Source organism: Bacteroides sp. AM23-12 (genome assembly GCF_003434395.1).
Lineage (GTDB): Bacteria > Bacteroidota > Bacteroidia > Bacteroidales > Bacteroidaceae > Bacteroides > Bacteroides thetaiotaomicron.
The window spans coordinates 1-57,671 of record NZ_QTLF01000022.1 but is presented as its reverse complement, the minus strand read 5'-3'; the positions used below and the strand labels follow the sequence as shown (position 1 = coordinate 57,671).

The window sequence follows — 57,671 nt, the reverse complement described above, 5'->3', positions numbered from 1 at the left end:
ATTCCTCCCTTGCATGTAGCTTCTTTAGGATTCTCAAAGTTTCGAATAATTGTTACTCCATCAATATCATAATCAACTCCATAAACTTTTTCAAAAATCAACTTCGTGAAATTTTCCAAAGTCTCATTACTTGGTGTTAGAATCTGTAACATTTTAGAACCGTTTCCACTAAATGTAATATGTCTTGGCATTGGTAATTTCTTTATCTTCATAATTGAAGCTATATGATACATAATAGCCGCATAGAACAAAATAAATAAATATCTGCAATTATCGTCTTGTGACAATAATTCATTAAAATCAATCTTCAATCCAGACTCTAATATCTTTTTGTTTCTTGCTAACGAAAAGAAGAAAGAGAATATATCAGCAGAAACCTTCTGAGTATCTAATTTCCCTAGCACATCAATCAATTCATTAAAAGCATTTGCAGTAAACTTCTCTTTTATCTCTTTAATATAGTACCGTAAAAAAGTATTACTATCAGCATCTAAACCATAACCATCTCCAAAAATTGAATTAGCAGCAAATCTGAAAGAAGTAAGCAAATCAGCTCTTCCTTCTCTAACAATCAATACATCTGTTGTTCCACCACCTATATCAATAGAAACCACATCCGTTGTCGCCCCTTTCTTATTTTTATAAAAAGAATAAGGAGCTAAAGATTCTGAGACAGGGACAACATTAAACACATTTTGCCCAAAATAAACCTTATATAATTCGTTCCATATTTTAGCATATTTATTGTATCGACCTTCGGTCATACTTGCCGGGTAAAACCATACAATCTTAGTTTTCTCCAATTCACCATTGTTCAACAATACTTTATTTCTTAATAATAAAAACAAAGTTTCCAAATAATGATATACCTTCTGTTGACTATCAATAGTATTACCCCATTTTAGCTCCGTCGTCCATTTATCAAAATCAGGTAACATTTCTTTTTCATAAGTAAATGGAATATTAGTATTCGCCATCGCAAATACAGGTTTCTTCCAGTCCGTGTTTTTCCCTTCTGATAAAACAGTTCGAATTGGAAAGTGATACTGAGAAGATTGGTTGATCTCTGCTGGAATATAATCATTATTGAATATTGTATTTGCAAGTAAATATTCATTAAGCTTATAAAGCTGCCTATCTTTATATGATATATCAAAAGGTTCAGAGACCTTTGACCCTACAATAGCATATTCTATATGGGTGTTACTTGTCCCAAAATCAATGGCAAAAATAAATTCACTACTTCCAGAAGAAATTTTCCATTGAGGAACAATTATTCCACTGATACCTTCTTTTATATTCATCTGAACATAATCAAAATTCTTTTCTAAAATATAGGTTACATTAGAAGCAAGATTCTCTACATCAACATTTCTTTCAGATTTACCTGCAATATCAACTCTTTTACATCCCTGATAAAAATCAAGACTTGAATTAAAAAAAGAACTATTACCTGATATTATAACTCTATATTTAGCTTTCTGATCATTTACGAACTTTATAGCAGGAAATAACCCTATACAATAAGCTTCAGATACAAAAATTCCACCTTTATTTTCTTCCTCTTCTGGTTGGCTATTAAAATAAATACGTTCATAGGTTATGTATTCCCCCTTTTGTATTGGAATTCTTAAAGTTGCCTTTATACCTCCTGCATTGGATGAAAGTTCAAACATTTTCTTCCCATCAGGCATCTCACTTTTCAATTCTTCTATCGTAAAATAAGAAAAAAATTCTTTTCTTATAGGCAATAAATAACATTCGTTATCTTTCTGGTAACCAGCATTATAAAAGTTATCATCATTTAAAGTATAGCCAGTAAAAATTATATTATCTTCTAAAAAATCACCAATGGTTAAGTAAGGGTATTTCGTTCCAACCTCTGGCAATATCCTTTCCTGAAGCAAGCGATCGTCAGTAATAGGTGCTTTTAGACTCTTATCCCAATAAGATGTTACATAACGCATATTGGGCTTAGTATATGTGTTAATCGGTAAGACTAACGGTTTTATTTCTCCTTTATAAACAGAGGATTTAATAGTGAAATCACTCTTGAAATTATTTGCGCTAACCGGATTCTGTTTTTTCAAAGGGAATCCTAACACTTCTACTAAGTTTGCAACATTTCCTACTGACAGTTCACTGAATAAAGATTCATAATCACCGACCTGCAATTTATCAATTTCATCCTTTGTATTACCATCCAGACATTGATAAGTAAGTTCCAAATAAGCATTTACTTCTGGAAATAACACCGCAAATTCTGGCATCTCATTTTTCAAAGCAAACCAATAACGTATGTAATCAATATCTCTTTTATATAATGGTTGATAATCATCATCAAATGGACGGTCATTACCAAAACAAATATTTTTAGATACATAAGACAAATTATTGGCAGGAGTGAAAAATAGTGTTATCGGAGAAGTTCCTCCAATAATATTCATTTGAGCAGGTCTATTCGGACCTATGTAGTCTAGTAAATAAATACGCTGTAAGTTTTTAAAATTAAAAGCTTGCGCATCTTGTTCCATATATAGCTTCAACGTCTCACCCAATAAACGATGCTGAGAATCATTAGAATCTAATAAAACTTTCAAATCGTTTTGTCTATCCCAAGCTATAATGCGTAGCTTATCCGATAGCTTATCAATATTGAAAAATATCTCACCGACATCGAAGCAATCAGAGACTAACTTATGAAATATGGTATCACCCTCTACTTGATGATTATCCGTTACATTCTTAAACGCCACTTTCACTAAATCCATTCGCGCAAATGGAGACGGTATAGATGTAATTTCTTTCTTACTTGTCGCACCATTTGGATCTTTAATCTGATTTATTGCTGAAGTTCCATAGGGAGCATTAGCATCGTCCCATCCTTCTAAGGTATTAGCACCTGTATGTAATCTAAACACTTTTCCCATGATTAAGCTAATTTTTTTTCATTTACTAATTTTTCTGTCGCCTGATAAAATAACTCAATAAAGCGAGCTTCCACATTCAAGTTATTGGATATTTTAGGTTCAATACCAGACAGTCGATAATCAAACAACGCATAATTACTTTTAAGTGTCATTACCTTACTAGGTACTATTCCCTTCACAAGTCCAAATACATCTTTTTTCATTTCCGCCAATTCAAATGGTGCGAATCCCCGCTGATTGTAGGCTAATTCTTGCAACCATTGTAAATAGGCTTTTTTGATCACTGATAAGTGGGCATAAAAACTACTTTTAAAAAAATTTTCATCAAACGAACGCTTACCTTTCGCCCAAGCTTGATCTTTGGATGAAGGAAGCTGTTCATCCATATATTTACAGAAAAGTATAAATTGCGTCATCGGTTTTTGCAATAATCTTCTGGTACTATCATAGAAATTAAGGAAACTAAGTACATCACTTCCTTCATTAATACCAAATTCTTTATAGAAAGGATTTACAGCTTTACCAGAAGCCGAATCGAGTAATGATATATCAATCTCACAAAAATCAACTACAGCTAAAGCACCAAGCAGCTCTACCAAATGCGCATCATTCTGCTGCGTTGTACCACCTTCACTATAAGCATAACTTTTATTTATATCATCTGCTATATAATAGAAAGCATTCAATGAATTATTTCCACTAATATTTTTTTCATAGTACTCTAATGCAGCTTTTGCTTTGGAAATAAATGTAGAACCATCAATAATATGTCTTCCGTCAGCATCCGATTCTACATTAAAATAAGGTAATACAGTAATAGCACCAATAGGAGCATTTCGAATCAAATCTGCATTTGGTAACTTAGAATCAATACCTCTTAGATTTTTCAACAATAAGGGAAAACCACTAGCACCTGTTCCTCCAAAAATAGAACTGATAATAAAAATACGATCCCCCTGCTGAAAATTGGCTGCGAAATCAACAAAATCTTGCGACCTAGTAAATTGATTGAGTACAACACTACCAATATTAGGGTTTCCTTTAAAACCTACATCCATCATAGTTCCCCAATTAATATCAGAGAAAAGGATACGTGCCAATGCTTGATTTTCCACACTCAATGTTCCAAAATTCATATATTGTGCAAAAGTACCATTAGACACATTGGCTAAATTCATTTTAAAACCTGAAATAGGTTCACCGATCCGCGTTTTAAAGAATTTATCTTCCACGTCTTTTGTAAACAGTATGTGCTCATTTATTATTTGATAACTTCGCAATACAGTTACAGTTCGCGTTAAGTCTGCCGCCGCATTATCAGGATCAATAAATATAGGAACTATTTCATCTGTATGCATATCAATCCCGGCACTCATCAACATAACAAGTGATTTTATAACTCGTGCACCTGTACCTCCTATGCCAAATACGTATGTTTTCATTTTAGTGTTAATTTTAGTGTATTAAAAAGGAGAATATTTAGCTGCCGTACTCCACCATTTAAATATAAGTGACAATATCAAGAAAAAGATAAATGCAATAATCATATTAGAGATGCCGAATCCCCAACAATCAGATTCATTGATTAACTGGCTAACGACTTGTCCTTGTTCATCTCTTACATACATTAAATCATCGGATATCCTCCCCGAATCATAATCCATATATGTGAAATAATATCCAAGCAACAGACACATTATGCTATTGAACACAGCCATGATAGCCCAACTCCACCACTTGCAAAAGCGTGGATGATCAATAAAATAATAATATGTGACCATTACGATAGTAGATATAAGTAGCGTATATAATCCTATTGTATTATAACATAGCTCTTTTGTAAAGCCGTGTGTATTCATATCCCATCCCCAAAGATGCTCCGAAAGATTGCGGCAATAAAAAAAGTCAAACCAGCCATACATATTTCCTAATAATGTTTCTAAAAAAGCTCTCATAATATTATTTATTTAATCGTTACTATAAATTGCGCATAATCATCTGAAGACTTAGTATCTACGAAAGCCTTATAGACTCCTTCTACCAAATACTTCAACCCGAATGTTTTATTTTCTGCTTTATCAATAATCAAATCCTGTCCTATAAAATCGGTTTTCTCATTTACCCAATCTGGAAGTTTATTTTTTAGAGAAACTGTTATTTGGCAAGGTGAAATAATTTCTGTAGTTAAACTCACTTGATGAGAGAAGTTATCTGAACTCATTTTTATCACTTCAACAGAATAGTCTTTATTATTTACCTGATAATTCTCTGAATTATACAAGTAATTATCATCTAAAGGAAAAAAGTTTAAATCCACTCCTATAGAAAACCTAAACTTTCCAGCGTTCTTTCCTTTATTCTCTTTTTTCACTTTACATATTGTTTTAGACATACCCGCCGCACGAGAGTGCTCATACTCGAAACTCCCCCAACAACCAGTTTTTACAACCGCATACTCCACTTGTTGTTCTAAAGAAGTCAGTACATACAAATTTTCGACTTTAGCTCCTTTATCATTAAAATCACTCCAAGGTATTTTATCCATTATAGACTTTATTTGTCGTGTAGAACCTATTAACCAAAAATAAAAAGGACGTTCACCCTTATAATAGCTCCATTGATCTATTTTATTAAAGAATTTACCATCAAAATGAGATTGTAGTTGACATATAGCAACTGTTAAATCTTTATATTTATTCAGTTCTCTCCGAAAAACGCTTGTCATATCAGTACATTGCTGCAATAGATAGCCATTTATATCATCAGGATGTGTTGCGTATTTTTTCCCGGGAGAAACAACACAATCGGAAATAAAAAGAACAACTTCATCCTTTTTACGTCTACTTAATAAAGAATCTAATACTGTAGCTATATCAGATGTTCCCAAATCTCCTCCATTTGCTTTAAATGTAGTAGGCGTTGTACTATGGATATAAGTTTTTATATCATTACCCATAGAAATGACTTTGCTATTTATGTAAAATAAATGAATGGAAGAAGTAATCTTGTCGCGTAATTCTGTCAAATAATAATAGATTGTTTGTTTAAATCCTGTATTCCCATTTACATATCCGTCCATGCTACCAGTATTCTCCAGATATACAGTCAATACAACAGGAGAATCTACTTCAGTAACAGGCTTAGGTATTACAGGAGGATCTACTTTACCCATTCTTTCTTTACAAGACGAAAAAGCCGAAATACAAATAATGACCATCAATACACTACTCAATAGTATCTTATTCATAAAGACATTTTATATCCGCAGATTCCCGAACCGGACGGTTCATTAATTAGATAAGTAAATACTATAAAAGAAAAAGCGCGGGAATCTGTACCTGTTACTCGTCCCGCTGTTTGAGGCCTTCGAACTGCCCGTAGTAGTCTGAACGAGCAACGCAGAAGCCCACGCCGATATGTATAACAATCCAAGTATACTTTTATTTCAAAGTATACTTGGGGGTATAAACATATCCCGTAGACATCTACTGTTGCTTTGTTTTGACTACTGCTTAAAGTGTTCGAAGTTTCAAACAGCCAAAGACAAAGCGTTAAGTAAACGCCTTTCTTTATATAATACATCTCCCACACCACCCTAACCTCACGAATTGAGGTATCGGCGTGAGAGACAATGCAAAACTATAAAAATAAAATTAAATATCCTACTTCATGCCATTCTTTTTCATTAATGATACACCTTTTCGGCAAAAGCAATCCAAACTCATTAAAACATTACCTCCTATTACTTATCCCCCAATCTATTAACAAATAAATTATTCTTTATTAGAAGTAAACTTGCTTTTATCAAGAAGATAAGTTACCTTTGTTTAATAGTAAACTATAAATGCAAATTCCAATTATACAAATGAAAGTTGCAACTTTATAAATGCAACTTGCATTTATAAAAACAAAAGCATCATTTATAGTTTATAATTAACCAATAAGAACTTTAGTATTAGAAGAAAGGAACTTTACCTCTAATACCAAAGAACTTATCTATTAATACTTTAGAACCAAGACATTATGGCACGATACATTATGGAAGAGATGCCCGACATTCAGAAAACGGGCAAAAGAATTACTTATCCCAAGTTTGCACGGATAGACAATGCAAGCATAAAAGAGTTGGCGCAACGAGTAGGAGACGTCAGCGGCTTCAGTGCCGGAGACATAGAAGGCGTATTGCTCCAAACCGCCATAGAAATGGCGCATCTGATGGCGGAAGGACGCTCTGTGAAAATAGACGGAATAGGGACTTTTACCCCCTCACTCGCCCTATGCAGGGACAAAGAACGAGAAGAGGCGGAAGAAGGCGCCAAACACCGAAACGCACAAAGCATCTGCGTAGGAGGAGTGAATTTTCGGGTAGACAGAACGATGATCAGAAACATTAATGAAAGATGCCGGCTGGAAAGAGCTCCATGGAAACCACAACGCTCCTCTAAAAAGTTCACACCGGAGCAACGGCTGACATTAGCCCTGAAATTTCTCGACGAACACGCTTTCCTGACTGTACGGAATTACCAGAGACTAACCGGACTGCTTCAGACAGCTGCTACTAAAGAACTGAAACAATGGGCTGATCTTCCGGAATCCGGTATTGATATTACAGGAAGAGGTTCGCACAGAGTCTATGTAAAGAAGAAAGTTGCCACTGAATAAAAAATAATATATGATGAGAGATACCCTGAAAATAGATGAGAGATAACTAAAAACAAATGAGAGATAACAGTTTTCAGGCGTATTTTCACTATAAAATGATGAGAGATAGGTTCTCGGAGAAGTATCTCTCATTCGATAAGAATCTTATTATCTGATATTTAAGAAAAAACAATGAGAGTAATGAGAGATAAAATCTTTTTTTCTTTTTCTGTAGAAGGTTAGATTCGAATGAAAAAGCAGCGGTTATGATCGAATTGGAAAATAAACGCACAAAAATGGAATAATCATCTTAAAAGAACTATCTTTGATTTTTGATTGTTTGAAGAGCTAGGATCTGAAAACAAAAAGCAGCAAACTTTATAGTTATGGAAACAGTGAAAAAGATACCATATGGCATGTCCAACTTTGAGGACGTAATCATGCAAAACTGCTATTACGTGGACAAAACAATGTATATCCCCTTATTGGAAGATCAAGCCAACTACCTGATATTCATTCGTCCTCGACGTTTCGGCAAGAGTCTACTGCTTAGTATGGTTCGGTCATACTATGACCTTTCACAAAAAGATAAGTTCCAGCAACTCTTCGGCAATCTCTGGATCGGTCAGCATGCAACTCCGCTTCAAGGCAAATACCAAATACTTTATCTTGACTTTTCCAAAATCGGTGGCAATATTGATGAACTGCCACAAAGATTTGATTCTTACAGCGCTGTGCAGCTAGACGGTTTTCTCAACAGATATCGTGAATATTACACAGACGAATTCATAGAACGTTTCAGTGCTGCGGATAAAGGAATTGATAAACTTCACATCCTTGATGACGAAGCCAGGAGATTAGGTTATCCCCTATATCTTATTATAGATGAATACGATAACTTCACCAATGTCGTCCTCAATGAAAAAGGCAACGAAATATATCGTGCCATCACCCACGCAAGCGGCTTCTACCGTGATGCCTTCAAAAACTATAAAGGGATGTTCGACCGTATCTTTATGATCGGTGTCAGTCCCGTAACGCTAGACGACTTGTCGAGCGGTTATAATATCGGTTGGAACATCAGTACCAGTCCGGTATTTAACCAGATGCTAGGATTTTCTGAAAAAGATGTGCGCACTATGTTCCAATATTACAAGGAAACAGGGCAACTGCATGGAGATATTGAAGAAATGATTCTGGAAATGAAGCCGTGGTATGACAATTATTGTTTTGCACGTCAAAGCCTGAGTTCTGATCCCAAAATGTTCAACTGCGATATGGTACTTTACTACCTTCGGAATCGGATTCAGTTGGGAGCATCTCCCGAACAGATGATTGACCCTAATACCCGAACGGATTATAACAAGATGAAAAAACTCATCCAACTGGATCGTCTTGACGGCAATCGCAAAGGCGTTATCAAACGCATTGCCGAAGAAGGAAAAATCATCACTAACCTATTCCAGTCTTTTTCCGCAGACCAGATTACGAATCCGGAAATATTTCCCAGCCTGCTTTTTTACTATGGCATGCTGACTATCATCGGAACACGTGGAAATCTGACTATCTTAGGAATCCCTAATACAAATGTCCGAAAACAATATTATGAATATATCTTGGAAGAATATCAGAGCCACCACTATATCAATCTGATAGATATAGAGATACTCTTCAATAACATGGCATTTGACGGTGAATGGCGACCTGCATTGGAATTTATAGCCAAAGCTTATAAAGAGAATTCTTCCGTGCGTAGCAGCATTGAAGGAGAACGCAATATTCAAGGATTCTTCACTGCCTATCTTAGCGTCAATGCATATTACTTGACGACACCTGAGGTAGAGTTGAGCCATGGCTTTTGCGACATGTTTCTCATGCCTGACCTGCAACGCTATGCAGAAATTGCACACAGCTATATAGTAGAACTAAAATATCTGCCTAAAGAAAAGTTTGATGCCCAGTCTGCCGAACAATGGGAAGAAGCGGTGGCTCAAATTCATGGTTATGCCGCAAGTCCGAAAGTCCGTCTATTATGCCAAGGCACGCAACTTCACTGCATCGTAATACAGTTCTGCGGTTGGGAGATGGTTCGTATGGAAGAAGTCTGACCTACAAGTTCTTGCTATGATGCCCCGCAAAGCGCATAAAAACCTGAGATAATCCTCCCTCCTGCCCTTGTAGCTGCACAAAATTAAATTCGCGCAACATTGGCATCCCTTTTATCTCAACTACCCGTAAAGTGCCGGCCACAAGTTCTTTATGCACCGACCGGATAGAAACAATTCCCATACAATCAGTATGTTCCAAAAAGAGCTTGATACTCTCCGTACCACCAAGATACATCAGAACATTCAAAGAAGACAGCTTCAGATTGTGTTGCGACAGGGCTCGTTCAAATACATCCAACGTCCCCGAACCTCTTTCACGCAAAACCAAAGGGATATTCGGCAATTCTGCAGGTGTTACCTCCTCCTGAATATTTAGTTTACTGTTCACATGCACTACCGCAACAAGTTCATCTTGCAAAAACAAAGTATATTTCAGATTAGGTAAACGAAAAATACCTTCCACCAATCCCAATTCAATCCGGTGTTCTTGCAAAGCGACCTCCACTCCCCGAGAGTTTCCATTAAGGACGGAAAGATTGACTTGTGGAAACTTCGCAATAAAATGAGCCAATAAAGGGGGCAGAACATATTGAGCAATCGTCGTGCTAGCTCCCAGTTTCAACTCTCCAATATACTCGTTATGCAACAAATGCATTTCATATTCAAGCCGCTTGTAATCATCTAAAATCTTTTCGCTATGCTTCAGCAGTAATTCACCGGCAACAGTCAATGAGATTTTACTCCCCTGACGTTCGAACAAACGAGCCTGATAATAAGTCTCCAATTCCTGAATATGCTTAGTGATAGCAGGCTGGCTGACAAACAATTCTTGCGAAGCCTTTGTAAAACTCAGATTCTTCGCTACGCTCTGAAATACTTTTAAACGAAAATCGGACACCTTTTTATTTGAGTTATTTGAGGATTAAAATTCAAAATCAAGAATTAAACACAAGGACTATAGTTCTTCAGCTCTGATTCCCAATGCCTGCATAACAGGAAATGCCAACATATCCCACTTATACTCTACCTGCACTTCAGGCTCATTCATACGAAACTGGATAATCTCCTTGCCTTTCACTTCATGCAACGCATCGGATACTTTCTTTCCATATTCTTCATTGAAAGAAACGACAATCATCCTTTTCACATCAGCCGAATCAGCAACGATAGACAATAAATCCAAAAACAAATCTTCGCGTGAAACCATCCCTTCCGAAGGAACACTTGCAAATGAATATTCACCATAAGGACTCTGAAAAGCGACTCCATTCAAATCCTTCACCAAATCGGAAGGATGGCAATGTACAAGCTGATCGGACTCCTTATCGTAAACAAAAAGAAATTGTACTTCATTTTTCCCTTCCGTGATTCCGGCATCCAGAGTCAGATAAGTGGTCAACATAGAAAGGTCGATATCCTGTAAAGAACGTCGCAAAGTCTCTTCAAAGTAACCTTTCATATCTGTAATTACAAAATTCAAGAAAGCAGCATCAATCAACACTACTGTTTCAGACAGTTTTATTTGAGGTTTATCATTCATACCTTATTTATAATATGATTACAGCGGATAAAGATACTACAATACTTTTATTTATTCACTTCATTTCGCGGCAAATTCGTCAGTATCATTCAGATGAAAAACGTCATTTTGTCTTCTAACTCTCTTATTATCATGCTATTTTGTCATATTTTTCTACTTGGCAAATCTTTTGAGCCCTTTCAAGTGTTATTAAAATCATGAAAAAAGAAAGGAGAACAACCATATGAACTTTAACAATTTTACCATCAAATCTCAAGAAGCGGTACAGGAGGCCGTAAATCTCGTACAAAGTCGGGGACAACAGGCGATTGAACCTGCTCATATCCTACATGGAGTAATGAAGGTAGGCGAAAATGTGACTAACTTCATCTTCCAAAAATTAGGAATGAACGGGCAACAGGTAGCCCTAGTCGTTGACAAACAGATCGATTCTTTGCCTAAAGTATCCGGAGGAGAACCTTACCTAAGTAGAGAATCTAATGAAGTATTGCAGAAGGCAACCCAGTATTCTAAAGAAATGGGAGATGAATTTGTTTCATTGGAACATATTCTGCTGGCTTTGCTAACTGTGAAAAGTACCGTATCCACCATCTTGAAAGATGCCGGAATGACGGAAAAAGAATTGCGTAACGCTATCAATGAACTCAGAAAAGGAGAAAAAGTTACTTCTCAATCCAGTGAAGACAACTATCAGTCATTGGAGAAATACGCTATCAATCTGAACGAAGCCGCCCGCAGCGGCAAGCTGGATCCTGTAATCGGACGTGACGAGGAAATCCGACGGGTACTGCAAATATTAAGCCGTAGAACTAAGAACAATCCGATTCTGATTGGTGAACCGGGTACAGGTAAGACAGCTATCGTAGAAGGATTGGCACATCGTATCCTCCGGGGAGACGTACCCGAAAACCTGAAAAACAAACAGGTCTACTCTCTCGATATGGGAGCATTGGTTGCAGGAGCAAAATATAAAGGAGAATTCGAAGAACGACTAAAATCAGTTGTCAATGAGGTTAAGAAATCAGAAGGTGATATAATCTTGTTTATTGATGAGATTCATACACTGGTAGGCGCTGGCAAAGGCGAAGGAGCAATGGATGCTGCAAATATTCTGAAACCGGCATTGGCACGTGGAGAACTACGTTCGATCGGTGCAACTACTCTCGATGAATATCAGAAGTATTTCGAAAAAGACAAAGCATTGGAACGTCGTTTCCAGATTGTACAGGTAGATGAACCGGATACTCTGAGTACCATTTCCATCCTTCGTGGATTGAAAGAACGCTACGAGAACCATCATCATGTACGTATCAAAGACGATGCCATCATAGCAGCTGTAGAACTGAGCAGCCGTTACATCACTGACCGTTTCTTGCCGGACAAAGCAATCGACCTGATGGATGAAGCAGCAGCCAAACTACGTATGGAAGTAGATTCTGTTCCGGAAGAGTTGGATGAAATCTCACGTAAGATCAAACAGTTAGAAATCGAACGTGAAGCCATTAAGCGTGAAAATGATAAGCCGAAACTGGAAATTATCGGCAAAGAACTGGCCGAACTAAAAGAAGTTGAGAAGTCTTTCAAAGCTAAATGGCAAAGTGAAAAAACGCTGATGGATAAAATCCAGCAAAACAAAGTGGAAATCGAGAATCTGAAGTTCGAAGCAGAGAAAGCAGAACGTGAAGGAGACTATGGAAAAGTCGCCGAAATCCGTTACGGAAAGCTTCAGGCTCTGGACAAAGAGATAGAAGATACGCAGGAGAAACTTCGTGGTATGCAAGGCGATAAAGCCATGATCAAAGAAGAAGTGGATGCTGAAGACATCGCTGACGTTGTTTCACGCTGGACGGGCATCCCTGTCAGCAAGATGATGCAAAGTGAGAAAGATAAATTATTGCATCTGGAAGACGAACTCCATCAACGAGTGATTGGACAGGACGAAGCAATTGAAGCGGTTGCAGATGCCGTACGTCGTAGCCGTGCCGGATTACAGGATCCCAAACGCCCGATCGGTTCTTTTATTTTCCTTGGAACGACCGGTGTCGGTAAAACTGAACTGGCAAAGGCATTGGCGGAATTCCTCTTTGACGATGAATCGATGATGACGCGTATAGATATGAGCGAGTATCAAGAAAAGCATAGTGTTTCTCGTTTGGTCGGAGCACCTCCGGGATACGTTGGATACGATGAAGGTGGCCAGCTGACAGAAGCCATTCGCCGGAAACCTTACTCAGTTGTTTTGTTTGACGAAATAGAAAAAGCGCATCCGGATGTTTTCAATATCCTGTTGCAAGTACTGGATGACGGACGACTCACTGACAACAAAGGAAGAGTAGTCAACTTCAAAAACACCATCATCATCATGACTTCAAATATGGGAAGTTCTTATATACAAAGTCAGATGGAGAAACTGAGCGGTTCGAATAAGGAAGAACTTATCGAAGAAACGAAGAAGGAAGTGATGAATATGCTAAAGAAAACCATTCGTCCGGAATTCCTAAATCGTATTGATGAAACAATCATGTTCCTGCCGCTGACGGAAACTGAAATCAGGCAAATTGTACTCTTACAAATCAAAGGTGTACAAAAGATGCTTGCAGAAAACGGAGTTGAACTGGAAATGACAGATGCTGCTTTGAGTTTCTTATCCCAAGTAGGATATGATCCTGAATTTGGAGCCCGTCCAGTAAAAAGAGCTATCCAGCGTTATTTACTGAACGATCTGTCGAAAAAGTTATTGTCTCAGGAAGTCGACAGAAGCAAAGCAATCATTGTTGACTCAAACGGAGACGGATTAGTGTTCAGAAACTAAATTATAGTTAGTTGTTATAAGGATAGCCGGTATGTTCTCAAGTGAGCATATCGGCTTTTTATATTCCTGAATATATAATTCTTCTTACTTCCGGCTGACAATTAGGATGACTCATGACTAAGACATAAGTACCTTTTCTGGATATCTCCAAAGTGAGTGAAGGCAAGGCAAATCTATGTTTCTCTTTCAACTCCCCCTGCGAATCATATAAAAATACCATTGTACCTACCAACATTCTTGTTAAGCACAATGTTCCTTTTTCATTATCAAGATAAACGTTTACCTCTTTATTTGTTATTACATCCATATTTTTGCGTATATTAGCAGTTACAAAGATAGAGAAAAACTATGTTTATTTACTATATAAACAATAAAATATTCATGCAAACATAAGATTGTTTAAAGAACACTAAAGGGGATTCTTTGTTTACTCATACTTATATAAACACAAGAAAGCGTGACAATTTGAATCATTATCACGCTTTCCTTATTACATTTATGCATTTAAGCCATCAATGTTTCATGACTTATTTTTCATCAGTTGCAACCTCTTCTTCAGCTTCTGGTTCTGATTTAAATTCTGTAATTCCGTTCGAAATTAAGATGTTATACCAAGAAATCAGTTTCTTAATATCCGCAACGTATACTCGTTCACGATCAAAGTTAGGCAATACCTCTCCTAAATACTCACGCAACTGCTCCGGAGTAGCTTTTTTAGGGTCAATAGAGGCAACTGCAGTATTTTCTTTTTTCTTCATTGCTTCCAGCACATCATACAAAGGCACTTCAGCATCATCTGTATACATTGCTATATCTGCCAAAGAGATAATTTTCTCATTACCATAAGCGGGGAAACGTTTTTTATCTGCACTGATTGATTCAACAATCAACATATTTTTTCCTTGCGAAATTAGTTTGTACAATCCCGGTTTACCGGAGATAGACAGGATAGTCTTCAACATAGTATATATTCTTTTATTTATTAATTATTTTTTTGCGGAGCAAAGGTAATGATTATTTTTAGATAGCAAAGAAATAAACTTCAAAACCTGCGGAATTAAAGGGGTTTCATCGTCATTCACAATTACAAAATCAGCATGATTCCGCTTTATCTCATCGGACATTTGCGCTTCGATACGTTTCATTATCAATTCCCTTGAAGAATGGTCACGCCTCATTGCCCGTTCCACTCTCACTTCCAACGGTGCATATACCATCACCACAAAGTCTACTTCCTGCTTAAAGCCAGCTTCCAAAAGGATGGCAGATTCCATGCCGACCATAGCTATATCACCTTTCTCTACCACCCAGCGCCTGAAGTCTTCTTTTACCTGCGGATGAATGACAGCATTCACTTCTTTTGTATGTTCGGGGCTTCCGAATATATAAGATGCTAATAAAGGACGATTCAATTCTCCATTCTGGAAAACATCCTGCCCGACTAAGGCACAAAGTTCCCGACGTATCACGTCATTTGTATGAGTGATACGCTTCGCCTCAATATCCGAAATATAAACGGGGATTCCCATAATCTCCAGCAATCTGGAAACTACACTTTTTCCACTACCGATACCACCGGTAATACCTATTTTAATAGCCATCGGAAGAAACTTGTTCTATCAGAAAATCAACTTGTTCAGGTACAATACGGATCTGATTGATTCCTCGGGGAGCCGACTTTAACTTCACCGTATATTTATCCGATCCTAATTTTAGCAATTCCTCATAAGAAACATTAATCACAAAATCACTGGCTTTAATGCTCCGAAAACGCTTTAAGCCCACTTGAAAAGTTATTTGAACCTTTGATGGAAAAGCACGGAGTACTTTATCTGCCGGGAAGTTAATCCCACGCAACGGCACCTCCACGGTTTTCTCAGTATAAATATCTACTGGGAAAGTCAGTTCAACCGAGGCGGGAACAAACTTCACTCCTTTTTTATTATCCAAGGCAACCCGCTGACGAATCGTATCCGATATATTTTCAAGATTTACCTCTTGAGTATAAGCTGTTGTTATAGTATCCAAAATTCCGGCCGGAGCATATACCAATACGGAATCCGGGCTGCAAATAGTATCGGAAACATAATATTGAAGCCCTGCAGTCACTTTTCCCTGAAAATGAACGGGTACTAATTTGGATTTACCTGTCGAATAGATATAATCTAATGTATCAGGTTTTATTGAAAGTATCTTAGAAGAAGCATTCAATTGAATAAGTATCTTCTTTTCAAATTCAGAGGCAAAGATTTTCACATGATTATTTTGCCCTTTATAGTCAGGAAAACTCAGATTTACCGGAAAGAAACTCTTTCCCAACATATAGTTAAGAAGTACCGTTCCTTTATCTTTTACCCGGACACGAAGTTCGGAAGGAGGTTCCGAAGTGAGCACAATATTATTAGGGACATCCTTCATTCTCACCGGAATAGAGAATTCCGCTTCATAATCATTATTAAGAGTCTGAATCAGCCAGAACCCACCTGCTATCAGGAAAAAAAATAAAAAAATTAAGAACTCCCTGCTTTTATCACTAAGCAGGAAATCCTTAATTCTCTTGGATAGTCTTAAATATGTATATCTTAATTTCCTACGATCGAGCATAGGGTATTTGTTTACTAAAGATTATTTAGACTGATTGCCGGCGGCCGAAGCATCAGCAAAAATAGAATTCTTATCTATTTTAATCTTCACGTTAGAAGCGATTTCAAGTACTATATAATCATCAGTAATCTCTTTGATTGTACCATGGATACCACCTGCAGTAATTACCGACTGATTTACCTGAAGAGATTTACGGAAATTAGCAATTTCTTTCTGCTTCTTATTTTGAGGGCGAATCATAAAGAAATACATGATAACAAACATAGCTATCAGCATGATCCACATCATACTTCCACCTCCCGCTGCGGGAGCTTGCAATAATACAGTCAATAAGTTCATAAATAATCAAGTTTTAGTTTCTACTATATGGACAAAGGTATCAGTTTTTAGTCAACTTACCTTCTTTTTTCAATTGATTAACTATTCCGTCCAGCGTTCCGTTGATAAAGCTACCGCTCTTGGCAGTACTATACAACTTCGCAATTTCTACATATTCATTTAACGAAACACTCACCGGAATGTTCGGGAAACTTAAAATTTCTGCTAAAGCGGTCTGCATAATGATGATATCCATAAATGCGATACGATCCAGATCCCAGTTCTTCGTATTCTCGCTCACAAGATGACGGTAATAGTCGGCATTCAGAATTGTACGACGGAATAAACGGCGTGCAAATTCCTGATCTTCGTCATCCTTGAATTCGGGAAGTAATTCCTGATTCGCTCCGTTCTTTTCTTCAAAACGCTTAATCGTTTTCAAGACAAAGGTATCTACAATCTCTTTATCGTCATTCCAGTACAGACTCTGGTCTTCCAGTACCTGATCAAGGGAATCATTATTAAAGATGTATGTTTTATAGAGTTTTCTCCACAATTCGCGGTCAGCTTCATATGAATTGTCACCGGAAGCCATATAATCTTTATAAATATCGCTTTCTACTATTTTCTCATAAAGCTCTTTGACGAAATCCTGATCATTTGCCCAAGTTCTCTTCTGATTAGATATAAACTCGGTCAGTTGCTTGTTCACCTCCAACTGTGCAACAAACTTATTATCCACAAACTTTGTGTTGGGATACAACTCTTCTTTAGTAGGAGCCAGTTTTGCTTTTGCCGCATCAATGCGTTTTTGTGCATACTCTGTTAATGCCATCATCAGCATTAACAAATAATTATAAAGGTCATACGCCTTTGAAAGGCTGAAGAATAACTCTTTCTCCGCTGAGTCTAGATTTTTGCTGCCATTTTGGTAATAGGCATACACTATTTGTATAATCTTAAGACGAATAAGAACTCTGTTGATCATAATTCAAATTAATACTGTTATTATCGAACTGCAAAAGTAGATATTTTTAATGAGTTTCCACAAATAAATCACATTTTTTAATGCAGTATTTGATTCTCTGCGCTTTTTCTTTTGACAGTTTAAAAAAAATATCCAATTTTGAGGCCGATTATTAACGGACCCAATGATATGGAAGATTTTAAAAAGAAAATGAACGCAGACATGAATGATAAGGAGATCGTTTTCTCCAAGTCCATCAAAGCAGGTAAACGCATCTATTACCTCGATGTGAAGAAGAACCGTAAAGATGAAATGTTTTTAGCTATTACGGAGAGTAAGAAAGTGGTGATGGGAGAAGGAGATGACTCTCAGGTTAGCTTCGAAAAGCATAAAATCTTCTTATATAAGGAGGATTTTCAGAAATTTATGGCAGGATTGACAGAAGCCATCAGTTTTATTAACCACAGTGACATGAACGATTACATCAGCCGCCTGAACGAAGAAGCTGATATAAAAAGAGAACAGGAAGCTCTTGCCGAAGAAGCACAAGAGGACAAGCTGGAAAACGAAATTAAGATTGATATTGACTTTTAAAGAGGTAACTCTTTGATATTTCAAAAAAAAACAGTACTTTTGCACCGCTTTTTTGCAACATCATGTGATAATCCACATCGTGTAATGGTGAATTAAGCAAAATAACTTAATTTAGAGTAACACAATTTTTTAAGAAATGAAATCAATTGAAGTAAAAGGAACTGCAAGAACTATTGCAGAACGCTCTTCGGAACAAGCAAGAGCTTTAAAAGAAATTCGTAAGAACGGTGGTGTGCCTTGTGTACTTTACGGAGCTGGTGAAGTTGTTCACTTTACAGTGACTAACGAAGGTCTTCGTAACTTGGTTTATACTCCGCACATTTACGTAGTAGATCTGGATATCGATGGCAAAAAAGTAAACGCTATCCTGAAAGATATTCAATTCCACCCGGTAAAAGACAACATTCTTCATGTTGACTTCTATCAGATTGACGAAGCTAAACCTATCGTTATGGAAGTTCCGGTACAACTGGAAGGTCTTGCAGAAGGTGTGAAAGCCGGTGGTAAGCTTGCATTGCAGATGCGTAAGATCAAAGTGAAAGCTCTGTACAATGTAATTCCTGAAAAACTGACTGTTAACGTTTCTCACCTGGGATTGGGTAAGACTGTTAAAGTTGGCGAACTGAGCTTCGAAGGTCTTGAACTGATTAGCGCTAAGGAAGCAGTTGTATGTGCTGTTAAGTTGACTCGTGCAGCAAGAGGTGCAGCAGCAGCCGCTGGAAAGTAATTTGAGATTATCCCTGTAAAGAGATATAGCAAAACGCAGATTAATGCAGATTAAAGCAGATGTTCAGTCTGCATTAGTTTGCGTTAATTTGCGTTTTTCTTTTTATATTCACGAACTGTTTTTTACGAAAAAACAATGATCAAATATCTAATTGTCGGACTAGGAAACATTGGACCCGAATATCATGAAACCCGGCATAATATTGGTTTCATGACAGTAGAGGCATTGGCAAGAATCAACAATGCTCCTCCCTTTATTGACGGACGCTACGGATTTACCACTAGTTTTTCGATCAAAGGACGCCAGTTAATCCTGCTCAAACCGTCAACTTTCATGAACCTGAGCGGACTGGCCGTTCGCTACTGGATGCAAAAAGAAAACATCCCTTTGGAAAATGTGTTAATAGTAGTAGACGATCTGGCTCTCCCCTTCGGCACTCTGCGTCTGAAAGGAAAAGGAAGTGATGCCGGACATAATGGTCTGAAGCACATAGCAGCCATTTTAGGAACTCAGAACTATGCCCGTTTACGCTTTGGTATCGGAAATGACTTCCCCAAAGGCGGACAGATTGATTATGTACTCGGACACTTTACTGACGAAGATCGCAAGACAATGGATGAAAGACTGGAAACAGCCGGAGAAATCATTAAAAGTTTCTGTCTGGCAGGTATTGATATTACCATGAACCAGTTCAATAAGAAATAGGAGTATTTACAATTGACTATTTCACAGCGTATATATGCAAACGGTCATTAAGTACTCCACCATGACACATGGTACACTGTTAATTAATAAATTATCAATATATGGCAGAAGCAAGAATAGATAAATGGATGTGGGCTGTTCGTATTTTCAAGACACGCACAATTGCCGCCGAAGCCTGCAAGATGAACCGTGTCACTATCAACGGAGCATACGTAAAGGCATCTCGCATGATAAAGCCGGGTGATGTAGTTCAAGTTAAGAAGCCGCCTATTACCTATTCATTCAAAGTGCTGCAAGCTATTGAGAAGCGAGTAGGCGCAAAGCTTGTACCCGATGTAATGGAAAACGTTACCACTCCCGACCAATACGAACTATTGGAAATGAGTAAAATCAGCGGATTCATTGATCGCGCACGGGGAACCGGACGTCCAACCAAAAAAGACCGCAGAAGTCTGGAGGAATTCACAGCTCCGGAATTTATGGATGATTTTGATTTCGACTTTGATTTCGACGAAGATAAGTAAATAATGAACGGTGAATAAACTTATAGCATGAAGTTACAAGTTTATTCACCGTTTATTATTTTACCAACTGTTGATTACAGATTTGCTTTCACAGCATCAATTAGCTCCTGATATTCAGTATCGGTCAAATAAACTTTTCCCGGATTCATCTGAAATACACCGCCATAATCAGGTCCGTCTACATATTTCGGAGCCAGATGGAAATGCAAATGAGATAATTTATCTGAGTAAGCACCATAGTTGATCTTTTCCGGCTGGAAAGCTTTCTGCATTGCACGGGTAACACGTGCCACATCAGCCATAAATGCATTACGGTCTTCATCGCTCAATTCGTTCAAATCATTTACGTGATCCTTGTAAGCAACGAGGCAACGCCCCCGATAAGTTTGCTCTTTAAACAAAAACACACGTGATACACTAAGCTGCGCAATCTCAATCATCAGATTATGCAACGTTTCATTGTTCTGGCAATACAGACATTCTTTTGGATCACTCTTCATGATATTCTTATTTTTATGTTTTGACAAAGCAAAAATAGTCGTTCTGCTTTTATTTCACCTGTATTTTTTCGTTTTTTTGATCGACTAATTGGTACACGTTCTCTTTTTCACCAACAACCCACACTACATCCCCCTCTTCGAACGGTGCATTTACATCCGGCACCATCAGAGTGCCATCTTCCCGTTCCACACCGGCTATCATACAATGATACTTATCCCGTATACCCGATTCACGGATTGTTTTACCCAGAAAAACGGAGTCTGCATCAATAATGAACTGCTTCAAAGTCATCTCTCCCTTCTCATACATCTCCCAGTCTATCTTCGCACCACTTTGCATGGCACTGCTAAATACATTCAATTGTTCGTCCGTTCCTATTACCTGTATCTTGTCCATAGGAAAAAGACGCACCGAGCCACCGGGAATATTAATCCTTCTCTTTCCCCGCAAGATAGAAGCGATATGAATGCCATATTTCTTTCCCAAATTTAGTTCCATCAACGTTTTTCCCGCCCAAGTGGATTCCCCCGGAATCTCCAAATCCGCCAAATGCAGATCATGAGATAACAGACGTCCGGCATATTCGGGTTTCTTCTCTCCCAAATATTCTGCACGCACCTCTCTGGAACGCAGATTTTGAAAGAAACGCCGTTCTATCAATATAGATTGCTTTTTCAAACGACGCGACCATACCATCAACAAGACTGCAAGCACAGCCACTCCAATAATCAATCCAATAGATGCCTTAAACAATCCCGATATCACAAAAATGACAAATAACGCCGCAATCATAATACGTATGACAATAGTAGACACCAATGGTGCACGATTGGCACGGTTATCATGCCACAGGGTCATAAATTCCACCGAATGGTTTTTCTTCACCATGATAGCACGTAGGAAAGGCGAAATGCAAAGGATAATAAAAACAGCCCCCAATAATGATGCCCAGAAATGAGGCAGGTTCTCCTTAAAGAATGGGACGACAAAACGGAAAGACAGTGCAATAATGGATATACTGACTATTGAATATACCACAGTTATGCGTACCATTGCCAGCAACAGCTTCTTCCACAAATTCTCATGATTAAGTACTGTTTGCGAGCCCGAAGAATAACGCATTAAGAACTTTCTCCAGGAAGCGGGTAAATGAGCATCCACAAAAGAAGAAGCCGGTTCAGCCAGACGAATCATATAAGGAGTCAGGAAAGTGGTTATCACAGAAACTGCTACCACTATCGGATATAAGAAATCGCTCGTCACGTGCAGAGATACACCCAATGAAGCTATAATAAATGCGAATTCACCAATCTGAGTCAAACTGAAACCGCACTGCATAGCCGTCTTCAAGGGTTTGCCGGAAAGAATCACGCCGAATGTTCCGAAGGTAGCCTGCCCCAAAATAACTGCGATCGTAATTACAATGATAGGTATTGCATATTCAATAATCATTGCAGGATCGACCATCATCCCCACCGATACAAAGAAAATTGCGCCAAAAAGATCTTTCACCGGCTTCACCAACCGGTCAATAGATTCCGCTTCGATTGTTTCTGCCAGAATAGACCCCATGATAAACGCACCGAATGCAGCAGAGAACCCTGTATTGGCTGCCATCACTACCATACCGAAACACAGTGCCAATGATACGATAAGCAGAGTTTCCTCTCCCATCAGTTTCCTGCAACGCTTCAAAAACTCCGGAATCAGATAGATACCTACTACAAACCACAAAATAAGAAAGAACAGCAGTTTACCAATACTCTCCAGCATCTCGGTGCCTTCAAAGTTATGGCTTACCGCCATCGTAGAAAGCATCACCATCAATACAATAGCCAGTATATCCTCTAGAATCAGAATACTCAGTACAAGCCCGGTGAACTGCTTCTTCCTCAGTCCCAAGTCATCGAACGCCTTATAAATAATAGTAGTAGAAGACATCGCAATCATACCACCTAGAAACAGACTGTCCATCCGATGCCAGCCGAATCCCATACCGACACCTATCCCCAGCAATATCATACAAAAGATGATGGTGCAGGCAGCGATGATAGCAGAACCTCCGACTTTTACGATTTTCTTAAAACTGAACTCCAGACCAAGAGCAAACAACAAGAAGATAACGCCAATATCCGCCCATGTCTTAATGTTGGCGGTATCCATTACTGATGGTGTATAAGGCATGTGCGGACTTGCCAGAAAACCGGCAACCACATATCCCAACACCAAAGGTTGCTTTAACTTCTTAAACAACAAAGTCATGACGCCGGCACAGATCAATATCAGCGCAAGATCGGCAATGAGTGTAGGTAATTGAGACATTGTTTCATCGTATTTGGTGACAAAATTAAAATAAATCTATCGTATAAACAACAGATTCACGGATATGTTTTAAACCAATGGCAACAAACAGCCCGCACAAAACATCTAATTACTTATATAAAACATTATTAATTATGTAAAAAATCGATAGCCTATCCTTTAATAGATAAACTACCGACTTCATTTTATGATACTAATTCCCGAACCACAACCTTCATTTTTCCGTTGAATTTGATAAAAGGATATGAGAATTATTTATCGTAGATATTTGAAAACTATCAAATTATTCTAAAGGAGTAAACTCTTTATATTCTCTGGACATATTTATTTCCCCATATTCTCCCCATCGGTCATAAATGGCAAATTTCTTGGTTGTAAGTTCTTCTATATCCCAATAATGATCCGAACCAAAATAAATTGTACTGGAACTCTGATCATAAAAAGCCCATCTCATATTAACAACACGTCGTTGTTCTTTTCCGTTTTTATCAGTTACAATTAAAGTTTGAGTACACGTACCATCTCTTCTAAACGTATACAGCCCTTGAATCGTCTCGTCAGCATCATTGACTGTTTTTTGACTAGCCCATGTTACATCACATATCAGAGATATGACATCATCTTCCGCCTTTGTATAATATCCGGTCTTCTCCACACAGCCTGTCATAAGAAAAGCCATGATAAAAACGAGTGATACAAAAATCCTACTTTTCATCAACGTAAGAATTTGAAGTTTGCAATACAGGGAGCATTTAAACTCGTCGTTTCAAAATTCCATTCTGCATAATCTCCCTGAGTTACAGACCATTCAAAACAAGGATTGATATTATAACCAATTCCACAAAATAGCACTCTTGGTGTCTCCTTATTGTCAATATTTCTAATGTGGCAGGTTACGTAGAATGCCCAACCTGCATTCTTATAAGATTGTGGATTTAATTCTATAGATGTTTCGATATAATTACTTTTATTTATATAATAACTCTCCTTATAATCCGTTACGTTCAGTGACGCTACTGTAGAAGAATATCTACCATTATCAAACTGTTTTTTCTTCAATTCAATTGGCGAATCATCCTTTATCTGACTAATGTATATTTCATTTTCTGTTATCATCACAATATAATCTACGCCATGAGAGGCCGCCAACTGTCCACACCTACTATTTACTTGATTAATACTTTCTTTAAAGATACTAAGATTAAGGGAGTTGACGGAATTTAACTCTTCTACATCCACATTAGTTATATACGATAATACAGAATTGCGTTTATTAGAATTGATATAATATTCATGCGTAGTTTTATTTATATCAACAAATTCATTTAACACCGCAGCATCTTGCTGGTAGTTGCGACTTGCGGGAGTTGGAACACTAAGATTATCTTTACAACTCTGAAAAGATAAAGATAATAAGACAATTGCTAAAAATAGAATAGACTTCATAGTTAATAGTTTTTTGTGTGTACGAACAATAAGTTTTCAAATATAAGAAACTATCTTTAGTGTATGCAATCTATTGAAAGAAAAGAAGTTAATATTAAAAAGAATTATACTACCACAATGATTTCACCTTCCACTTTTACATCCATTTAGAGTTTTATCCAATATCCAAAATATATTTATGATAAAGATATTCTATCCTTCTTGTTTCGTATGTGTCAATTCATTCTTACCCTCAAGTACAAACATTGCCAATATATAATAGGCATAAAGGGAGGGATACTCCTTTTATGCCTATAGAATGGAAAAATCTTTTTATTTTCTAAAAGGTGGCTTCACCACTATTGCCTTCAATTTACGTCCACGCATATCAATACAGATCTCCGTACCTGCCTTGGCATATTCCGGTTTCACATATCCCATGCCAATACCAATCTTGCGAGTGGGAGACATTGTACCGGAAGTCACCACTCCTATACCTTCTCCTTCCACATTCACCAATTCATAGCCGTGACGAGGAATGCCTCGGTCAATCATTTCAAAACCAACTAGTTTACGGGTAGTTCCTTCTGCCTTCTGCCTTTCCAACATCGGACGGTTGATGAACTCCTTACCTTCCACAAACTTAGTGATCCATCCCAATCCAGCTTCGATCGGTGAAGTCTTATCATCCAGATCATTGCCATAAAGGCAAAATCCCATTTCCAGACGAAGCGTATCACGGGCACCCAGCCCTACCGGCTTGATACCGAATTCTTCCCCCGCCTCAAATACAGCTTTCCATACCGCCTCGGCAGCATCCGGATAGAAATAAAGTTCAAAACCTCCGGCACCGGTGTATCCGGTATTGGAGATAATCACATTCTCTTTTCCCGCAAACCGGCCAACGGTAAATGTATAATAAGGAATAGCCGACAGATCAATATCCGTCAACTTCTGCAAAGCAAGAATAGCCTTCGGACCCTGAACAGCAAGCTGCGCCATATTATCGGAAGAATTCTCCAGTTCCGCCCCCTCCGTATTATGAGAAACACACCAGTCCCAATCCTTTTCTATATTGGCCGCATTCACTACCAGCAGATATTTTTCCGGCTCATAGCAATATACCAGCAAGTCATCTACAATTCCCCCTTCTTCATTAGGGAAGCAGGTATATTGTATCTTACCGGGAACAAGTGCCGCCACATTATTGGAAGTCACCTTCTGAAGAAAGGCTAACGCTTGCGGCCCTTTCACCCAGAATTCTCCCATATGGGATACATCAAATACCCCGACTGCATTACAAACAGTCAGATGTTCATCAATAATTCCAGAGTACTCGATAGGCATATTATAGCCTGCAAATTCGTGCATTTTAGCACCTAATGCAATGTGTTTCTCTGTAAACGGAGTGGTTTTCATTTTTTGTGTATTAAGTTTTAAGTAATAAATTGATATTCGTGGAATGTAATCACTTAGAAGCTACTAGTTCGGCAATCTTCACAATGACGTTCATTGCCTTCTCCATATTCTGAATAGGAACAAACTCATAACGTCCGTGGAAATTAAGACCGCCGGCAAAAATATTCGGGCAGGGTAAACCTTTGAATGATAGCTGCGCTCCATCCGTACCGCCACGAATCGGCTTCACATTCGGCTTCACTCCTACCGCCTCCATGGCTGCAAAAGCTGTGTCGATGATATGCATCACCGGTTCTATTTTCTCACGCATATTATAGTATTGGTCACGTAACTCTAGTGTCGCCGTACCTTCTCCATATTCGGTGTTGATCTCCGCAACCAGACGTTTTATTTCTTCCTTGCGTTTCTCAAACTTGGCACGGTCATGGTCGCGAATGATATAAGACACTGTACTTTGCTCCACATCTCCCTGAATACTGATCAGATGATAGAATCCTTCATACCCTTCAGTCTGCTCCGGTGTTTCCATCGATGGCAACATTGCGATAAACTGATTAGCGACACGAATCGAGTTTATCATCTTATTCTTTGCATATCCGGGGTGTACATTACGTCCTTTAAAAGTAATCTTTGCAGCGGCAGCATTGAAATTTTCAAACTCCAGTTCCCCTACTTCACCACCATCCATCGTATACGCCCATTCGCAGCCAAACTTCCCGACATCGAACTTATGCGCACCTTCACCGATTTCCTCATCCGGATTGAAACCGATACGAATCTTTCCATGTTTGATTTCGGGATGTTCTTTCAGATAAACGATTGCTGATACGATCTCGGCAATTCCCGCTTTATCATCCGCACCAAGCAGCGTCTTGCCGTTTGTTACAATCAAATCCTCTCCTTTATGATCGAGCAGTTCCGGAAATTGTGCAGGAGAAAGAATGATATTTTCTTCGGCACAAAGCACTATATCCGTCCCATCGTAGCCTTTTACAATACGTGGAGTTACATCTTTTCCTGTCATATCGGGACTTGTATCCATATGAGCGATAAACCCGATAGTGGGTACTTTTTTATCTATATTAGCAGGAAGCGTGGCAAAAAGATAGCCATGTTCATCCAAAGTAATATCTTCCAACCCCAAAGATTCCAGTTCAGTCTTCAGATATTCAGCGAATACCATCTGTTTCGGAGTACTGGGAGTAAGCCCTGTTGATTCATCCGACTGTGTATCAAAGCTCACATACTTCAAAAATCTGTCTACTAAAGTCATATCTATTTTACGATTTAATGATTTGCAATTTACATTTTGATAGTTTATAGTGCCGTAAAGGTAAAAAAAGAGCCGTGAATTGACAAACAATTCACGGCTCTTTTTTCTCAGTATATTACTTAAAAGTGACTGCTACCATCAAAACAATGCGTACACACTTTACATTTCGGCAGCCCGATAGCTTCAATCAAAGTCTCAAGCGTGTTAAATTTCAATGAAGTCAGTCCGAAACGCTCGGCTATGATACTAACCATTTTCTCGTATTCGGGAGACCCCGTAGTGGCGTATTTCTCCAGATTCTTATTCTCATCATCTTCCAGTTCTTTAATAATACGACGGGTAATCAACTCCAAAGCATTCTTAGAAGCCGAGAAACCCACAAACGGACAAGCATAGATCAACGGAGGGCAAGCGATACGCATATGTACCTCTTTCGCTCCATAATCATATAGAATCTTCACATTATCACGCAACTGTGTTCCACGCACAATCGAATCATCACAGAACAGCAGACGCTTTCCCTGAAGCATGGCACGATTCGGAATTAGCTTCATCTTTGCAACCAGCGAACGCATTTCCTGATTGCTCGGTGTGAAGCTACGAGGCCATGTCGGTGTATATTTTGAAATGGCACGATGGTAAGGAACTCCTTTACCTTCCGCATATCCCAACGCCATACCTACTCCCGAATCAGGAATACCACAGGCACAATCCACTTCCGATTCGTCCTTCTGTCCCATCTTCATTCCACTGGTGAAACGGACTTCTTCTACATTTTTGCCCTCATAACAAGAGGTCGGGAAACCATAATACACCCAAAGGAAAGAACAAATCTGCATTCCTTCATTCGGTTGGCGAAGCTGCTCGATATGATCGGGATACATGCGTACTATTTCCCCCGGTCCCAGATACTTTTCGATTTCATAATCCAGATTCGGGAAACTGGATGACTCGCTGGTAGCGGCATACGCACCATCTTTTTTCCCGATCACCACCGGAGTACGTCCCCATTGGTCACGGGCCGCGATAATGCTGCCATCCTCTGTCAGAATCAGCATAGAACAAGAACCCTTGATATGTTTGAATACGTTCTCGATACCTTCGGTGAAGGTTCTTCCTTGTATGATAAGCAGTGCGATGAGTTCCGTTTGATTGGTATTGCTCGAACTAAGTTCGGCGAAGTGCATATTTTGGTTGAGAAGGTCTTCTTCCAGTTCCTGGATATTCGATATTTTAGCAACTGTGACGATGGCGAAGCGGCCGAGGTGGGAATTGATGATAATGGGTTGTGCATCTGTGTCGCTGATAATGCCTATGCCGGCATTGCCTTTAAATTTATCAAGCTCTCCTTCAAACTTGGATCGGAAATATGTACTTTCCAGATTGTGAATGGAGCGAATAAATCCTTTCTCCTGACTATAAGTCGCGAGTCCGCCCCGCTTTGTACCCAAATGTGAGTTATAATCTGTACCATAGAATAAATCAGTCACGCAACTCGATTTCGAGACTGTTCCGAAAAAACCTCCCATGTTGTTCTCTTTATTGATAATGTTTAAAAAAAGATGGCGCAAAAGTACAAAAAAGAATCCATCCGATAAAAAAAGCACTCCGCAAAGTTTTAATTTTCTTTGCGGAGTACTTCTAAATTTTATTAAAAATACAAAGAAGATTGAACAATCGTTTTAGTCGCGTCTCATTTCCATTTCTTAATTGATTTCTGATCGGATAGAGTTGCTTCGATAAGACTCAATGCAAAACCACCGCTGCGTGCCAGCTTGACGGACATCTTCGTTTTATTCGTCACGATCCCTTTCTTTATCTGATAGGAAGTCGGATTCTTTTCGTAGTCAGCCTCTTTTCCATCGGCATAGAGGGTAGCTACATACTCTTTATCCGGTTCCAGAAAATCAAGAGTAAACGCGGCAGTACGGGAGTTTTCGTCAGTAATGCCGCCAACAAACCAATGATTGGTTCCTTTTGCTTTGCGGGCTACTGTAATATAATCACCCGGTTCGGCTTCCAGATATTTGCTGTCATCCCAGTCCAAAGCTACATCTTTAATAAACTGGAAAGCATCCGGATAACGCTCATAACTTTCCGGCAGATCGGCAGCCATCTGCAAAGGACTGTACATTGTTACGTAAAGGGCCAGTTGTTTCGCCAGAGTAGTACGTACAACGCTATGCTCCCCTTCCAGAAAAGAAATTCTCGTGTCGAAAATACCCGGTGTATAATCCATCGGGCCGCCGATCTGACGAGTGAATGGAAGCAAAGTAGTATGAAAAGGTTTATTGCCGGCAAAAGCTTCATATTCCGTTCCCCGTGCCGATTCATTGCCGATCAGGTTGGGATAAGTACGGCACAATCCTGTAGGACGTACAGCTTCGTGCGCATTCACACAGATTTTATAATCGGCGGCTTTCGTCACGGCATATAGATAATGGTTGTTCATCCATTGTCCATAGTGATGTTCGCCCCGAGGAATGATATTGCCAACATAACCACTTTTCACGGCATTATATCCGTTGTCAACCATAAATTGGTAGGCTGTATCGAGATGGCGTTCGTAGTTACGCACGGAGGCAGATGTTTCATGATGCATCATCAGCTTCACCCCTTTCTCTTTAGCATATGCGTTCAGCATCTTCACGTCGAAATCCGGATAGGGAGTGACGAAATCAAACACATAATCTTTTGATTTGCCGAACCAATCTTCCCAGCCTTCATTCCAGCCTTCTACCAATACCTGATCGAAACCATGTTGCGCTGCAAAGTCGATATAACGTTTTACTTTGTCATTGTTGGCAGCATGACGTCCGTTAGGGCTTGTCTTTGAATAATCCGTCTGTCCGAGTTTGACGGAATAAACATCATCTGTATATGCCCAACTGCTTTTTCCGGTAATCATCTCCCACCACACACCGATATACTTCACCGGTTTAATCCAAGAAACATCTTGATAAGCACATGGTTCGTTCAGATTCAAGGTCAGCTTGGAAGCAAGAATATCACGTGCATCATCGCTCACAATCACCGTACGCCACGGAGACTGACAGGGTGTCTGCATATAACCTTTATCTCCCATTGCATCCGGTGTCAGCCATGATTCGAAAATCAGTTTTTTGTCATCAAGATTGAGATGCATACAGGAATAATCCACCAAAGCAGCTTCGTGCAGGTTAATATACAGACCATCGGCTGTTTTCATTTGCAGAGATGTCTGTACGCCTGTTGGTGAAAAAGACGTTTGAGAAGCATTGTCGGTAATAGCTCCTTTCATCAGTCCACGGATTTCCGTTAGTCTGGATTCTGTGTAATCATATTCCTGGGTATCATAATCTCCTGGAATCCAGAAGGCAGTATGGTCACCCGTCATGGCAAACTGCGAATGTTCTTCCTTTATAACAAAATAATTCAGATTCTTCTGCTGCGGGAACTCATAGCGGAAACCTAATCCGTCATTGTAAAGCCGAAAACGGATGATCATATTCCGGTCCTGCGCCTTCTGATTCAGTGTGACTGCCATTTCATTATAATGATTGCGAATGGATTTCACTTCTCCCCACACCGGCTCCCAAGTTTCGTCGAAGGTGGAAGTTTCTGTATCGATGCACGCAAACCCATTCATCAGTCCCGGATCATTCTTCAACTCAAGTCCTAACTTTGATAGTTTAATCACTCCCTTTCCTTTATAAGAAAGTTCGTATACCGGTTCTCCCTGAGCATTGACCGAAAAATCCAGTTTTAATTGTCCGTCAGGAGAAGTGATACTTTCTGCCATTGCCGTTGCACCCATAGAAAAAGAGAGTAACAGACAGAGTACTGCCGTAGTTAATATTTTCATGTTCTTCATGATATAAATGAATTAGTTAATAATCATATGGCAAATGTAGTGAGGAATAGCAAGCGTCACTTCGGATTATAATTAAAATATAGCGTTTTTGAATATCTCAATACTGATAAACACCTGTCAATGAAACATATACCAAAGTACTCCAACAGAAAAAATATAGTGCTTACATGGAGCAAGAATCTACCGCTACTTTGTATATAACATATAGTATAGGGATATGTATATCATCTATTAATACTGTATTTTTGAAGGGATATAACCATCGTTCCACTCCAGTGCACAGATCTCATCACTCTTGTGAAGAGTTCTCACCACTAGAGTAAACAGGCCTGTTCACCCTAGTGGAACGATAAAGATGAAAGGTAGAAAAGATACAAATAGAAGCAGGATATCATAGAAAAGACAGCCGGATAAAACACTAACAACCGCCCAATGACAAGGAATACAATATAGTTCAAAATACAATATCCGCATGGGTTCGGATAGAATTATCCCAGAATTTACATCTTAATCTGAATACCAGAGACAAAAAAGTTCAAAGTATGCTATGATATTAGCATATAATTGATAAATTTGCAAGCAGAATATCTTACTTCATAACACATAATCTAATATTACTATTATGACACAGCACTTCAGATATACGACATTGTTACTTCTTACAACATTATCTACCGTTTATGTCTCCGCACAGTCTCTGCGAAAATTAATGGAAATGCCTCCGCGCATTATTGAATCGAAATGGGAGCAAACTCCGGAAGGAGGAACAGAATTAAACTATTACAACGGAGACCTGTGCAGTTACTACCTTTTCCGCGAAAATGACCGTTCATACAATTTGAACCCCGGAAAGAACACGGTATTCAGAATAGAGAAAGGCTCCAATGCCAGCAATTCTTTCAAGACTTCAAGCAGGTATATGTTCTTCCGCGGTCAATTCCCCAAAGACTTTCGGATCAGTACTCCTTATGCACTTCCTGTAAAGACCGGCGAAGAAACACAATGGCAGATCGCTCCTCAGGAATCTGCCAAAACTATGATATTCCAAATTCAGGAAGGAGACACCGTCTATGCAACCCGCAGAGGAGTCGCCTGTGCGACAGTGCTGCCACAGCAATTGTTGATATACCACCCCGACCATACCTTTGCCGCTTACCTTATGATGCGTCAAAACTTCATCCAGACAGGTGAAGAAGTCATGACCGGGCAACCTATTGGAATAGCCGGAGTACTCGGAGTATCCATCTCTTATTTTTTTCTTGATAACAATAAATTCGATGCAAACGGGTTCTTAGGCTATCCATATTCTCACTTCACTCCTGTATTCCGCACAGACAAGGGGGATGTAAAACTGGAGGAGAAAACAGCCTATAAATCCGCCACAGATGATGAACTGATCATGCTTGAAATGAGCAAACGTGAAAAAAAGAAATTTCAGAAACAGAAATACTCAAAATAAAGGGAAGCAATATGCGTATATTTTATCTTTTCCTCTGTTTCATCTGCCTTTGCGACCTGCTCCATGCGCAGACTGTAAGAATCGCTTATGAAGGCGACCCGCTTACGGACAAAGAACGCCGGAAGATTGAACAGACCCTCCAATATGAAGTCGAATTTTATGCACAATTCGGACTTCCCGATACGCTTAATCTTCAATTGACTGTATTCAACAAAAGGGAAGATGCGCTGGTCTATCTGAACAAATTCAATATACATCCTCCCAAAAGTACAAACGGAATGTATATATCCAGATTACAAAAGGCCATCATATTAAGCAGAGAAAAAGAATACCAACAAGGTCTGGGCGTGATCTATCACGAACTGAGCCATCACCTCACCTTGCAAATCACGGCAGGACGTCCTCCGATATGGTTCAACGAGGGACTTGCCGAATATTTTGAACATTGTAAAGTTAATAAAAAAGGACTTCAGCACACGTTTACCGATTACGAAAAAGGAAGAATCCGCACTATATATATGTTGGGGGACATTGATCTGCCTACCTTTATCAACAGTCGCCAAAAGGAATTTATGAAGCAGCAAAGAACCGACGAACAATACGCCTATATCCTCTCTCATGCACTCGTCACTTTCTGGATCGAGAAAGTTCCCCGGCAGATATTACGTGATTTTGTACTCTCCTTTCAAAACAAAGATGACTCATCCATTGTTTCCGAACGGATAGATAAGGTTTACACCGGAGGTTTCAAACAATTTGAAAAAGATTTTGAAGCCTTCTGCAAATAGTTTTATCTTTTTTCTATCTTTGCACCGGCTATGGGATTAGCCTTTAACCGCCCTTTGGAGCTGATGATCCCTACAATTTGAATGTATAACTCTTAAATTGTCAGCTTATGCTCAAGACTTTACTCTTTATCGGTATGGGAAGTTTTACCGGAGGCGTTCTGCGTTATCTCATCTCGCGTTACGTTCAGAATTTCCTGACACCTTCCTTCCCTTTGGGAACACTGCTGGTCAATATACTCGGTTGTTTCGCCATCGGCCTGTTTTACGGACTCTTCGAACGGGGAAATCTGATGAACCCCAATCTGAAAATGTTTCTCACCGTAGGATTCTGTGGAGGATTCACCACCTTTTCAACCTTCATGAATGAGAACTTTCAGTTAATCAAAGACGATAATTTCTTCTACCTCTCACTCTATGTAGGCCTCAGCTTGTTTGTAGGATTCATTATGCTGTACTTGGGATATTCACTTGTAAAACAATAAACATAACATATCTACATCATATGATCAAAAGAAATGCAGCCAAGCCCGTCCGTGTGGCTCCTCCCATGATGGAGGAACAGGAAGTCAGTACAAGCACCTTGCAAGAACTGCTCGAAAAAGAGGAAACCGTCTCAAATCTCATATTCAGCAAAGGAAGAGAAGAGGGAATCAGCAAGTCTTACAAGAGTTTCAAGAACTGCACTTTCCGGAATCAGACATTCAGCGAATGTAAATTCCGTTCTTCTCAGCTGGCAGATATACGGTTTGAGAACTGCGACCTGTCCAATATATCTTTTGCAGAAAGCTCCCTTTACCGGGTAGAGTTCATTGCCTGCAAATTACTAGGAACCAACCTTTCAGAGACGACCATGAATCATGTTTTATTGCATGACTGTAATGCCTCTTACATCAATCTGGCGATGAGCAAAATGAATCAGGTACGCTTCTCGCACTGCCATTTCCGGAACGGAAGTTTCAATGACTGCCGTTTCTCTTCCGTCGCCTTCGACAGTTGTGATTTGGTAGAAGCTGACTTTTCTCATGCTCCGCTCCGTGGAATCGACCTGCGTACTTCGCGCATCGGCGGAATAACACTTAATATCAGCGACCTGAAAGGAGCTGTCATTACTTCCTTGCAGGCCATGGACTTGCTTCCGCTGTTGGGAGTTATTATCGAAGACTAGAATTCTACCAATTTCATCCATCCGCATTCAAACAAAAAGCATCGTCACATTGTTATCTAATAAGACCGGACTAATGACATCTAGGGAGTATGATTCGAAAGAATACCTATTTATAGTGATTTCCCACTCTCTGTCAAGTCCGTACTTTTGCAAAAATATTATTCAAAACAATAGAAACGATGAAAATAGAAAAAATTGTAGCTCGAGAAATTCTCGATTCAAGAGGTAACCCCACAGTAGAAGTTGACGTAGTATTGGAATCAGGTATCATGGGACGTGCGTCTGTTCCGTCAGGTGCTTCCACAGGTGAACATGAAGCACTCGAACTTCGTGATGGTGACAAGCAACGTTACGGTGGCAAAGGCGTACAAAAGGCGGTGGACAATGTAAACAAGATCATTGCTCCGAAACTGATCGGTATGTCTTCTCTCAACCAAAGAGGAATCGACTACGCAATGTTGGCACTCGACGGTACTAAAACCAAGTCCAATCTAGGTGCTAACGCTATTCTTGGCGTATCTCTCGCTGTAGCCAAAGCAGCAGCCAGCTATCTTGATCTCCCTCTCTATCGCTATATCGGCGGAACAAATACATACGTAATGCCTGTACCGATGATGAATATCATCAATGGCGGTTCACACAGTGACGCTCCTATCGCATTCCAGGAATTCATGATTCGTCCGGTAGGTGCACCCTCATTCAGAGAAGGTTTGAGAATGGGCGCCGAAGTATTCCACGCTTTGAAGAAAGTACTGAAAGATCGTGGCCTCAGCACTGCCGTAGGCGACGAAGGTGGTTTCGCTCCTAACCTCGAAGGTACGGAAGATGCTCTGAACTCTATCATCGCAGCCATCAAAGCTGCCGGATACGAACCGGGTAAAGACGTAATGATCGGTATGGACTGCGCTTCTTCCGAATTCTACCATGACGGTATCTACGACTATACCAAGTTTGAAGGTGCCAAAGGCAAGAAACGTACCGCCGAAGAACAGATCGACTACCTGGAAGAACTGATCAACAAATTCCCAATCGACTCCATCGAAGACGGTATGAGCGAAAACGACTGGGAAGGCTGGAAGAAACTGACTGAACGTATCGGCGACCGCTGCCAGTTGGTAGGTGATGACCTGTTCGTTACGAACGTTGACTTCCTCGCAATGGGTATCGAGAAGGGATGTGCAAACTCTATCCTGATCAAAGTAAACCAAATCGGTTCGCTGACCGAAACTCTGAACGCTATCGAAATGGCTCACCGTCATGGCTATACGACTGTCACTTCCCACCGCTCCGGCGAAACGGAAGACGCAACGATTGCAGACATCGCAGTAGCTACGAATAGCGGACAGATCAAGACCGGTTCATTAAGCCGTTCGGACCGTATGGCTAAATATAACCAACTGCTCCGCATCGAAGAAGAACTCGGTGACTTGGCTGTATACGGATATAAGAGAATCAAATAATCTTTATTCTCTTTTCAGATACCTTTCCCCCGGGCAATGTGTTGTCCGGGGATTTTTTTATATATTTGATGACTTACAAACGACCTGAAGCATTTTGCTACGTATCATATAGTAAACAGGAATAAATAATGATGAATCAGGAAAAAATACAGGAACTGGTCAGCCGAAGTCAGCAGGACGACAAAAGGGCCTTCGCCCTACTGGTTTCGGAATTCCAGCCACTGGTGTTCCGACTAGCTTTCCGTTTACTTTGTGATGAAGAGGAAGCCAGAGACATAACACAAGAAACATTTGTAAAAGTATGGTTATCCCTGAAAACGTACAATCAGAAAAACCGCCTGTCAACCTGGCTTTACAAAATCACCTGTAACACCTGTTACGACCGTTTGCGTTCGTTACGCCATTCTCCGCTGGATAATGAATCCGCCTTTTCCGATTCGGTAAATATTCCTTCTGACGATCATATTGAGATATCTCTTTCCAACAAGCAGTTGAAAGAACTGATATTGCGATATACCAACGAACTGTCTCCCCAGCAGAAAGTCGTTTTCACGCTTCGGGATGTCGAAGAGTTGGAGGTAGCAGAAGTACAGATTATCACAGGATTATCGCCCGAAAAGATAAAAAGTACCTTGTACCTTGCCAGAAAGAACATACGTAATAAAATGAATCAAATAGATCCCGACTTATGAAACAAGAAGATAAACAGTATGAAAAATGGCTGACCGAAATCAAAAGTAACCAGCCGATATTGGAAAATCCGGAGAAACTGACCGCTACCATCCTCAACAGAATATCCGGGATCTCACCGGAAAGGAAACGGAGAAAGTTTCTCATAGGAGCATGGGCATCCGGCATTGCCGCCTCATTATTACTCCTGCTATTCATCAATGACACTTGCTTCACTTCTGTCCCTCACCGGACAGAAATGCAAAATGAATATGATAACTGGTCAAACAGCATTCCATTACCTGACAACTGGGAAGAAATGCGACTGCTGGAAAAGAATACTTATCTATCCTCTCAATATATACAACACCGGAAATCCCGGAAGATGCAAATCTTACAAGTCATCAAAGAAAAACGATTAAAATAGACAGAATATGAAAACCAACTATTTCTTAATAACCATGCTACTGTTACTTAGCATGACTTCTTGCAGCACCTATTATCGGACGACTTCACGAGTTGAAAGGGACGGAAGTATGTACAGGGAAATCTATGCACAAGGCGATTCCGCTTTCATTGCAGGAGATAAGACACATAATCCTTTTCTGTTTCAACCGGATGCCAACTGGCAATTAGTAAATCTGGACTCTACAACTAAATTCAACTTTTGGGGCGAAGAAGAAAAGCTGAATGTAAAGGCCTGCCAAAAACTCTCCGGAGTAGATGGGGAATACTTCACTGTTGCCAAAGGTAAAGAGCATCTGAGTGCTATGGCTATACCTATGGAACGGGTAAAGAAGAGTTTCAGATGGTTTTACACCTATTATATATATACGGCCACTTACAAAGAACTTCAGGATAAAGGCCCTGTACCTCTTGACAATTATCTGAATAAGGAAGAGCAAATGATTTGGCTTCAGGGAAACGATGATGCCTTCAGAGGTATGAACGGCATCGAAATGAATGATAAACTGGATAAACTCGAAGCTAAATTCGGAGAATGGTATAACCGCAGCATCTATGAAATCAACTGGGAAGTCATCCACCACTTCGCTTCTTTACAAGGAGATACTGCTTGCCTGCAGTGTCTGAAGGAATTGAAAGATTCTGTTTACAAGAAACATTCGTCAGAAAAAGGTGACAGTATGGGAGACGCTGATATCGAGGAAGTCTGTAACATGTTTGATAAAGCTTGCAGTACAAAATACTTTTCGGACCTTTATAAAACAAATAAAGAAATGATGGATGCCCTGTGCGAAGAGAAAATCAACATCGCCGAAGTTTTCTATTATGCTATACAATTTGAGTTGACAATGCCCGGTAGGCTGCTCACCTCTAACGCCAAAGTTCTGAAAGATGATGTAGTCATCTGGAAAATAGACGGCTTCCGGCTTCTCGCTGGTGATTACGTACTTACCGCAGAGTCACGGATTATTAATTACTGGGCATTCGGGATTACTTTATTCATTATGCTCTTTGTCTTAGGAGTTTTCATCAAATTATACAGGAAGAGATCATAAGAGTAGTAACAGAAAAAGCATCCAAGTAAAATACTTGAATGCTTTTTCTTTCTGAGCCTCTTGTCGGATTCGAACCAACGACCCCGAGATTACAAATCACGTGCTCTGGCCAACTGAGCTAAAGAGGCGGGTGGGTAAGCTTACTATATCGCGCCGCTACAACCAACTACCTTTGCTGCGATCAAGCCCTGGAGGATTCGAAGGGAGCTGGCCGTATAGGACTTACCCGTTTTGCGGTTGCAAAGGTAGGTATTTTTATGGATTCTGCAATAGCTGTAGGCAACTTTTTTGCATAAAAGAAAGTAATACTCTACATTTCAAGCAATTAAAAATCAAAAAAAATATTCGAGTGCCAACTTTTACTGCTTTATTAACTTTAACAACCATATTCCCTTTACCAACCGATATTATTTGTACCTTTGTGCGCAATTTATTAACGAAGATGACAGAGAACAGAAGCTATTTACAGAAATATGCCATGCACTTTGGCACGTATATGGGAATCTATTGGATATTGAAGTTCATTTTATTTCCGTTGGGATTCCACATCCCTTTCCTTTCACTATTATTTGTAATCCTGACGTTGGCAGTGCCGTTCATTGGCTATCACTACGTGAAGATGTATCGTGACAAAATATGTGGAGGAAGTATCCAATTCTCTCATGCGGTTCTCTTTACCATATTCATGTATATGTTTGCTTCCCTGCTGGTAGCCGTTGCACACTACGCCTATTTCCAGTTCATTGACCACGGCTTTATCATCAACTCCTATATCCAGCTATGGGACGAACTGATGACTAAAACACCTGCCTTGATGGAAAATCAAGAGATAATAAAAGAAACGATAGATACTGCCCGTTCACTTACTTCCATCAATATCACCATGCAACTCCTGTCATGGGATGTATTCTGGGGAAGTTTACTGGCCATTCCTACCGGATTGATGGTAATGAAGAAAGCACGACCGGAAAACAATACCCCGGCCCAATCATAATTCGTAATTCATAATTATTAAAAATGAATATATCAGTTGTTGTCCCATTATTCAATGAAGAAGAGTCACTGCCCGAACTCTACGCTTGGATAGAACGGGTAATGAAAGCCAACGGATTCTCATTCGAAGTGATTTTCGTTAACGACGGAAGTACAGACCGTTCATGGGAGGTAATAGAAAAACTCAAAGCCCAATCGGACTGCGTAAAAGGCATCAAGTTCCGCCGCAATTACGGTAAATCGCCAGCACTCTACTGCGGATTTGCAGAAGCACAAGGAGATGTGGTGATCACAATGGATGCCGACTTACAGGACAGCCCGGACGAAATACCGGAATTATACCGGATGATTACGGAAGACGGATATGATCTTGTGTCCGGATGGAAGCAAAAAAGATATGATCCGCTATCAAAGACACTGCCGACAAAGTTATTCAATGCTACCGCACGCAAAGTATCAGGTATTCCAAACCTGCACGACTTCAACTGCGGTCTGAAAGCCTATCGCAAAGATGTCGTGAAAAACATCGAAGTATATGGCGAAATGCATCGCTATATCCCCTACCTTGCAAAGAATGCCGGATTCCAGAAGATAGGTGAAAAGGTGGTACACCACCAGGCACGTAAATATGGCTCTACCAAATTCGGATTCAACCGTTTCTTCAACGGATATCTGGATTTGATTTCTCTTTGGTTCCTGTCTAAATTCGGAGTGAAGCCGATGCATTTCTTCGGATTATTAGGATCGCTTATGTTCTTTATCGGAATGATCTCCGTTATCATGGTAGGTGTCAGCAAACTGCATGCAATGTACAACGGTCTCCCCTACCGGCTTGTAACCGATTCTCCTTATTTCTATCTATCGCTCACAGCGATGATTATCGGTACACAGTTATTCCTTGCCGGATTCCTGGGAGAACTGATCTCACGTAATGCCCCCGAACGGAACAATTATCAGATAGAAAAGAAAATTTAATTCACGCCCAATAACCGATTATGAAGAATTTAATTCGTATCTTTTTAATAGTAGTAATTGTTGGTGCAGGTATAAGCATCGGCAGTTCGTGTTCGGACGAAAATGATTGTTCGCTAGCGGGACGCCCCATGATGTACTGCACATTGTACACAATTGATGAGATAACCGATCTCAGAGTAAACGACACACTGGACTCATTGACTATTACAGCACCGGGCACAGACTCGATCATTCTCAACAACCAGAAAAAAGTACATACGCTGATGTTACCGTTACGCTATACCAGCGATACTACTGTTTTTATTTTCCGCTACGATCCGGACCGCAAACCGAATGACATCGATACATTAATCATTGTACAACAAAACACTCCGTATTTCCAGTCAATGGAATGTGGGTATATGATGAAACAAAACATTCTCAGTGCGAGATACGGCAATCCGAGAAAAACCGCAGATCAGGAAAAAATAGACTCACTTCATATACTAAACAAAGAAGCCAATACAAATGAAATTCAGAATTTGGAAATATTCTATAGATATCGCGACCGCACGCCTCCTACGATTGAGTAGTGTGCTGCTCCTCTTTTGTATTGGATTACCGTCAATTGCACAACAGCAACAACAACGACCGGGTCCTGTACAGAAAAGAGACCAGAAGAAGAAAGAGGTTGTAGTCGATACTATCCCGTTTTATAATGGGACGTATGTCGGTGTGGACATATATGGCATCGGAAGTAAAATGCTAGGTGGCGACTTCATGAGCTCCGAAGTCAGCATAGGCGTCAACCTTAAAAACAAGTTCATCCCGACTATCGAGTTTGGTATGGGAGGAACAGATACATGGAATGAAACGGGAATACACTACAAAAGTAAGACCGCCCCATTCTTCCGGATTGGTGTAGACTATAACACGATGGCAAAGAAAAAGGAGAAAAACAGCTATCTATATGTAGGTCTCCGCTATGCGTTCAGTTCATTCAAATATGATGTGTCAACCCTGCCGGTTGACGACCCTATTTGGGGAGGAAGCATCGGAAATCCGAGTCTGGAAGACGACTATTGGGGAGGAAGCGTTCCTTTCAGTCATTTAGGAATGAAAGGGTCTATGCAGTGGTTTGAATTAGTGGTAGGTGTCAAAGTACGTATTTATAAGAATTTCAATATGGGCTGGTCTGTACGCATGAAATATAAGACAAATGCTTCGACCAATGAATACGCCAACCCTTGGTATGTGCCCGGCTACGGAAAATTTAAATCAAATAACATGGGAATTACCTATTCCCTTATTTACAAATTACCTCTTTAAAGAATAATGACAGGACTAGAGATTTGGCTGCTTGCAATAGGCTTAGCGATGGATTGTTTCGCTGTTTCAATTGCAAGCGGTATTATTTTGAAACGTATTCAATGGAGACCGATGCTGGTCATGGCTTTGGCGTTCGGACTTTTTCAGGCTCTGATGCCATTCATTGGATGGATGTTTGCAAAGACTTTCAGCCACCTGATAGAAAGCGTAGACCACTGGATCGCTTTCGCTATCCTTGCCTTCCTGGGCGGACGTATGATTCTTGAATCTTTTAAAAACGAGGACTGCCGTCAGACATTTAACCCCGCAAGCCCGAAAGTCGTATTCACAATGGCGATAGCGACAAGTATCGATGCACTGGCAATAGGCATCTCCTTTGCCCTGCTCGGAATCAACAACTATACCGAAATCCTCTCTCCTATCCTTATCATCGGATTCGTATCATTCGTCATGTCACTCATTGGTCTTTACTTCGGTATCAAATGTGGTTGTGGATGTGCACGGAAATTAAAGGCGGAATTATGGGGCGGCATCATTCTGGTCGCTATCGGATTAAAAATATTGATAGAACATCTATTCTTACAATAACAAGCATTGGTTCCTCTAATAAAAAAACAGAAAAACGTATGAAAACAAAAAAGAGTTTCCTTTGGCTGGCCTTCCTCATCTTGGCAACAATCTGGATATTAGCCAGACGTAACCAAAAAGCTGAGTTTAATACCGCCAGTGGTTTTGTGTTTGGCACAGTATACAAGATTGCGTATCAACATGACGCTGATCTGAAACCGGAGATTGAAGCGGAATTAAAACGTTTCGACCAGTCTCTCTCACCGTTCAATGACAGTTCGGTCATTAGTCGCGTCAATCGCAATGAAGAGCTAGTGACGGACAGCTTTTTTCAGACTTGCTTTAATCGTTCCATGGAAATCTCCCGCGAAACGAAAGGAGCTTTTGACATAACGATAGCTCCTCTTGCCAATGCCTGGGGATTTGGCTTTAAAAAAGGCGCCTTCCCAGATTCATTGATGATAGACAGCCTGCTACAGATTACCGGTTACGAAAAAGTGAAGCTGGAGAACGGAAAGGTAGTCAAGCAAGATCCGCGTATAATGTTAAGTTGCAGTGCGGTTGCAAAAGGCTATTCGGTAGATGTAATAGCCCGTCTGCTCGACCGGAAAGGAATCAAAAACTATATGGTAGATATAGGTGGTGAAGTAGTAGTAAAAGGTAAAAATGCGACAGGAGATCTGTGGCGTATCGGAATTAACAAGCCGTACGACGACTCATTAGCTGTTAAGCAAGATATACAAGTAGTACTCAACCTGACAGATTTAGGTATGGCTACTTCGGGAAACTACCGCAACTATTATTATAAGGATGGCAAAAAGTATGCTCATACCATCGACCCCAGAACAGGTTATCCAGTACAGCACAGTATCCTGTCTTCTACTGTGATTGCCGAAGACTGTATGACGGCTGATGCTTTGGCTACCTCTTTTATGGTAATGGGACTGGAAGAAGCTGAAAAGTTCTGTAAAGCAAATCCTATGATCGATGCCTACTTTATATATAGCGGCGAGAATGGAGAGTTTAAAACTTACTATACGGATGGCATGAAACGATATATGCCTGATGCCAAATAGAAAAATGCTTTGCAAATAAGCATATAAACGGAGGCTCCATTTCATACGAATAGAGCCTCCGTTTATATAAAACAGCACCTCTGTTGAAGCCAAACGAAGCCTCTGTTTCAGAGTGGCTGAAACAGTTATTTCATAAACACAAAATAAACAGCTGCAATCAGACAAACAAATGCTGCCAGATGGTTCCAGTGCAAAGTTTCTCCCTTAAAGAAAACGGTGGTAAAAACAGTAAATATGATCAAAGTAATCACTTCTTGAATTACTTTCAACTGCATCAACGAGAATGGACCGCCATTCCCGACAAAGCCGATACGATTCGCCGGTATTTGACAAGAATATTCACTTAACTAAATAGACTTGCCCAAGTGAAATTTTATACCTATATTTGCTTCATAATCAATATATTACATTATGATAAAAATTATAGGATACGCACGAGTTTCTACTACAAAACAAGACTTATCTCGACAAAAGCTAAAGATTAAGGAGTTCTGTGAGAACAACAATTATGAGTTAATTGAAATTATTGAGGACTTTGGAATATCTGGTGTGGTTGCAGACAGAAAAGGTTATATCGAATTACAAAGTAAAACCTACAAAGATGCAGACATGATAGTAATTTCTGAGTTATCACGTTTGAGCAGGCAAGAAGATGTAACAGAGACAGTTTACAATATTCAACAGATTATTAATAAAGGATTATCTGTAATACTCTTAGATAGTCCCAGTAAAATTTATGAAGCTAATAAACTTTTAGACATTACAGAAATACTTATCCTCACTATCAAAGCATGGGCAGCAGCACAAGAAAGATTGGATATTAAAAAGAAGAACCAAGATGGGAAGCAAGCTCTCTTCCAAGCTTATCCTTATGCAGTTGTAGACCAAAAAATACCTTATGGATATAAAGCAGTTCCTAACCCCAATGGGAAACGTCCTAAATATATTTTAGAAGAAGTACCAGAAGAAGTAGAGAATATAAAAAGACTCTTCGCTTTAGTAAACTCTGGTAAGACACTGGGAGCAGTAGCCAGATATTTCAATGAAAGGAATATTACTTTTAGAGGATATTACAGCACTGTTGCCATTCTAAGCAACTATATCCATAGTGATATTTATAGAGGAATCAGAAGAAGAACACAAAGATTAGGTAGAGAAGAACCTTATACCATCGAGGTTAGAATAAAACCTATTATCAGTGAAGAGGATTTTATGAAAGCACAAGAGCTGATTAAAAACAACTATAAAAATACTCCAACTGGAAAAGTCAATCATAATCCATTAAAAGGAATCATCAGATGTAGATGTGGGAGAGCCATGACTGTAAAAGACAAAAAGCCAGCAGCAGGAATTTCAAAACTAACATATAGATGTAGCTGTGTTGATAGGAAATCTCATCCAGACTTCTGTAAATATAATATTGATGAAGTTTCTTACGACCTTACGAATGAAATATTATATAGTCTTTTCAAATCTATGCACACAGCAGAATATATCAACTTCTTTAGGAACCAAACAGACAATAGAGTTACAGAGCTACAAGAGGAAATAGCTGGAATTGAGAAACGTTTGTCTGCCCTATATCTTGATAAAGAGAACTTATCTAATGAAAGCCAAGATAATGCCAATAAGTTTCTACTAACCACCAACCCTACCCTTTTAAACATTATCCAAGAGAAACAGAACCAGTTAGATGAGAAGATAAAATCTATTGATAAAGAAATTATAAGATATAAAAAGTCACAGAGTAAAAAGATGGCAGACATCGAAAGGATTAAAGATAATAATGGTAAAGAGAAGCTTCAAAACCTTAGCATCGAAGAACAAGGAGAACTATATCATAAATATTTGGAGAGAGTGAATTATATTCCTGTCACTACCATGCAGGGATATTATATTGTACAGTTCCTTAATGGAATTAAATTCTATATAGCTATTACGAAAGTCAGAAGCATTGCAATGGCTTCTCTCCTATTAGACAACTGGACGATTGATGAAAAAGGAATTATAACAGCTAACTATGATACTTTAAAGTCCAGTGATATGAAGAACTTTAGCATAGAAATGATTAGGAAAACAAAGACTATGACTTTACAAGAATATCTTAAATCAGACCTTGCAAAAGAAAGAGCCTTGCATCTTGACCTTAGTTATAGAGAAAGATACTTAGAACAACTTCATAAAGCTGGATTGGATGGTAGGCTCAGACCATTTAAAAAGGAATAACTTCATCCTTTTTAATTATCTTTGCTTCCAAACCATATAAGCAAAGATATGAGACCAATTGAAAGACTTGAAGAAACTTATTTCCCTAAAGGCATAAAGTTACTTGAATACATGGAGGAAGTAGCAGTACTTTATGTACCAGATTATGATATAGACCATGAAACAGGAGAACAATATATTTATGGCACAACCGCCTTACCCTTATTCATAAGAAGATACAATCAGAATAAGCTATATGGTAACTTCACATACGAAGATTATATAGCCAATGAGGACATACAGAATACACTAAAAGGTTTAGGAATTGATATAGATAAGTTCTGGTTTCTACTTCTGTTCATCTTTGACTATACTTGTGGAACGTGCTTGGATGGAATGAAAGCTACAGGCATTGGAATAGAACAGCTCACCAAATTCGCCAAAGCCATAGCTGACAACCATAAGGAGATTAACCAATTTGGAGTGAGTTTTAAGAAACCTATCACTATCTCTGTAAAAGTAGAGGGCAAGCATCAGATAGTAATTGACAATGCCAATGCAATAGGCTATTTGGCTACTACCATCATCAATAACCTAAAGGAGATAGAGGAACATCCTTGGATGCAGAGCCAACAAGTCAGCATAAGCACCCATGCAGAAGAAAAGGAATCCATTCAGATATACCTATTTTATAAAATGTTTAACGACTTCTTCAATCTATCTCCATATAATAAGCAGTTTAATGTCAGACAAAAGAAAGGAAGCACCATATCACTTAGTAAGACATTGCTCATATCAAGGCTTATCTATTTCACCAAGTTATCCAAACATAATAAATTCTCAGAAGATGAAGATGTTTTAAAAGGCTACATCAAGCAATATAAAGACAAGAAAATTGATACTGTGAACAGCATATATTGCTAATAAACTTCTGATAATTAGCACAGTCCTGCTTCATACCATTAAGAGGGTACATGAAAGCAGGACTTTTTTTCTCTCTTTTAATCCTGCCATTATATCCCATCTTTGCAGCGTCAAAAACGATAGCGGACGAGCTGACAATTAAGAGGGGAAGTAAAGCCACTCATTAATTTCTCTCTTTTAATCAGCCCAGAAGCAGGTAGTTTTGCAATATCAAAATTAACAAAAGCTGGAGCGCACCAGTCTAAAAACTGCAAAGAAAATATGATGACTATTTATTTTTATGGCAGCAATCGTGAAATCGTAGCAGAGAATGTAAAGAAGTGCTATTCTATGATTGAGAAATATGGCTTCAATGCAGCAATGGGTAAGATTAAGTTAGTTGGCAGCGAGGATTTAACAGGAGAGAAATTATTAAAAGTTTCCATTGTACCTAAGTCCAATGCCAAACCTCTTTCAATAGACAACTGGATGCTGAATACAGAAGAGGTTACAAATGCTACTGAAAGAGTAGCAGCTAAAGCTCCTGTAGATGGACAACACAGAATGATAGCCATGTTCATACTGGAGGTAGAAGGTTTTCTTGATTTTAATGAGGAAGAAATGACTGAAACCATTAAGAAGCCAGAGAATATGAGTTTAGCATTATTTACAGCTTCTATCAACAATGGCAGACCTTGGAATTATAAAGACTTTAGCAAATCAAAGTTCCAAACAGGAAACGAGAGAATTGATTATATTGAAGCACAAATTCAAGAAACAGGATTGAAGTCTGACGTAATCTATAGTTTTTATACATTAGGACAAGCAGAAATTAAAGCCAATGTCGCCAAAGACCTTAAAATGGGCATAAACAGACTACCTAAATCTTTAAAGTTGAATGCAACCACCCAAGAGTTAGGTGATAAAGTTCTAAAGGCTTTCAAGAGCAGTAAAATCTCTGAATCCACATATAACAATGGAAGATTAGCTAAAGGATTTAAGTTGTTCTACAATGAATACAAACCAGAGATTAACCGAATCCAACAGTTAGTTGCCATGATTGACAAAGATGTGTGGTTTAGTAATCAGAAACCAGACGGTAGTGCTGAAGCCAAACAATATTATAAGAATTTTGAGAAATGGTTCCAATATATGAATGAGAATAGCAACAAGCCTGTAGAAACCGCATAACCAATTAACAATAAAGTCCATGTGACAGGTGGACTTACTCTCCCCAAGTTCTTAGACATTCTGAATAGCATCAAGTCTGATTACTAAATGTGTGGTCTTATCATTAGTTCCTCATTCATGGAATTACTATCTTTACAGTACCACAAACAGATAATCCCACCACACAGATTGACGGACTACAAACTATTCAGAATATCTAAAATGGAAGAATTTACTTATGAACAGATAAGGGTTAAGGCTCTTAAACAGGGAGTAAAAGATAACAAGGTTCACATTGGATTGTGGGCTAATCTTAATAACTATCTAAAGACAAGGAGAAAAAAGAATGGAAAGGTTACTACTTATTATATCGCATTACAGAAGTTGGCTTACTGACAAGATAAAAATTGAAACTGAGAGATTCATATTGTCAAATTTGGGAGGTGTGCTTATTCACTTTTTACTGCGTGTCTAAACACCCCCTCTCTACACTCCTATGCTACATTCCAATAAGACCTATGCAATGTCCTTGCGGACACCGCACAGGTAATCTGTAAGCTGGGAGTGACTAAAATCAATGATATGTGGATTTATAACAATCATTTCTATAACAAGCTGAGCGAACTTAGGAAGTCAAACAAATTAAGTTCCTCTAAAATGAGATTCTTATTAAAGACCAACCAAATCATTTTAATTAAACATATTGAGCGATTGCCTTATGAGTTACGAGCAGCTACCTTTCAAGGAATATACAGTAATGAGCAACAATCTGATTCAGAAGTTAGGTTGTGCTGATGTTTACAGGACATACGTGTTACTATTGACAGCAGACAAATATATGCTGACCACTGACACCACGATAGACCAGCTTACATCATTCGTTGGAGAGAAACCTGCCAACTATAAAGGTGGTAAGAGTTCCAAATCATTCAATGACAAGTTAAGAGCCACAGGGGAAGTCAGCATACAGAATAAGGACAGTGGCAGGAATGACAGGACTTGGACAGATTATATATTCTTTCCTGTCAGCTTTGGACATTACAGAAGAATCAGCAGAGAGTTCTATGATTCATATAACAGTACACTGGATTTAAAGCTCAGAGGATTTATACTCAAACTATTCAGTGCAGCAGAGCCACACAGTCATACAATTACCTTATCTGTAAGAAAACTGAAAGAACTAATCCACATGGGACATGGTACTATTTCTAACTACATAGAACAACTAAGGGATATGGACTTGTTAGATGAAGTTGGAGATTCAATCATATTAAAAGCTAAAGGTTTGCTTATAGACCTACCCAAAGATAAATATGTGGAGGAAGTGAAAGCTGACTTTGAACACATGATAGCATTTAACGAGAGCAGAGGAAACCCCATTTCAAGGGAGTGCATGATTTATAAGAAGTACAAGGAGAATAATTTTGAGGAAGTTAAGGATATGCACGCTCTTATGAAATCATTATCAAATGGGTTGGTAGGCAGGAAGCAGGAGGTAAAAGACAAGGAAGAACTGCCAGATTTAATCTTATAAAGATATGGCAATAAAAGCTCCAGACTACTAAAAAGATTTAGAGTTCTTTCTTTTAAAGGCATATTAGTTATATATTTGCAATATAACCTTATATATCAATTCAATGGCACAAATTCATCCTGACTTCTATACAATCCAGCATCTCCACCAACCAGCAACAGAAGGAGAACTAATCCTATTAGACTTTTTACAAAAGAATCTAAATATGGAGTTTGAGATATATTACCATCCTTTCATAAATGGTGACAGACCCAATATTGTTATTCTTAAAAAGGGATGTGGAGCTATAATCATATCTGTAAATGATTGGGATTTAACTGACTATGCTATTAATGATGATTTGGATTGGTGGAATAATTCAACTTCAACAAAGGTTCAATCACCTTTCTCTCAAATAAATTACTATAAAGAGAATCTTGTCTCATTACACATAAGTACTTTCTTAGAGAAGAAAATGAATAAGTGGTACTATTCAAATATTATATATACACTTGTTTACTTCCATAAGATGTCCCAAGATAATATTGAGAAGTTTATACATGAGAATATATCCAAGGAAGATAATAAGACCAAATTTTTAAAAGACATAAAATATATACAATATTGGGGATATGATTCTCTTACACTGCAAAACTTAGAAGAATATTTCAGCAAGATAAGAATAGAACAACCTTCTTTCTTATTTGATGAAGATATTTACAATAATTTCAAACGCTACCTCAAGCCACCTTTTCATCAATTAGAAGAAGGGATTGATATTAAGTACACTAAAGCACAAGCAGAACTTATTAGAAGTGAAAGCAGACCCAGACGTAAAATAAAAGGGATTGCAGGAAGTGGTAAAACTCTTGTCCTTGCAAAGAGAGCTGTCAATGCATATCTAAGAACTAATAGTGAAATATTAATTCTAACATTTAATCTATCCCTTAAGAATTACATTCGCGACAAAATCAATGACGTAAGAGAGAGTTATCCTTGGGAGAAATTCTATATCACCAACTATCATCAGTTTATTAAATCAGAAGCAAACAACTATAACCTACCCATAAAAGGATTAAAATCTTATACAGATATTAATTTCTTTGAGCCTGTAAAGAACCACATTAAGAAGTACAAAGCTATATTCATAGATGAGGTACAAGACTACCAAACTGAATGGCTGGAAATAATTACCAAATATTTCTTATACGAGGATAGTGAATTTGTTGTGTTTGGAGATGAGAAGCAAAATATTTACAGAAGACCGTTAGATGAGAACAAAGAACCAATAATTAAAACAATCGCAGGAAACTGGAACAAGTCTCTCAACGCTTCCAAAAGATTCACAAGTGAAATAGGGAAGTTAGCGATGAAGTTCCAGCACCATTTCTTAGAGAATAAATACACCATTGACAATATGGTTGTGTTAGATAACCCTATGCTTGATTTTGAACAAAGGAATATTAAATATGCCAATATTGGAGCGAAAGCCAGCACAGAAAGGATATTCAATATCTATAAAGGGACTTGTAAGAAATATTGCCTTAACCCAGCAGACATTACTATTCTATCTGGTACTGCTGATATTTTAAGAGAAATAGAATACTCTATAAGGACTCAATTAAAAGAGAATACAACCACTACATTTGAAACTAAAGAAGAATATGATAAAAGCGAATTAGAGACCAAATCTAAAAACAACTTTGAAGAGAGGATAAATACAATCAGACGATACAGAAGAAATCACTTCTCAATAAAAACAGGAACTGTAAAGCTATCTTCTATACACAGCTTTAAGGGCTGGGAATCACACACAGTCTTTTTAATCATTGAGCCACATAAAAGTGATTCTATACAAGATTTTGAATCTGTTGAGCTTATATATACTGCGATAACAAGGGCACAAGTCAATCTGTTCATTCTCAACATGGGTAATGAAAAGTACGATTCATTCTTTAATGATAATATCCAAAATTAATCTAACAGAACCACAAGCGAGACACCCCTACCCACATAAACACCCCCTTATAGCTCTTAAATAAAAAAGAATGCTTTAACAATGCAGTCTGACTGCTGACAGAAATAAGCATTCTTTTTAATCTGAGAGGGGGCACGATGTACTATTGCCACAGCCTACCAATAATTTACTAATGCTCCTCATTCCCTTTGAAAGAATCTTTAGGGAAAGACATAGAACAGCCTAAGATGCAAGCGAAGAAATTCACTTGTGTTTTAGGTTTGTTCTTGTTAAATCCATTCAATCAATAACCATTTAATTCAATTTCATTATGAGAGATTTAGTAATTATGCCAGCTATGGCACAGCGTAGAGAATCATTAAACATGGGTGAGTTTGCAGAAGAAGCAATTATTGTGGAAGAAGTTGCAGCACCCAAAAGAGTAAACCATTTCATTGAAGCCAACACGCAAGAAGTAACCTTGCAGCACTTACAACAAGACTGCATCATTCCAAGTTTTGCATCAATGGAAGAAACCATTAGTCACCAATCCTTTATAGGTGCAGTAGTGGATGCAGCTAAGGATTACTTTCATGGAGAACAGTTTGATATGCCAGAGATTAGAATCTCACACCCTATCAATGGAAGAATACCAAGTGCATTAGGTAAGAAGGCTTCTGAACTGACAGATGAAGAGAAGACTCTGTTCTATCAGAGAATGTGTTTCTGCTTTGAAATTCCATCCATTGTACATGATGAATACGGTAATCGTTTAGCGTTATCCATTGGTGGAGTGAGAGCATATAACGAGATTAACCTGTACAGTAAGAAATCTGTGGAGAGATTTAAAATCTTCATAGGATTTAGGAATAGAGTTTGCAGTAATCTTATGCTCACTACTGACGGTTTACAGGATAAGATAGAAGTCCTAAGCGTACAGGAACTATATGCAGCAGCATTGAATCTGTTCCATGCTTACAATCCATCCAAAGACCTGCACCTGTTAAGAACACTTGGACAAATGTCAATCTCCACAAGCGAGTTTTGTCAGATAATAGGCAGAATGAGATTATATCAAGCTCTTACACCCAACCAACAGAAACGCTTACCTCGTCTATTGTTGGGAGATAGTCAGATTAATGCAGCTTGCAGAGCATTCGTTTCTGATGTGAACTTCAAGAGTACAGGAGACAGCATTACAGGTTGGCAGCTCTTAAACCTGCTCAATGGTTCTGTGAAGTCAAGTTACATAGATAACTTTTTGGAGAGGAATCTTAATTGCACAGAGTTCGTACAAGGCATTCAACGTGCCAAATTAGGAGATAGTGAATACGCTTGGTTCTTGGGCTGAGTGGATTGTTGATTGACAGAGGAAAGGGCAGCTATTCAGTTAGTTGTCCTTTCTTCATTTTATCAATCATCAAATATTACAATCATGAATAAATCTAAAATTGAAAATGCTATCAACCATATCAACTCTTTACAAGAAAGACTATGCTACTGTGAGAACAACCTTCAATACATCAAACGCTTGCAAGCACTTAAATATTGGCTGCACAAGTTTGATTCATTTTTAGATAGGAACAGCAAACAGCATGGTAAATATGCAGCAGTTTATGAAAGTTACTTCCATACTTGTTGCGGGTTCTCATTCTACGACAGAGTTTGTAACTCAATTCTTGTTTATGAATATGGTGACAGACCATTTTAAAGAATTAATGTAAAAAGAAAGAACATTATTTTAAGTGTTCTTTCTGGCATTGTTCTATTAGTCCTTGCAAATATTCATCACTTACAGAACAAAGTAAGGTCTTAGCGGTTGAAGATTTCTTAAAATCTATATTATATCGTTTTATCTCGTTTTTATAGATTTCTTTAATTGCTACCAATGTTGAATTTAAATTAACAATAGATAAACTTAATATAGGTTCAAACAACTCCTCGCTCTTGTCCAAGTCACAGTTACTTATACTTAAGCCATGTACAAACACTGATAAATAACTTGCATAAGTTGAGAAAGAGGGATTTGAATCGACCATTTTATATAAAGAGTTCCAAGTAAATTGATTTTTCTCTTTGGGGTTAAGAAGAGGTTTTAAACTCTTATATTTCCAATTTGCATTCTCAATAATCTGATTAACAATTTTATTATTATTATAGAGTGGGCTTCTTTTTAATTCTTTAATTATGAATTCCTTTGCAATCATATCAGATTTATTAGTATCTCTTACTTGGGTTACTAATGCTATAAACTCATCTTCTTTAATTCGTCCATTATTAACTATTTGATTATAATCTGGATAATCCTTATATCTACAAAGAATTCCATCCAAAACATATAAATAATGTTTGAACACCTTTTCATCTTCGTTGGAGTTCATATATACATGATAGATAGTGGCTAAATTATCAATAATATTTCTACATAAGGTACAAGCTGATACATAATCACGGTTATGTGAATAAATAAGGAATATAGACTCCCATGTTTCTAACATTTTTTTTACAAGTCGCAATACATAGCTGGGAATATCATTAATTCCATCATTATTATACAACTTTTGTAATTCAGTAGTCAAATAGTCTAATTCTGAGAATGCAAATAAATAGACATCCTCATAATTCCATCCCATTCTTTCTGCTTCTGGATAAGAAATTCTCATAATTAATTAATTTATATCCAAAGATAATCGTTTGAATACAATAAACAAAATATTCACTTTGATAATTAGTGAATGTTCCTTTAGTAATCAATGAGTTAGTAAATCCAACTCAGAATTAATATTCACTTCTATTCGTTTCATTATAAAACAGAACATTATGTCACTTAAATATTCAAGCACAACGGCAGACTATCTTGTTTGGTCTGATGCAATGAACCTCATAAGGAAGTTAGCTAAAGACGAGAATTATAAAATCTCACTCCTTATTAGTTTGGGATGCTTCACAGGATTAAGAATATCTGATATTCTATCTCTAAGGTGGAAGCAGATATTAGGCGCTGAAGAGTTTACAGTAATTGAGAAGAAGACAAGCAAGGTAAGAAATATCAGACTGAACCCCCAATTACAGCAGCATATTAAAGAGTGCTACGAGCATATAAATCCAGTTGGAATCAATGCGCCAATTCTTATAAGTCAGAAAGGCACTATCTTCACAGTTCAGAGAATCAATATCATTCTTAAAGAGGTGAAGAAGAAGTACAGGCTAAAGATTAAGAATTTTAGCTGCCATTCGCTTAGAAAGACTTTTGGCAGACAGGTCTATAATATGAACAGTGATAATGCGGAGTTAGCTTTAGTAAAGCTGATGGAACTGTTCAACCATAGTTCCGTAGCCATTACTAAAAGATACTTGGGGTTAAGGCAGGAAGAAATCTTACAGACTTATGACTGTTTAAGCTTCTAATGAATTGGGACAGGATTATTAAGATTCATCTTTATAGTGGTCTGAATGGTTCTGTCCCAAATCAATAGAATATTGAGCTTAGATACATCTAAAGTCCAATCTTGGTAGTTTGGCATTTCAGCCTTATAGAAGTAGGTCAATTCCATAAGTTTACAGAATTTAGAACTACCTCAACTTTTATTAATCATGTCGCAGGTAGCACTTCTTGAATATCCACCAAAATGCAGACTTGAAGATGATAATTCAAGGTGGGTAAGAATATTCAGAATTTAGTCTTTATATGGGAAGAAGTGAATTTGATACCCACATGGATTTAGAGAGTTTAGATGCAATTCTGCTTAAAAACTCCATTAATTCCCTGTTTAGTAACACAATAATTACTATTAATCCACACTCCATGCTGATTGATTTAAAACCTTTTCGTATCTTTGCACCAATTCCAATGAACTAATGAGATAGGGAGTTGGAAGGACATATTTAACGAAAGGTGTTATTGAAATTATCTTCGTGATGAAATTCTCGCAAAATTTCAACAGACTGTGAAGATGATAGCAATAGCACCCCACCATTTGATATATACCTACCTTATATTTTATAAGGCTTTAGATATTGTCAAAATTGGTGTGGGTAGCTATTGTTTTATCCACAGTCAAGGCAATGCGAGAAGCCCCATCACAGGATAAGACAGATATAGTTCCCACACCTCTTTTATTTTAACAGCTTATCCATAGGGAACAGGTAGGCGCATAACATATATATGCAATGAGAGAACTGTTTCAAGTCTTAGATAGAGAAGATAGAATCTCTATCCTCAAACTGCTATCATTATTAATAAAAGAATCCAATAAAACCACCTATAACGATAATAGTGATTGGATTTTAGCTTTTAATGAAGCTGGATTTAGAACTGACGACATTAATATTAATGAAATATTGTCTAATGTTGATATGGATGTTTATAACGTTCCATTAGAAGATTGGCAAGTCCAAGCACTCAATTCAATATGCTTTCTTGAGAATATTCTAATTTTTAGATATGTTCCAGACAATGAACCAAAGGAAGCTGTCTATATCCAACGAGAAGCAGAAACCTATCGTAAAATAGACAAATATAGACCATTTCCTTTATGTCCTTTACCATTAATGCCTGAAGAAGTTGTTAGAATTATGACATATAGAGCTTCAAAACTATTTGGCAATGATACTAACATTTGGTTTGATGCAGAACATCTACGCATAACATTAAGTAAAGGATTTGACAACTCATATATTTCTTTCAACGACCAAACTAATGAATTTAACATTTGGTTTGAGGATTCATTTATGAGATTTATTGATGGACCAGATTGGAATACTATCAATAGCGAAAGAACTACAATGTTTGTCAATAAATGGTTCAAATCTGGAACTACAATCGTACTTGACAAACTATTTGAAGGGTTTTCATCAAATGGCTTAGACATTAGATACAATGCTAACGTTGGACTGGGATTACATATCATAATCAACTTAAAATAAATATCAATGAGAACAATAAGATTATTAGCAACCTCTCTATTGGTTGCATTAAGCATGGGAGTTAGTTCCTGTGGGGATGATGAATTGGAGGTAAATCCCCCAACAACATCTGGAGGTGAAACATCGTTAGAACTTATTTGCAAAGAATATGGAATTACGGACTATAAGGATATTGATTTATTAAACTATTTCATCCATGCAAACAACACAATAATAAACAAGGAGCAAGCTAATTTTACAGGATTAAAGGATAATCATTTGTGGGTTGCTACTTACCATAATTCGACTAAAGAGAAATTGGCAGAGGGTACATGTAGCTCTGAGTTTCAACATTCATGCAAAGTCTTTAAAGAGTTTGAAGGATATAAGGACATGAACATATCTAAGATAACTCCAATGTGGAATTATATTATAAATCCATCCCAATTCATTACAATATTTGCATACAATTTTAAAGAAGATGCAGCAGCATCGTTATACAGTACACTTTTTTATAACAATGGTAAGTCTAAAGAGATTAGAGGGCTTGGAGATGATAACGTCTTTAATTGGTACGACAACAGCGTACTCATAAGAGATTATTGCTATACTTTGGATGGTGATAGTATTTGTGCATTCACTATACCAACAGGTGATGGTGTTGGAATGGATGCAGTAGAAGTTTATGCACCCTTATCTCATAGTGAAATTATCTATCGTTGGTTTGACGAAGATGGAGCTTTTATTGGAAGGTGGAATGGAACAACCAAACAGCAGATTTGGCTTACAGAGTTGAAGGAACTATCAAACTTAATTGATAACGACCAATATAAAGTTGATTTTAAACTATCTGACAGTTCCACTAATATTTGGAAATTTGATGCTACCATAACTTCTTATGATGGAGATAAGAATACACTTAGTTATGAAATAGATATTGATAATGGTACAATCAAAGGAGAAGATAATTATGCTTCTCTTATTATAGGTAAATGGAAGATGACAAGTGGTAACGCTATCGCCACCCATGTAACTTATAAGAATGATGGTACATTTGAATATACAAATACAGAAGATAGCTCTTACAAGGAAGTGGGCAAGTACAAGATAGACGGTAACAAGCTCTATGAAATGTACAACGATGAAGAAGAATGGATTATCAATGATATTCTGTTACTTAATTCTATGACCTTATCAGTGCAGGAATTGGAAGCTGATGGAGTAACACCCACAGGTCAGAAGTACTCTTATCAGAGAGTGGAATAAAAGATTTACGCATACTAAAAGTGAGCAGCATTTGAAGAAACTCTTATGCTGCTCTTTTCTATAACTATTTCATAAATACAAAATAAACAGCCAATATCAAGCAAACGAAGGCAGCTATATGATTCCAGTGCAAAGCTTCACCTTTAAAGAATACAGTTGTAAAAACTGTGAATATAATAAGAGTTATTACTTCTTGAAGAACTTTCAACTGCATCAATGAAAATGGTCCTCCATTACCTACATATCCAATGCGATTCGCTGGAATTTGACAAGAATACTCAAAAAAAGCTATTGACCAACTAAAGGCTATTACACCTATCAAAGGAAGAGCAGCAAACCAAGAATATTCCTGCTTCATCTTTAAATGACCATACCAAGCAAAAGTCATAAAGACATTTGATACTATAAGCAATAAAATTGTGTAGAGAGCTTTCATATTATTCTAATTCTACTATACATTATCATTAGTGTCCCATTAAAATTGGGACGAATTAAAAATTAAACAACCT

53 protein-coding genes, 1 tRNA gene, 1 pseudogene and 1 riboswitch (1 of these 56 running past the window's edge) are annotated in these 57,671 nt (G+C 38.3%); of the genes and pseudogenes, 31 read left to right on the top strand and 24 right to left on the bottom strand.

The window, feature by feature from the left end:
• The 4 genes in view from DW640_RS16660 to DW640_RS16645 are tightly spaced (at most 21 nt apart) and all read right to left on the bottom strand, a layout consistent with a single transcriptional unit that may run on beyond the window.
• Nucleotides 1-2,930, bottom strand: partial view of a hypothetical protein gene (locus DW640_RS16660; RefSeq protein ID WP_117578731.1) — the 5' portion only. It extends 400 nt beyond the left edge of the window; only the first 2,930 of its 3,330 coding nucleotides appear in the window; its start codon is at nt 2,928-2,930; the stop codon falls past the left edge of the window.
• Between the two features lie 2 nt (nt 2,931-2,932).
• Nucleotides 2,933-4,372 (bottom strand): hypothetical protein, encoded by a 1,440-nt coding sequence (locus DW640_RS16655; RefSeq protein ID WP_061473091.1) that lies wholly within the window; start codon nt 4,370-4,372, stop codon nt 2,933-2,935.
• A gap of 21 nt (nt 4,373-4,393) precedes the next feature.
• The gene (locus DW640_RS16650; RefSeq protein WP_147326392.1) at nt 4,394-4,885 is read right to left on the bottom strand and encodes a hypothetical protein; all 492 of its coding nucleotides are present in this window, start codon (nt 4,883-4,885) and stop codon (nt 4,394-4,396) included.
• A gap of 8 nt (nt 4,886-4,893) precedes the next feature.
• The gene (locus DW640_RS16645) at nt 4,894-6,177 is read right to left on the bottom strand and encodes a hypothetical protein (protein ID WP_147326391.1); all 1,284 of its coding nucleotides are present in this window, start codon (nt 6,175-6,177) and stop codon (nt 4,894-4,896) included.
• Between the two features lie 776 nt (nt 6,178-6,953).
• Between DW640_RS16645 and DW640_RS16640 the strand changes: the two genes are divergently transcribed.
• Entirely contained in the window at nt 6,954-7,592 is a 639-nt protein-coding gene (locus tag DW640_RS16640) for an HU family DNA-binding protein (protein ID WP_061473088.1), read from the top strand.
• A gap of 365 nt (nt 7,593-7,957) precedes the next feature.
• Complete coding sequence (locus DW640_RS16635; protein ID WP_054960242.1) at nt 7,958-9,679, top strand: ATP-binding protein; 1,722 nt, start codon at nt 7,958-7,960, stop codon at nt 9,677-9,679.
• 1 nt (nt 9,680) lies between these two features.
• Here the strand turns inward: DW640_RS16635 and DW640_RS16630 are convergent, their stop codons facing one another.
• Entirely contained in the window at nt 9,681-10,577 is an 897-nt protein-coding gene (locus DW640_RS16630) for a LysR family transcriptional regulator (protein ID WP_061473087.1), read from the bottom strand.
• 57 nt (nt 10,578-10,634) lie between these two features.
• Nucleotides 10,635-11,219: a DUF6621 family protein gene (locus DW640_RS16625; protein ID WP_117578729.1), complete on the bottom strand. Its 585-nt coding sequence runs from the start codon at nt 11,217-11,219 to the stop codon at nt 10,635-10,637.
• A gap of 223 nt (nt 11,220-11,442) precedes the next feature.
• Here DW640_RS16625 and clpB point away from each other — a divergent pair, with 223 nt between their 5' ends.
• The gene (gene clpB, locus DW640_RS16620; protein WP_117578728.1) at nt 11,443-14,031 is read left to right on the top strand and encodes an ATP-dependent chaperone ClpB; all 2,589 of its coding nucleotides are present in this window, start codon (nt 11,443-11,445) and stop codon (nt 14,029-14,031) included.
• A 58-nt stretch (nt 14,032-14,089) separates the two neighbouring features.
• On the opposite strand, the gene DW640_RS16615 is transcribed toward clpB, so the two are convergent.
• From DW640_RS16615 to nusB, 6 genes are all read right to left on the bottom strand, one after another.
• On the bottom strand, nt 14,090-14,338 hold the full coding sequence (locus DW640_RS16615; RefSeq protein ID WP_117578727.1) for a hypothetical protein: 249 nt from the start codon (nt 14,336-14,338) through the stop codon (nt 14,090-14,092).
• Between the two features lie 220 nt (nt 14,339-14,558).
• Nucleotides 14,559-14,993 (bottom strand): DUF5606 domain-containing protein, encoded by a 435-nt coding sequence (locus tag DW640_RS16610; protein ID WP_117578726.1) that lies wholly within the window; start codon nt 14,991-14,993, stop codon nt 14,559-14,561.
• Nucleotides 14,994-15,017: 24 nt separating this feature from the next.
• The gene (coaE, locus tag DW640_RS16605) at nt 15,018-15,632 is read right to left on the bottom strand and encodes a dephospho-CoA kinase (protein WP_117578725.1); all 615 of its coding nucleotides are present in this window, start codon (nt 15,630-15,632) and stop codon (nt 15,018-15,020) included.
• On the bottom strand, nt 15,622-16,635 hold the full coding sequence (locus DW640_RS16600; RefSeq protein ID WP_117578724.1) for a CdaR family protein: 1,014 nt from the start codon (nt 16,633-16,635) through the stop codon (nt 15,622-15,624). The genes coaE and DW640_RS16600 overlap by 11 nt, the downstream gene beginning before the upstream one ends.
• A 21-nt stretch (nt 16,636-16,656) precedes the next feature.
• Nucleotides 16,657-16,974 (bottom strand): preprotein translocase subunit YajC, encoded by a 318-nt coding sequence (gene yajC, locus DW640_RS16595; RefSeq protein WP_008764747.1) that lies wholly within the window; start codon nt 16,972-16,974, stop codon nt 16,657-16,659.
• A gap of 40 nt (nt 16,975-17,014) precedes the next feature.
• Entirely contained in the window at nt 17,015-17,941 is a 927-nt protein-coding gene (nusB, locus tag DW640_RS16590; protein ID WP_008760339.1) for a transcription antitermination factor NusB, read from the bottom strand.
• Between the two features lie 168 nt (nt 17,942-18,109).
• Between nusB and DW640_RS16585 the strand changes: the two genes are divergently transcribed.
• From DW640_RS16585 to DW640_RS16570, 4 genes are all read left to right on the top strand, one after another.
• Nucleotides 18,110-18,514 (top strand): PUR family DNA/RNA-binding protein, encoded by a 405-nt coding sequence (locus tag DW640_RS16585; protein WP_008760338.1) that lies wholly within the window; start codon nt 18,110-18,112, stop codon nt 18,512-18,514.
• Between the two features lie 136 nt (nt 18,515-18,650).
• Nucleotides 18,651-19,241 (top strand): 50S ribosomal protein L25/general stress protein Ctc, encoded by a 591-nt coding sequence (locus tag DW640_RS16580; protein ID WP_008760337.1) that lies wholly within the window; start codon nt 18,651-18,653, stop codon nt 19,239-19,241.
• A 138-nt stretch (nt 19,242-19,379) separates the two neighbouring features.
• The gene (gene pth, locus DW640_RS16575) at nt 19,380-19,946 is read left to right on the top strand and encodes an aminoacyl-tRNA hydrolase (protein ID WP_032813877.1); all 567 of its coding nucleotides are present in this window, start codon (nt 19,380-19,382) and stop codon (nt 19,944-19,946) included.
• 101 nt (nt 19,947-20,047) lie between these two features.
• Nucleotides 20,048-20,470, top strand: a complete 423-nt coding sequence (locus tag DW640_RS16570; protein ID WP_008760336.1) for an RNA-binding S4 domain-containing protein — start codon at nt 20,048-20,050, stop codon at nt 20,468-20,470.
• A gap of 74 nt (nt 20,471-20,544) precedes the next feature.
• On the opposite strand, the gene DW640_RS16565 is transcribed toward DW640_RS16570, so the two are convergent.
• From DW640_RS16565 to DW640_RS16530, 8 genes are all read right to left on the bottom strand, one after another.
• Nucleotides 20,545-20,970 carry an HIT family protein gene (locus tag DW640_RS16565; RefSeq protein WP_055229013.1) on the bottom strand — a complete coding sequence of 142 codons (426 nt, stop codon included), beginning with the start codon at nt 20,968-20,970 and terminating at the stop codon, nt 20,545-20,547.
• A 49-nt stretch (nt 20,971-21,019) separates the two neighbouring features.
• Nucleotides 21,020-23,293 carry a cation:proton antiporter gene (locus DW640_RS16560; protein WP_008764744.1) on the bottom strand — a complete coding sequence of 758 codons (2,274 nt, stop codon included), beginning with the start codon at nt 23,291-23,293 and terminating at the stop codon, nt 21,020-21,022.
• Nucleotides 23,294-23,576: 283 nt separating this feature from the next.
• Nucleotides 23,577-24,008: a hypothetical protein gene (locus DW640_RS16555; RefSeq protein WP_048697277.1), complete on the bottom strand. Its 432-nt coding sequence runs from the start codon at nt 24,006-24,008 to the stop codon at nt 23,577-23,579.
• Nucleotides 24,008-24,739 (bottom strand): hypothetical protein, encoded by a 732-nt coding sequence (locus DW640_RS16550; RefSeq protein ID WP_048697279.1) that lies wholly within the window; start codon nt 24,737-24,739, stop codon nt 24,008-24,010. Before DW640_RS16550 ends, DW640_RS16555 begins: the two co-directional genes overlap by 1 nt.
• A 312-nt stretch (nt 24,740-25,051) precedes the next feature.
• Nucleotides 25,052-26,137, bottom strand: a complete 1,086-nt coding sequence (gene gcvT, locus DW640_RS16545) for a glycine cleavage system aminomethyltransferase GcvT (RefSeq protein WP_048697282.1) — start codon at nt 26,135-26,137, stop codon at nt 25,052-25,054.
• A gap of 49 nt (nt 26,138-26,186) precedes the next feature.
• Nucleotides 26,187-27,410: a peptidase T gene (gene pepT / locus DW640_RS16540; protein WP_016268216.1), complete on the bottom strand. Its 1,224-nt coding sequence runs from the start codon at nt 27,408-27,410 to the stop codon at nt 26,187-26,189.
• Nucleotides 27,411-27,529: 119 nt separating this feature from the next.
• The gene (locus DW640_RS16535; RefSeq protein ID WP_117578723.1) at nt 27,530-28,939 is read right to left on the bottom strand and encodes an amidophosphoribosyltransferase; all 1,410 of its coding nucleotides are present in this window, start codon (nt 28,937-28,939) and stop codon (nt 27,530-27,532) included.
• Between the two features lie 164 nt (nt 28,940-29,103).
• Nucleotides 29,104-31,263, bottom strand: a complete 2,160-nt coding sequence (locus tag DW640_RS16530) for a glycoside hydrolase family 97 protein (RefSeq protein WP_117578722.1) — start codon at nt 31,261-31,263, stop codon at nt 29,104-29,106.
• A 622-nt stretch (nt 31,264-31,885) separates the two neighbouring features.
• Between DW640_RS16530 and DW640_RS16525 the strand changes: the two genes are divergently transcribed.
• The 8 genes from DW640_RS16525 (at nt 31,886) to DW640_RS16490 (ending at nt 38,324) form a co-directional block, all read left to right on the top strand.
• Nucleotides 31,886-32,722 (top strand): hypothetical protein, encoded by an 837-nt coding sequence (locus DW640_RS16525; RefSeq protein WP_054959749.1) that lies wholly within the window; start codon nt 31,886-31,888, stop codon nt 32,720-32,722.
• 11 nt (nt 32,723-32,733) lie between these two features.
• Nucleotides 32,734-33,510, top strand: coding sequence for a hypothetical protein (locus tag DW640_RS16520; protein ID WP_117578721.1), 777 nt, complete (start codon nt 32,734-32,736; stop codon nt 33,508-33,510).
• A 17-nt stretch (nt 33,511-33,527) separates the two neighbouring features.
• A riboswitch (Fluoride riboswitch) is annotated at nt 33,528-33,590 on the top strand.
• A gap of 27 nt (nt 33,591-33,617) precedes the next feature.
• On the top strand, nt 33,618-33,992 hold the full coding sequence (crcB, locus tag DW640_RS16515) for a fluoride efflux transporter CrcB (protein WP_016268220.1): 375 nt from the start codon (nt 33,618-33,620) through the stop codon (nt 33,990-33,992).
• 20 nt (nt 33,993-34,012) lie between these two features.
• Nucleotides 34,013-34,675 carry a pentapeptide repeat-containing protein gene (locus DW640_RS16510; RefSeq protein WP_008764720.1) on the top strand — a complete coding sequence of 221 codons (663 nt, stop codon included), beginning with the start codon at nt 34,013-34,015 and terminating at the stop codon, nt 34,673-34,675.
• A gap of 179 nt (nt 34,676-34,854) precedes the next feature.
• Nucleotides 34,855-36,135, top strand: coding sequence for a phosphopyruvate hydratase (eno, locus tag DW640_RS16505; protein ID WP_008760327.1), 1,281 nt, complete (start codon nt 34,855-34,857; stop codon nt 36,133-36,135).
• A 128-nt stretch (nt 36,136-36,263) separates the two neighbouring features.
• On the top strand, nt 36,264-36,827 hold the full coding sequence (locus DW640_RS16500; RefSeq protein ID WP_182014904.1) for an RNA polymerase sigma factor: 564 nt from the start codon (nt 36,264-36,266) through the stop codon (nt 36,825-36,827).
• Nucleotides 36,824-37,231, top strand: a complete 408-nt coding sequence (locus tag DW640_RS16495; RefSeq protein ID WP_117578719.1) for a hypothetical protein — start codon at nt 36,824-36,826, stop codon at nt 37,229-37,231. Before DW640_RS16500 ends, DW640_RS16495 begins: the two co-directional genes overlap by 4 nt.
• A 7-nt stretch (nt 37,232-37,238) precedes the next feature.
• Nucleotides 37,239-38,324 carry a hypothetical protein gene (locus DW640_RS16490; protein ID WP_117578717.1) on the top strand — a complete coding sequence of 362 codons (1,086 nt, stop codon included), beginning with the start codon at nt 37,239-37,241 and terminating at the stop codon, nt 38,322-38,324.
• A gap of 54 nt (nt 38,325-38,378) precedes the next feature.
• On the opposite strand, the gene DW640_RS16485 is transcribed toward DW640_RS16490, so the two are convergent.
• A tRNA-Thr gene (locus DW640_RS16485) sits at nt 38,379-38,452 on the bottom strand.
• A 314-nt stretch (nt 38,453-38,766) separates the two neighbouring features.
• On the opposite strand from DW640_RS16485, the gene DW640_RS16480 reads away from it, so the two are divergent.
• The 6 genes from DW640_RS16480 to DW640_RS16455 are packed head-to-tail and all read left to right on the top strand — an operon-like array spanning nt 38,767 to nt 43,243.
• Nucleotides 38,767-39,318, top strand: coding sequence for a DUF4199 domain-containing protein (locus tag DW640_RS16480; protein WP_008760323.1), 552 nt, complete (start codon nt 38,767-38,769; stop codon nt 39,316-39,318).
• A 23-nt stretch (nt 39,319-39,341) separates the two neighbouring features.
• On the top strand, nt 39,342-40,292 hold the full coding sequence (locus DW640_RS16475; protein WP_008760322.1) for a glycosyltransferase family 2 protein: 951 nt from the start codon (nt 39,342-39,344) through the stop codon (nt 40,290-40,292).
• 20 nt (nt 40,293-40,312) lie between these two features.
• Nucleotides 40,313-40,864: a DUF6452 family protein gene (locus tag DW640_RS16470; RefSeq protein WP_117578716.1), complete on the top strand. Its 552-nt coding sequence runs from the start codon at nt 40,313-40,315 to the stop codon at nt 40,862-40,864.
• A complete protein-coding gene (locus tag DW640_RS16465; protein WP_173664604.1) occupies nt 40,800-41,600 on the top strand; it encodes a DUF6048 family protein in 801 nt (266 codons plus the stop codon). The genes DW640_RS16470 and DW640_RS16465 overlap by 65 nt, the downstream gene beginning before the upstream one ends.
• A gap of 6 nt (nt 41,601-41,606) precedes the next feature.
• Complete coding sequence (locus DW640_RS16460) at nt 41,607-42,188, top strand: manganese efflux pump MntP family protein (RefSeq protein ID WP_016268227.1); 582 nt, start codon at nt 41,607-41,609, stop codon at nt 42,186-42,188.
• Between the two features lie 38 nt (nt 42,189-42,226).
• On the top strand, nt 42,227-43,243 hold the full coding sequence (locus tag DW640_RS16455; protein WP_008760319.1) for an FAD:protein FMN transferase: 1,017 nt from the start codon (nt 42,227-42,229) through the stop codon (nt 43,241-43,243).
• Between the two features lie 125 nt (nt 43,244-43,368).
• Here the strand turns inward: DW640_RS16455 and DW640_RS16450 are convergent.
• A pseudogene (locus DW640_RS16450) lies at nt 43,369-43,584 on the bottom strand (DMT family protein); the annotation flags it as partial.
• Nucleotides 43,585-43,654: 70 nt separating this feature from the next.
• Between DW640_RS16450 and DW640_RS16445 the strand changes: the two are divergent.
• From DW640_RS16445 to DW640_RS24025, 7 genes are all read left to right on the top strand, one after another.
• Nucleotides 43,655-45,469, top strand: a complete 1,815-nt coding sequence (locus tag DW640_RS16445; protein WP_055288666.1) for a recombinase family protein — start codon at nt 43,655-43,657, stop codon at nt 45,467-45,469.
• 48 nt (nt 45,470-45,517) lie between these two features.
• Nucleotides 45,518-46,372 carry a hypothetical protein gene (locus DW640_RS16440; RefSeq protein WP_081027286.1) on the top strand — a complete coding sequence of 285 codons (855 nt, stop codon included), beginning with the start codon at nt 45,518-45,520 and terminating at the stop codon, nt 46,370-46,372.
• Nucleotides 46,373-46,633: 261 nt separating this feature from the next.
• Nucleotides 46,634-47,542 (top strand): hypothetical protein, encoded by a 909-nt coding sequence (locus DW640_RS16430; protein ID WP_055288667.1) that lies wholly within the window; start codon nt 46,634-46,636, stop codon nt 47,540-47,542.
• A 697-nt stretch (nt 47,543-48,239) separates the two neighbouring features.
• Nucleotides 48,240-49,055 carry a hypothetical protein gene (locus DW640_RS16415; RefSeq protein WP_055288669.1) on the top strand — a complete coding sequence of 272 codons (816 nt, stop codon included), beginning with the start codon at nt 48,240-48,242 and terminating at the stop codon, nt 49,053-49,055.
• A 103-nt stretch (nt 49,056-49,158) separates the two neighbouring features.
• Nucleotides 49,159-51,012 (top strand): AAA family ATPase, encoded by a 1,854-nt coding sequence (locus tag DW640_RS16410; protein WP_055288670.1) that lies wholly within the window; start codon nt 49,159-49,161, stop codon nt 51,010-51,012.
• A 310-nt stretch (nt 51,013-51,322) separates the two neighbouring features.
• On the top strand, nt 51,323-52,342 hold the full coding sequence (locus DW640_RS16405; protein ID WP_004310787.1) for a DUF3871 family protein: 1,020 nt from the start codon (nt 51,323-51,325) through the stop codon (nt 52,340-52,342).
• Between the two features lie 84 nt (nt 52,343-52,426).
• Nucleotides 52,427-52,702 carry a hypothetical protein gene (locus DW640_RS24025; RefSeq protein WP_081027285.1) on the top strand — a complete coding sequence of 92 codons (276 nt, stop codon included), beginning with the start codon at nt 52,427-52,429 and terminating at the stop codon, nt 52,700-52,702.
• A 25-nt stretch (nt 52,703-52,727) separates the two neighbouring features.
• Here the strand turns inward: DW640_RS24025 and DW640_RS16395 are convergent, their stop codons facing one another.
• Complete coding sequence (locus tag DW640_RS16395) at nt 52,728-53,654, bottom strand: hypothetical protein (RefSeq protein WP_117616302.1); 927 nt, start codon at nt 53,652-53,654, stop codon at nt 52,728-52,730.
• A 157-nt stretch (nt 53,655-53,811) separates the two neighbouring features.
• Here DW640_RS16395 and DW640_RS16390 point away from each other — a divergent pair, with 157 nt between their 5' ends.
• The 3 genes from DW640_RS16390 (at nt 53,812) to DW640_RS16375 (ending at nt 57,162) form a co-directional block, all read left to right on the top strand.
• Nucleotides 53,812-54,399, top strand: coding sequence for a tyrosine-type recombinase/integrase (locus DW640_RS16390; protein WP_055289336.1), 588 nt, complete (start codon nt 53,812-53,814; stop codon nt 54,397-54,399).
• 762 nt (nt 54,400-55,161) lie between these two features.
• Nucleotides 55,162-55,917: a hypothetical protein gene (locus tag DW640_RS16380; RefSeq protein WP_007484595.1), complete on the top strand. Its 756-nt coding sequence runs from the start codon at nt 55,162-55,164 to the stop codon at nt 55,915-55,917.
• A gap of 6 nt (nt 55,918-55,923) precedes the next feature.
• Nucleotides 55,924-57,162, top strand: a complete 1,239-nt coding sequence (locus DW640_RS16375) for a hypothetical protein (RefSeq protein ID WP_055289338.1) — start codon at nt 55,924-55,926, stop codon at nt 57,160-57,162.
• 64 nt (nt 57,163-57,226) lie between these two features.
• On the opposite strand, the gene DW640_RS16370 is transcribed toward DW640_RS16375, so the two are convergent.
• Nucleotides 57,227-57,598 (bottom strand): DMT family protein, encoded by a 372-nt coding sequence (locus DW640_RS16370; protein WP_005821429.1) that lies wholly within the window; start codon nt 57,596-57,598, stop codon nt 57,227-57,229.
• Nucleotides 57,599-57,671 lie beyond the last annotated feature (73 nt).

Excerpts from the sequence above, each read along its gene's own strand:
- DW640_RS16650 (WP_147326392.1), bottom strand. The coding sequence starts at position 4,885 with ATGAGAGCTTTTTTAGAAACATTATTAGGAAATATGTATGGCTGGTTT.
- DW640_RS16430 (WP_055288667.1), top strand. The coding sequence starts at position 46,634 with ATGATGACTATTTATTTTTATGGCAGCAATCGTGAAATCGTAGCAGAG.
- DW640_RS16455 (WP_008760319.1), top strand. The coding sequence starts at position 42,227 with ATGAAAACAAAAAAGAGTTTCCTTTGGCTGGCCTTCCTCATCTTGGCA.
- DW640_RS16580 (WP_008760337.1), top strand. The coding sequence starts at position 18,651 with ATGAAATCAATTGAAGTAAAAGGAACTGCAAGAACTATTGCAGAACGC.
- DW640_RS16525 (WP_054959749.1), top strand. The coding sequence starts at position 31,886 with ATGACACAGCACTTCAGATATACGACATTGTTACTTCTTACAACATTA.
- gcvT (WP_048697282.1), bottom strand. The coding sequence starts at position 26,137 with ATGAAAACCACTCCGTTTACAGAGAAACACATTGCATTAGGTGCTAAA.
- DW640_RS16600 (WP_117578724.1), bottom strand. The coding sequence starts at position 16,635 with ATGCTCGATCGTAGGAAATTAAGATATACATATTTAAGACTATCCAAG.
- DW640_RS16490 (WP_117578717.1), top strand. The coding sequence starts at position 37,239 with ATGAAAACCAACTATTTCTTAATAACCATGCTACTGTTACTTAGCATG.
- DW640_RS16480 (WP_008760323.1), top strand. The coding sequence starts at position 38,767 with ATGACAGAGAACAGAAGCTATTTACAGAAATATGCCATGCACTTTGGC.
- DW640_RS16470 (WP_117578716.1), top strand. The coding sequence starts at position 40,313 with ATGAAGAATTTAATTCGTATCTTTTTAATAGTAGTAATTGTTGGTGCA.
- DW640_RS16530 (WP_117578722.1), bottom strand. The coding sequence starts at position 31,263 with ATGAAGAACATGAAAATATTAACTACGGCAGTACTCTGTCTGTTACTC.
- DW640_RS16640 (WP_061473088.1), top strand. The coding sequence starts at position 6,954 with ATGGCACGATACATTATGGAAGAGATGCCCGACATTCAGAAAACGGGC.
- DW640_RS16615 (WP_117578727.1), bottom strand. The coding sequence starts at position 14,338 with ATGGATGTAATAACAAATAAAGAGGTAAACGTTTATCTTGATAATGAA.
- DW640_RS24025 (WP_081027285.1), top strand. The coding sequence starts at position 52,427 with ATGAATAAATCTAAAATTGAAAATGCTATCAACCATATCAACTCTTTA.
- DW640_RS16495 (WP_117578719.1), top strand. The coding sequence starts at position 36,824 with ATGAAACAAGAAGATAAACAGTATGAAAAATGGCTGACCGAAATCAAA.
- yajC (WP_008764747.1), bottom strand. The coding sequence starts at position 16,974 with ATGAACTTATTGACTGTATTATTGCAAGCTCCCGCAGCGGGAGGTGGA.
- DW640_RS16390 (WP_055289336.1), top strand. The coding sequence starts at position 53,812 with ATGTCACTTAAATATTCAAGCACAACGGCAGACTATCTTGTTTGGTCT.
- DW640_RS16445 (WP_055288666.1), top strand. The coding sequence starts at position 43,655 with ATGATAAAAATTATAGGATACGCACGAGTTTCTACTACAAAACAAGAC.
- DW640_RS16375 (WP_055289338.1), top strand. The coding sequence starts at position 55,924 with ATGAGAACAATAAGATTATTAGCAACCTCTCTATTGGTTGCATTAAGC.
- nusB (WP_008760339.1), bottom strand. The coding sequence starts at position 17,941 with ATGATCAACAGAGTTCTTATTCGTCTTAAGATTATACAAATAGTGTAT.
- DW640_RS16610 (WP_117578726.1), bottom strand. The coding sequence starts at position 14,993 with ATGTTGAAGACTATCCTGTCTATCTCCGGTAAACCGGGATTGTACAAA.
- DW640_RS16535 (WP_117578723.1), bottom strand. The coding sequence starts at position 28,939 with ATGGGAGGTTTTTTCGGAACAGTCTCGAAATCGAGTTGCGTGACTGAT.
- DW640_RS16570 (WP_008760336.1), top strand. The coding sequence starts at position 20,048 with ATGGCAGAAGCAAGAATAGATAAATGGATGTGGGCTGTTCGTATTTTC.
- DW640_RS16555 (WP_048697277.1), bottom strand. The coding sequence starts at position 24,008 with ATGAAAAGTAGGATTTTTGTATCACTCGTTTTTATCATGGCTTTTCTT.
- DW640_RS16465 (WP_173664604.1), top strand. The coding sequence starts at position 40,800 with ATGAAATTCAGAATTTGGAAATATTCTATAGATATCGCGACCGCACGC.
- DW640_RS16645 (WP_147326391.1), bottom strand. The coding sequence starts at position 6,177 with ATGAATAAGATACTATTGAGTAGTGTATTGATGGTCATTATTTGTATT.
- eno (WP_008760327.1), top strand. The coding sequence starts at position 34,855 with ATGAAAATAGAAAAAATTGTAGCTCGAGAAATTCTCGATTCAAGAGGT.
- DW640_RS16655 (WP_061473091.1), bottom strand. The coding sequence starts at position 4,372 with ATGAAAACATACGTATTTGGCATAGGAGGTACAGGTGCACGAGTTATA.
- clpB (WP_117578728.1), top strand. The coding sequence starts at position 11,443 with ATGAACTTTAACAATTTTACCATCAAATCTCAAGAAGCGGTACAGGAG.
- DW640_RS16635 (WP_054960242.1), top strand. The coding sequence starts at position 7,958 with ATGGAAACAGTGAAAAAGATACCATATGGCATGTCCAACTTTGAGGAC.
- DW640_RS16405 (WP_004310787.1), top strand. The coding sequence starts at position 51,323 with ATGAGAGATTTAGTAATTATGCCAGCTATGGCACAGCGTAGAGAATCA.
- DW640_RS16370 (WP_005821429.1), bottom strand. The coding sequence starts at position 57,598 with ATGAAAGCTCTCTACACAATTTTATTGCTTATAGTATCAAATGTCTTT.
- DW640_RS16460 (WP_016268227.1), top strand. The coding sequence starts at position 41,607 with ATGACAGGACTAGAGATTTGGCTGCTTGCAATAGGCTTAGCGATGGAT.
- coaE (WP_117578725.1), bottom strand. The coding sequence starts at position 15,632 with ATGGCTATTAAAATAGGTATTACCGGTGGTATCGGTAGTGGAAAAAGT.
- DW640_RS16500 (WP_182014904.1), top strand. The coding sequence starts at position 36,264 with ATGATGAATCAGGAAAAAATACAGGAACTGGTCAGCCGAAGTCAGCAG.
- DW640_RS16440 (WP_081027286.1), top strand. The coding sequence starts at position 45,518 with ATGAGACCAATTGAAAGACTTGAAGAAACTTATTTCCCTAAAGGCATA.
- DW640_RS16380 (WP_007484595.1), top strand. The coding sequence starts at position 55,162 with ATGAGAGAACTGTTTCAAGTCTTAGATAGAGAAGATAGAATCTCTATC.
- DW640_RS16395 (WP_117616302.1), bottom strand. The coding sequence starts at position 53,654 with ATGAGAATTTCTTATCCAGAAGCAGAAAGAATGGGATGGAATTATGAG.
- DW640_RS16585 (WP_008760338.1), top strand. The coding sequence starts at position 18,110 with ATGGAAGATTTTAAAAAGAAAATGAACGCAGACATGAATGATAAGGAG.
- DW640_RS16475 (WP_008760322.1), top strand. The coding sequence starts at position 39,342 with ATGAATATATCAGTTGTTGTCCCATTATTCAATGAAGAAGAGTCACTG.
- DW640_RS16625 (WP_117578729.1), bottom strand. The coding sequence starts at position 11,219 with ATGAATGATAAACCTCAAATAAAACTGTCTGAAACAGTAGTGTTGATT.
- pepT (WP_016268216.1), bottom strand. The coding sequence starts at position 27,410 with ATGACTTTAGTAGACAGATTTTTGAAGTATGTGAGCTTTGATACACAG.
- DW640_RS16410 (WP_055288670.1), top strand. The coding sequence starts at position 49,159 with ATGGCACAAATTCATCCTGACTTCTATACAATCCAGCATCTCCACCAA.
- DW640_RS16565 (WP_055229013.1), bottom strand. The coding sequence starts at position 20,970 with ATGAAGAGTGATCCAAAAGAATGTCTGTATTGCCAGAACAATGAAACG.
- DW640_RS16415 (WP_055288669.1), top strand. The coding sequence starts at position 48,240 with ATGAGTTACGAGCAGCTACCTTTCAAGGAATATACAGTAATGAGCAAC.
- DW640_RS16520 (WP_117578721.1), top strand. The coding sequence starts at position 32,734 with ATGCGTATATTTTATCTTTTCCTCTGTTTCATCTGCCTTTGCGACCTG.
- crcB (WP_016268220.1), top strand. The coding sequence starts at position 33,618 with ATGCTCAAGACTTTACTCTTTATCGGTATGGGAAGTTTTACCGGAGGC.
- DW640_RS16560 (WP_008764744.1), bottom strand. The coding sequence starts at position 23,293 with ATGTCTCAATTACCTACACTCATTGCCGATCTTGCGCTGATATTGATC.
- DW640_RS16550 (WP_048697279.1), bottom strand. The coding sequence starts at position 24,739 with ATGAAGTCTATTCTATTTTTAGCAATTGTCTTATTATCTTTATCTTTT.
- DW640_RS16510 (WP_008764720.1), top strand. The coding sequence starts at position 34,013 with ATGATCAAAAGAAATGCAGCCAAGCCCGTCCGTGTGGCTCCTCCCATG.